This is a genomic window from Salmonella sp. SJTUF15570, assembly GCF_043357055.1.
Classification (GTDB): Bacteria; Pseudomonadota; Gammaproteobacteria; order Enterobacterales; family Enterobacteriaceae; genus Salmonella; species Salmonella enterica.
The window spans coordinates 1-56,883 of sequence record NZ_JBEUKJ010000018.1 but is presented as its reverse complement, the minus strand read 5'-3'; the positions used below and the strand labels follow the sequence as shown (position 1 = coordinate 56,883).

At 53.0% G+C, this 56,883-nt stretch carries 56 protein-coding genes and 1 other RNA gene (1 of these 57 only partly in view); 21 read left to right on the top strand and 36 right to left on the bottom strand.

Translation table 11 applies throughout. The features are described 5' to 3' along the window. A protein-coding gene (mtr, locus tag ABVN44_RS23170; RefSeq protein ID WP_000224373.1) for a tryptophan permease crosses the window boundary here: on the top strand, positions 1-1,016 show its 3' portion. Its footprint begins 229 nt before the window's first position; only the last 1,016 of its 1,245 coding nucleotides appear in the window; its start codon lies beyond the left edge, outside the window; its stop codon occupies positions 1,014-1,016. Positions 1,017-1,106: 90 nt separating this feature from the next. Here the strand turns inward: mtr and ABVN44_RS23165 are convergent, their stop codons facing one another. The 3 genes from ABVN44_RS23165 to ABVN44_RS23155 form a co-directional block, all read right to left on the bottom strand. Then, positions 1,107-2,114 carry an LLM class flavin-dependent oxidoreductase gene (locus ABVN44_RS23165; protein ID WP_023232323.1) on the bottom strand — a complete coding sequence of 336 codons (1,008 nt, stop codon included), beginning with the start codon at positions 2,112-2,114 and terminating at the stop codon, positions 1,107-1,109. A gap of 177 nt (positions 2,115-2,291) precedes the next feature. Then, positions 2,292-3,188 (bottom strand): U32 family peptidase, encoded by an 897-nt coding sequence (locus ABVN44_RS23160; protein ID WP_001540959.1) that lies wholly within the window; start codon positions 3,186-3,188, stop codon positions 2,292-2,294. After that, positions 3,179-4,174: a peptidase U32 family protein gene (locus ABVN44_RS23155; RefSeq protein WP_000421309.1), complete on the bottom strand. Its 996-nt coding sequence runs from the start codon at positions 4,172-4,174 to the stop codon at positions 3,179-3,181. The genes ABVN44_RS23160 and ABVN44_RS23155 overlap by 10 nt, the downstream gene beginning before the upstream one ends. Positions 4,175-4,390: 216 nt before the next feature. Here ABVN44_RS23155 and ABVN44_RS23150 point away from each other — a divergent pair, with 216 nt between their 5' ends. Together ABVN44_RS23150 and ABVN44_RS23145 are read left to right on the top strand one after the other, a co-directional pair. Continuing rightward, positions 4,391-4,915, top strand: coding sequence for an SCP2 domain-containing protein (locus ABVN44_RS23150; protein ID WP_000884721.1), 525 nt, complete (start codon positions 4,391-4,393; stop codon positions 4,913-4,915). Further along, entirely contained in the window at positions 4,909-5,412 is a 504-nt protein-coding gene (locus tag ABVN44_RS23145) for a GNAT family N-acetyltransferase (protein ID WP_000908562.1), read from the top strand. Before ABVN44_RS23150 ends, ABVN44_RS23145 begins: the two co-directional genes overlap by 7 nt. On the opposite strand, the gene ABVN44_RS23140 is transcribed toward ABVN44_RS23145, so the two are convergent. Next, complete coding sequence (locus ABVN44_RS23140; protein ID WP_000928379.1) at positions 5,399-5,716, bottom strand: GIY-YIG nuclease family protein; 318 nt, start codon at positions 5,714-5,716, stop codon at positions 5,399-5,401. The genes ABVN44_RS23145 and ABVN44_RS23140 overlap by 14 nt on opposite strands. A gap of 37 nt (positions 5,717-5,753) precedes the next feature. Between ABVN44_RS23140 and ABVN44_RS23135 the strand changes: the two genes are divergently transcribed. Next, positions 5,754-6,197 (top strand): YhbP family protein, encoded by a 444-nt coding sequence (locus tag ABVN44_RS23135; RefSeq protein WP_000380402.1) that lies wholly within the window; start codon positions 5,754-5,756, stop codon positions 6,195-6,197. Here the strand turns inward: ABVN44_RS23135 and yhbO are convergent. Continuing rightward, a complete protein-coding gene (gene yhbO / locus ABVN44_RS23130) occupies positions 6,177-6,695 on the bottom strand; it encodes a protein/nucleic acid deglycase (RefSeq protein WP_000037599.1) in 519 nt (172 codons plus the stop codon). The genes ABVN44_RS23135 and yhbO overlap by 21 nt on opposite strands. Before the next feature lie 130 nt (positions 6,696-6,825). Between yhbO and ABVN44_RS23125 the strand changes: the two genes are divergently transcribed. Then, the gene (locus ABVN44_RS23125; protein WP_023232322.1) at positions 6,826-7,461 is read left to right on the top strand and encodes an NAD(P)H-binding protein; all 636 of its coding nucleotides are present in this window, start codon (positions 6,826-6,828) and stop codon (positions 7,459-7,461) included. Between the two features lie 66 nt (positions 7,462-7,527). Here the strand turns inward: ABVN44_RS23125 and dolP are convergent, their stop codons facing one another. From dolP to ABVN44_RS23105, 4 genes are read right to left on the bottom strand one after another with little or no spacing between them, the layout of a single operon-like run. After that, complete coding sequence (gene dolP, locus ABVN44_RS23120) at positions 7,528-8,103, bottom strand: division/outer membrane stress-associated lipid-binding lipoprotein (protein ID WP_000643280.1); 576 nt, start codon at positions 8,101-8,103, stop codon at positions 7,528-7,530. 9 nt (positions 8,104-8,112) lie between these two features. Beyond that, positions 8,113-8,703, bottom strand: coding sequence for a DnaA initiator-associating protein DiaA (gene diaA / locus ABVN44_RS23115; RefSeq protein ID WP_000893481.1), 591 nt, complete (start codon positions 8,701-8,703; stop codon positions 8,113-8,115). Between the two features lie 21 nt (positions 8,704-8,724). Then, the gene (locus ABVN44_RS23110) at positions 8,725-9,120 is read right to left on the bottom strand and encodes a YraN family protein (RefSeq protein WP_000057285.1); all 396 of its coding nucleotides are present in this window, start codon (positions 9,118-9,120) and stop codon (positions 8,725-8,727) included. Then, positions 9,078-11,120, bottom strand: a complete 2,043-nt coding sequence (locus ABVN44_RS23105; protein ID WP_023232321.1) for a penicillin-binding protein activator — start codon at positions 11,118-11,120, stop codon at positions 9,078-9,080. Before ABVN44_RS23105 ends, ABVN44_RS23110 begins: the two co-directional genes overlap by 43 nt. A 63-nt stretch (positions 11,121-11,183) precedes the next feature. Between ABVN44_RS23105 and rsmI the strand changes: the two genes are divergently transcribed. Beyond that, positions 11,184-12,047, top strand: coding sequence for a 16S rRNA (cytidine(1402)-2'-O)-methyltransferase (gene rsmI, locus ABVN44_RS23100; protein WP_000812295.1), 864 nt, complete (start codon positions 11,184-11,186; stop codon positions 12,045-12,047). A gap of 157 nt (positions 12,048-12,204) precedes the next feature. Here the strand turns inward: rsmI and ABVN44_RS23095 are convergent, their stop codons facing one another. The 8 genes from ABVN44_RS23095 to garD all read right to left on the bottom strand — a co-directional run bounded on the left by ABVN44_RS23095 (position 12,205) and on the right by garD (position 20,421). Continuing rightward, positions 12,205-12,978: a DeoR/GlpR family DNA-binding transcription regulator gene (locus tag ABVN44_RS23095; protein WP_001083899.1), complete on the bottom strand. Its 774-nt coding sequence runs from the start codon at positions 12,976-12,978 to the stop codon at positions 12,205-12,207. Positions 12,979-13,088: 110 nt separating this feature from the next. After that, positions 13,089-14,132, bottom strand: coding sequence for a galactitol-1-phosphate 5-dehydrogenase (gatD, locus tag ABVN44_RS23090; protein WP_000844173.1), 1,044 nt, complete (start codon positions 14,130-14,132; stop codon positions 13,089-13,091). A 43-nt stretch (positions 14,133-14,175) separates the two neighbouring features. After that, positions 14,176-15,549, bottom strand: a complete 1,374-nt coding sequence (locus ABVN44_RS23085; protein ID WP_023232320.1) for a galactitol-specific PTS transporter subunit IIC — start codon at positions 15,547-15,549, stop codon at positions 14,176-14,178. Positions 15,550-15,552: 3 nt separating this feature from the next. Next, a complete protein-coding gene (gatB, locus tag ABVN44_RS23080; protein WP_000824293.1) occupies positions 15,553-15,837 on the bottom strand; it encodes a PTS galactitol transporter subunit IIB in 285 nt (94 codons plus the stop codon). Positions 15,838-15,867: 30 nt separating this feature from the next. Next, positions 15,868-16,332 (bottom strand): PTS galactitol transporter subunit IIA, encoded by a 465-nt coding sequence (gatA, locus tag ABVN44_RS23075; protein WP_023232319.1) that lies wholly within the window; start codon positions 16,330-16,332, stop codon positions 15,868-15,870. 14 nt (positions 16,333-16,346) lie between these two features. Beyond that, entirely contained in the window at positions 16,347-17,618 is a 1,272-nt protein-coding gene (gene gatZ / locus ABVN44_RS23070) for a tagatose-bisphosphate aldolase subunit GatZ (RefSeq protein WP_000658736.1), read from the bottom strand. A 119-nt stretch (positions 17,619-17,737) separates the two neighbouring features. Next, positions 17,738-18,592: a tagatose bisphosphate family class II aldolase gene (locus ABVN44_RS23065; RefSeq protein WP_000469979.1), complete on the bottom strand. Its 855-nt coding sequence runs from the start codon at positions 18,590-18,592 to the stop codon at positions 17,738-17,740. Positions 18,593-18,849: 257 nt separating this feature from the next. After that, positions 18,850-20,421, bottom strand: coding sequence for a galactarate dehydratase (gene garD, locus ABVN44_RS23060; protein WP_001273723.1), 1,572 nt, complete (start codon positions 20,419-20,421; stop codon positions 18,850-18,852). A gap of 529 nt (positions 20,422-20,950) precedes the next feature. On the opposite strand from garD, the gene garL reads away from it, so the two are divergent. The 12 genes from garL to ABVN44_RS23000 all read left to right on the top strand — a co-directional run bounded on the left by garL (position 20,951) and on the right by ABVN44_RS23000 (position 36,513). Continuing rightward, a complete protein-coding gene (garL, locus tag ABVN44_RS23055) occupies positions 20,951-21,721 on the top strand; it encodes a 2-dehydro-3-deoxyglucarate aldolase (RefSeq protein ID WP_001057715.1) in 771 nt (256 codons plus the stop codon). A gap of 25 nt (positions 21,722-21,746) precedes the next feature. After that, complete coding sequence (garR, locus tag ABVN44_RS23050; protein ID WP_000178106.1) at positions 21,747-22,637, top strand: 2-hydroxy-3-oxopropionate reductase; 891 nt, start codon at positions 21,747-21,749, stop codon at positions 22,635-22,637. A 97-nt stretch (positions 22,638-22,734) separates the two neighbouring features. Then, positions 22,735-23,880: a glycerate 2-kinase gene (gene garK, locus ABVN44_RS23045; RefSeq protein WP_000706458.1), complete on the top strand. Its 1,146-nt coding sequence runs from the start codon at positions 22,735-22,737 to the stop codon at positions 23,878-23,880. 32 nt (positions 23,881-23,912) lie between these two features. Then, positions 23,913-24,287: RNase P RNA component class A (gene rnpB, locus ABVN44_RS23040), an RNA gene on the top strand. 827 nt (positions 24,288-25,114) lie between these two features. Further along, positions 25,115-26,053 (top strand): transcriptional regulator TdcA, encoded by a 939-nt coding sequence (gene tdcA, locus ABVN44_RS23035; RefSeq protein WP_001094907.1) that lies wholly within the window; start codon positions 25,115-25,117, stop codon positions 26,051-26,053. Between the two features lie 97 nt (positions 26,054-26,150). Then, complete coding sequence (gene tdcB, locus ABVN44_RS23030) at positions 26,151-27,140, top strand: bifunctional threonine ammonia-lyase/L-serine ammonia-lyase TdcB (RefSeq protein ID WP_000548368.1); 990 nt, start codon at positions 26,151-26,153, stop codon at positions 27,138-27,140. Between the two features lie 20 nt (positions 27,141-27,160). Continuing rightward, a complete protein-coding gene (gene tdcC / locus ABVN44_RS23025) occupies positions 27,161-28,492 on the top strand; it encodes a threonine/serine transporter TdcC (RefSeq protein ID WP_000108129.1) in 1,332 nt (443 codons plus the stop codon). Between the two features lie 67 nt (positions 28,493-28,559). Further along, the gene (gene tdcD, locus ABVN44_RS23020) at positions 28,560-29,768 is read left to right on the top strand and encodes a propionate kinase (protein WP_023232317.1); all 1,209 of its coding nucleotides are present in this window, start codon (positions 28,560-28,562) and stop codon (positions 29,766-29,768) included. A 33-nt stretch (positions 29,769-29,801) separates the two neighbouring features. After that, the gene (gene pflB / locus ABVN44_RS23015; protein ID WP_000867323.1) at positions 29,802-32,096 is read left to right on the top strand and encodes a formate C-acetyltransferase; all 2,295 of its coding nucleotides are present in this window, start codon (positions 29,802-29,804) and stop codon (positions 32,094-32,096) included. Positions 32,097-32,165: 69 nt separating this feature from the next. Next, on the top strand, positions 32,166-33,530 hold the full coding sequence (tdcG, locus tag ABVN44_RS23010; protein WP_000622071.1) for an L-serine ammonia-lyase: 1,365 nt from the start codon (positions 32,166-32,168) through the stop codon (positions 33,528-33,530). Between the two features lie 315 nt (positions 33,531-33,845). Continuing rightward, positions 33,846-35,177, top strand: coding sequence for an amino acid permease (locus ABVN44_RS23005; RefSeq protein ID WP_129339421.1), 1,332 nt, complete (start codon positions 33,846-33,848; stop codon positions 35,175-35,177). Between the two features lie 25 nt (positions 35,178-35,202). After that, positions 35,203-36,513 (top strand): serine dehydratase subunit alpha family protein, encoded by a 1,311-nt coding sequence (locus ABVN44_RS23000; RefSeq protein ID WP_023232316.1) that lies wholly within the window; start codon positions 35,203-35,205, stop codon positions 36,511-36,513. 112 nt (positions 36,514-36,625) lie between these two features. Here the strand turns inward: ABVN44_RS23000 and ABVN44_RS22995 are convergent, their stop codons facing one another. Then, positions 36,626-36,790 carry a hypothetical protein gene (locus ABVN44_RS22995; protein ID WP_000039326.1) on the bottom strand — a complete coding sequence of 55 codons (165 nt, stop codon included), beginning with the start codon at positions 36,788-36,790 and terminating at the stop codon, positions 36,626-36,628. 23 nt (positions 36,791-36,813) lie between these two features. Continuing rightward, the gene (locus ABVN44_RS22990) at positions 36,814-37,515 is read right to left on the bottom strand and encodes a pirin family protein (protein WP_000633549.1); all 702 of its coding nucleotides are present in this window, start codon (positions 37,513-37,515) and stop codon (positions 36,814-36,816) included. Positions 37,516-37,619: 104 nt separating this feature from the next. On the opposite strand from ABVN44_RS22990, the gene yhaJ reads away from it, so the two are divergent. Continuing rightward, on the top strand, positions 37,620-38,516 hold the full coding sequence (gene yhaJ / locus ABVN44_RS22985; RefSeq protein WP_001041026.1) for a DNA-binding transcriptional regulator YhaJ: 897 nt from the start codon (positions 37,620-37,622) through the stop codon (positions 38,514-38,516). Between the two features lie 38 nt (positions 38,517-38,554). Here the strand turns inward: yhaJ and ABVN44_RS22980 are convergent, their stop codons facing one another. The 14 genes from ABVN44_RS22980 to ABVN44_RS22915 form a co-directional block, all read right to left on the bottom strand. Beyond that, entirely contained in the window at positions 38,555-38,920 is a 366-nt protein-coding gene (locus tag ABVN44_RS22980) for a DUF805 domain-containing protein (protein ID WP_000384139.1), read from the bottom strand. Between the two features lie 123 nt (positions 38,921-39,043). Further along, positions 39,044-40,030 carry a glutathione S-transferase family protein gene (locus tag ABVN44_RS22975; protein WP_023232315.1) on the bottom strand — a complete coding sequence of 329 codons (987 nt, stop codon included), beginning with the start codon at positions 40,028-40,030 and terminating at the stop codon, positions 39,044-39,046. Between the two features lie 67 nt (positions 40,031-40,097). Next, a complete protein-coding gene (locus tag ABVN44_RS22970; RefSeq protein ID WP_001592732.1) occupies positions 40,098-40,490 on the bottom strand; it encodes a DoxX family protein in 393 nt (130 codons plus the stop codon). A 247-nt stretch (positions 40,491-40,737) separates the two neighbouring features. Then, positions 40,738-41,037, bottom strand: coding sequence for a YqjK-like family protein (locus ABVN44_RS22965; protein WP_000095496.1), 300 nt, complete (start codon positions 41,035-41,037; stop codon positions 40,738-40,740). Next, positions 41,034-41,432, bottom strand: a complete 399-nt coding sequence (locus ABVN44_RS22960; RefSeq protein ID WP_000785626.1) for a phage holin family protein — start codon at positions 41,430-41,432, stop codon at positions 41,034-41,036. Before ABVN44_RS22960 ends, ABVN44_RS22965 begins: the two co-directional genes overlap by 4 nt. A 2-nt stretch (positions 41,433-41,434) precedes the next feature. Beyond that, a complete protein-coding gene (locus ABVN44_RS22955) occupies positions 41,435-41,740 on the bottom strand; it encodes a YqjD family protein (protein ID WP_000031219.1) in 306 nt (101 codons plus the stop codon). Positions 41,741-41,781: 41 nt separating this feature from the next. Beyond that, the gene (locus ABVN44_RS22950; protein WP_000877300.1) at positions 41,782-42,150 is read right to left on the bottom strand and encodes a DUF1090 domain-containing protein; all 369 of its coding nucleotides are present in this window, start codon (positions 42,148-42,150) and stop codon (positions 41,782-41,784) included. Positions 42,151-42,294: 144 nt separating this feature from the next. After that, the gene (gene mzrA, locus ABVN44_RS22945; RefSeq protein ID WP_000917516.1) at positions 42,295-42,678 is read right to left on the bottom strand and encodes an EnvZ/OmpR regulon moderator MzrA; all 384 of its coding nucleotides are present in this window, start codon (positions 42,676-42,678) and stop codon (positions 42,295-42,297) included. Between the two features lie 3 nt (positions 42,679-42,681). Continuing rightward, positions 42,682-43,344: a DedA family general envelope maintenance protein YqjA gene (gene yqjA / locus ABVN44_RS22940; protein WP_000422143.1), complete on the bottom strand. Its 663-nt coding sequence runs from the start codon at positions 43,342-43,344 to the stop codon at positions 42,682-42,684. 449 nt (positions 43,345-43,793) lie between these two features. After that, positions 43,794-45,038: a serine/threonine transporter SstT gene (gene sstT, locus ABVN44_RS22935; protein ID WP_000235363.1), complete on the bottom strand. Its 1,245-nt coding sequence runs from the start codon at positions 45,036-45,038 to the stop codon at positions 43,794-43,796. A 254-nt stretch (positions 45,039-45,292) separates the two neighbouring features. Next, positions 45,293-46,261: a TerC family protein gene (locus ABVN44_RS22930; protein WP_001098833.1), complete on the bottom strand. Its 969-nt coding sequence runs from the start codon at positions 46,259-46,261 to the stop codon at positions 45,293-45,295. A gap of 269 nt (positions 46,262-46,530) precedes the next feature. Beyond that, entirely contained in the window at positions 46,531-47,529 is a 999-nt protein-coding gene (locus ABVN44_RS22925; protein ID WP_000617682.1) for a Gfo/Idh/MocA family protein, read from the bottom strand. A gap of 88 nt (positions 47,530-47,617) precedes the next feature. After that, the gene (locus ABVN44_RS22920) at positions 47,618-48,310 is read right to left on the bottom strand and encodes a vancomycin high temperature exclusion protein (RefSeq protein ID WP_023232314.1); all 693 of its coding nucleotides are present in this window, start codon (positions 48,308-48,310) and stop codon (positions 47,618-47,620) included. Between the two features lie 151 nt (positions 48,311-48,461). Further along, positions 48,462-48,959, bottom strand: coding sequence for a M48 family metallopeptidase (locus ABVN44_RS22915; RefSeq protein ID WP_000202969.1), 498 nt, complete (start codon positions 48,957-48,959; stop codon positions 48,462-48,464). Positions 48,960-49,044: 85 nt separating this feature from the next. On the opposite strand from ABVN44_RS22915, the gene rlmG reads away from it, so the two are divergent. Beyond that, the gene (gene rlmG / locus ABVN44_RS22910) at positions 49,045-50,181 is read left to right on the top strand and encodes a 23S rRNA (guanine(1835)-N(2))-methyltransferase RlmG (protein WP_000019989.1); all 1,137 of its coding nucleotides are present in this window, start codon (positions 49,045-49,047) and stop codon (positions 50,179-50,181) included. Positions 50,182-50,261: 80 nt separating this feature from the next. Here the strand turns inward: rlmG and ABVN44_RS22905 are convergent, their stop codons facing one another. Together ABVN44_RS22905 and ygjG are read right to left on the bottom strand one after the other, a co-directional pair. After that, positions 50,262-52,280: an NADPH-dependent 2,4-dienoyl-CoA reductase gene (locus ABVN44_RS22905; RefSeq protein ID WP_023232313.1), complete on the bottom strand. Its 2,019-nt coding sequence runs from the start codon at positions 52,278-52,280 to the stop codon at positions 50,262-50,264. Between the two features lie 170 nt (positions 52,281-52,450). Continuing rightward, positions 52,451-53,830, bottom strand: coding sequence for a putrescine aminotransferase (gene ygjG, locus ABVN44_RS22900; protein ID WP_001520281.1), 1,380 nt, complete (start codon positions 53,828-53,830; stop codon positions 52,451-52,453). Between the two features lie 429 nt (positions 53,831-54,259). Between ygjG and ABVN44_RS22895 the strand changes: the two genes are divergently transcribed. Then, positions 54,260-55,780, top strand: a complete 1,521-nt coding sequence (locus tag ABVN44_RS22895) for a PAS domain-containing methyl-accepting chemotaxis protein (RefSeq protein WP_000094645.1) — start codon at positions 54,260-54,262, stop codon at positions 55,778-55,780. A 335-nt stretch (positions 55,781-56,115) separates the two neighbouring features. On the opposite strand, the gene ABVN44_RS22890 is transcribed toward ABVN44_RS22895, so the two are convergent. Continuing rightward, on the bottom strand, positions 56,116-56,820 hold the full coding sequence (locus tag ABVN44_RS22890; RefSeq protein ID WP_001067858.1) for an IS6-like element IS26 family transposase: 705 nt from the start codon (positions 56,818-56,820) through the stop codon (positions 56,116-56,118). Between the last annotated feature and the right edge of the window lie 63 nt (positions 56,821-56,883).

Sequence of the window (56,883 nt, the reverse complement as noted above, 5' to 3'; positions counted from 1 at the left end):
CCATCACCAAAGATCTGTTGGGGAAAGGCTGGAACATTGTCAACGGCATTTCTATTGCCTTTGTGCTTTACATCCTGACCTATGCCTATATCTCCGCGAGCGGTTCGATTCTGCATCATACCTTTGCTGAGATGTCGTTGAACGTTCCGGCGCGAGCGGCAGGTTTTGCCTTTGCGCTGCTGGTGGCGTTTGTTGTGTGGCTGAGTACGAAGGCGGTCAGCCGGATGACGGCGATTGTACTGGGCGCGAAAGTGATTACTTTCTTCCTGACCTTCGGCAGCCTGTTGGGGCACGTTCAGCCTGCCACGTTGTTTAACGTGGCTGAAAGCCACGCGTCATATACGCCGTACCTGCTGATGACGCTGCCATTTTGTCTGGCCTCTTTTGGTTATCACGGTAACGTACCGAGCCTGATGAAATATTACGGCAAAGATCCGCGCACCATCGTGAAATGCCTGATTTATGGGACGTTACTGGCGCTGGCGCTCTATTCCGTCTGGCTGCTGGGGACGATGGGCAACATCCCGCGTCCGGAATTTATCGGCATTGCGCAGAAAGGCGGCAATATTGATGTGCTGGTACAGGCGTTGAGCGGCGTGCTGAACAGCCGCAGCCTGGATCTGCTGCTGGTGGTGTTCTCTAACTTTGCTGTCGCCAGTTCCTTCCTTGGCGTGACGCTGGGGCTGTTTGACTATCTGGCGGATCTGTTTGGTTTTGATGATTCGGCAATGGGGCGTTTTAAAACCGCGCTGCTGACGTTTGTGCCGCCGATTGTCGGTGGCCTGCTGTGGCCGAACGGTTTTCTGTACGCCATTGGCTATGCAGGTTTAGCTGCAACTATCTGGGCGGCCATTGTGCCTGCGCTGTTGGCGCGCAAATCTCGCGAACGTTTCGGCAGCCCAAAATTTCGCGTCTGGGGCGGTAAACCGATGATTGCCCTGATTCTGGTCTTCGGTGTCGGCAACGCGGTTATCCATATTCTGTCGAGCTTTAATTTGCTGCCGGTGTACCAGTAACGTTATTGTGCCGGATGGCGGTTGCACCTTATCCGGCCTACTTGATGCTGTAGGCCCGGTAAGCGAAGCGTCACCGGGCAAAACAACGCACTACCCCAACAATTCCTGCTTCACATCCATCGCTAAATCAAACGAATGCAGGCGTGCCTGGTGGTCGAAAATCTGCCCGTTTACCATAATTTCATCCGCCTGGGTTTCGCGCAGAATGGACACCAGCCCGTGGCGGACTTTCGCTTTATCACCGACCAGCGACATACTCAGCGCCTGTTGCACGCCATACTGCTCGGATGGCGACCAGAAGGTCTCCATATTCTCAATCGGCGGCGGCAGTTGGCCGGTTTCCCCACGGCGTAGCTTCACAAAAGCCTGCTGCATGGAGGTAAACAGGAATTCGGCGTCGCGGTTGCTGTCGGCGGCGATAATATTGATACAAACCATCGCGTACGGTTTTTCCAGCCGCGCTGAAGGTTTGAACTGGGTACGGTACAGATGCAGCGCCTGGAACAACATATCCGGCGCGAAATGCGAAGCAAAGGCGAACGGTAGGCCAAGCTGGGCCGCCAACTGTGCGCTATACAGGCTGGAGCCCAACAGCCAGACCGGGATCTGCTCGCCGTAGCCGGGCACCGGGCGCACATGGGGATTAGGGTCGCGAGCGTCGAACCAGTCCACCAGCTCTGCGACATCGCGTGGAAAGTTATCGATATCGCCGCTCATATGGCGACGCAGCGCGCGCATCGTCGGCTGATCGCTACCCGGCGCGCGTCCCAACCCTAAGTCGATACGTCCCGGGTAGAGCGTATTCAGCGTGCCGAACTGCTCGGCAATCACCAGCGGTGAATGGTTAGGCAGCATCACGCCGCCGGAGCCAAGATGTAATGTTGTGGTATTGGCCGCCAGATAGCCAATCAATACCGAGGTCGCCGCGCTGGCGATACCGGTCATGTTGTGATGTTCTGCCAGCCAGTAGCGGTGATAACCGCGCTTTTCAGCCAGCCGTGCGAGATCAAGCGAGTGCGTGAAGGCTTCTTTTGCCGAAGAACCTTCAGGGATCGGCGCCAGATCCAGCACCGAGAACGGAATAGTTTTGTCAGTCATAACGGCTCACTTTGTTACCGATTAATCTTTTAATACTGCATTAAAGATTAGCGAATGTTGTTAACAAAGTGAGCTTTATGAGACTGACGACAAAAACAATGCCCGATGGCGCTGCGCTTATCGGGTCTACGGGATCGCTATTTGTAGGCCGGACAAGGTATTTATGCCGCCATCCGGCTAGGCCTGTAGCTCCAGCCCGGCCAGCCGCTTCCAGTAGCCGTTACAGTCGCTATGGGCGGCAAGCGGTAATGGCGCGCCGCCGTTTTCGTTAGCGCGAAAGGCATCAAGCATGGCAAATGTCTCCGTACCCAACGGCGACAGCCGCACGATATCGACCAATCCCTGCATCGACGTCAGTTCGTTGCCAAGGTTATAGACATAGCCGCTCATGGTCTGAATACCGTTAAGCACAAACACCTGCTGATTCTCTTGCGAGAGCACGTCACGACCGTTTGGATACTTGATACAGCAGGTTTCGCACTCATCTTTCGGGCGGTCTTCCGAACGGGCGGTAAAGCAGCGAGCGGAGTAGGCCAGCGGCAGATGCCCGTAGCTCAACACTTCCACTTCAAACTGATTGCGGATGCCCAGTTCATCGCACTGATTAAGCAAATTCACCAGCCAGTCGCGAGACAGCTCCACTGGCATACACCAGCGTACCATGCCTTCTTTCAGCAATCGGCGCAGCGTGACCGCGTTGTAGCAGTTCAGCGCATGGCCAGCGACAAACGGCAGTTTGCGCTCGGCGCACAGATTCACCACGCCAAGATCGCTGGCTTCCAGCAGAAAATCGCCGTTGTCCACATAGCGTTTCAGCTCGCTTAATTCAGATGACGCCTGTACCAGCGCCAGGGTGGAGAGCGCCACCTGCTTACCGCTGGCAGCGAGGGATTTCGCCATTTCCAGCCAGTCGCCGACTTTAGTCGCGCGACGCTTGCTGCACACCGCTTCGCCCAGATAAATGACGTCAGCGCTGCTTTTTGCGGCCTGCTGATAAAAATCTTCCAGCGTCTCTTTCGGCCAGTAATAAAGCACCGGTCCTAAGGAATATTTCATAGCTCCTCTCACTGCCATTTACGGTGATATGCGCCAAGCGTGGTTTGGGTGCCTTCGGACATCGCGCCGAGCGTCTCCATCCAGTCGCGCTGTGGAACGAAGTTTTGCGGGGCGGCTTTGCAGCGATCGATCGCCTGGCGCCACACTTTCGCCACCTGGCTGACATAGGCCGGGCTGCGCTGGCGGCCTTCGATCTTCACCGAAGCGATGTTCGCCGCCATGAGCTCCGGCAGCAGTTCCAGCGTGTTCAGGCTGGTTGGCTCCTCCAGCGCGTGGTAGCGCTCGCCGTCCACTAAATAGCGGCCTTTACACAGCGTTGGGTAGCCCGCGTTTTCGCCATCCTGGTAACGGTCAATCAGGACATCATTCAGGCGCGATTCCAGCCCCTGCGGCGTTTGCTGCCAACGGACAAAGCGGGCGGGAGAGCAGGCACCGACGGTATTGGGCGACTCCCCCGTCAGGTAGGAAGAAAGATAGCAGCGACCTTCCGCCATAATGCACAGGCTGCCAAACGCGAATACCTCCAGCGGCACCGGCGTGACGCGGGCCAGTTGTTTTACCTGGTGAATCGACAGTACACGCGGCAGTACTACGCGGTGGACATCAAAGTTGCGGTGATAAAAGCGAATCGCCTCTTCGTTGGTTGCCGAGGCCTGAACGGAAACATGGCGCTCAATATGCGGGTAACGCTCTGCGGCATATTCCAGCATAGCGAGGTCGGCGAGAATCAACGCGTCGGCGCCAAGCTGCGCCGCCATATCCACGGCGCGCTGCCAGCGGGCATAGCCGTCCGGATGCGCAAAAGTATTAATGGCGATGTGTAATTTGCGGCGATGCTGGTGAACAAAACTCACCGCTTCCTGCAATTTTTTTTCGGTAAAGTTAAGGCCGGCAAAATGACGGGCATTGGTATCGTCTTTTAACCCGATATAAACGGCGTCAGCGCCGTTTTCGATGGCCGCCTTCAGCGCCGGGAGATTTCCGGCAGGGCAGAGCAGCTCCATAATTTATCCTGAGGGTTACGTCTGAGACGCAAAATTGTTAACGAACAGGGATTTTAGTTAACCTTGCTGCGACAATTTTTGATTTAAGGCAGTTAAAGGCGTATTGGTAACACCAATAATGGGGTAGAAAATCAGACCCAATTGTTGATTTACGCCGCCATGTGATTTATTGGATATGGCAAAATAACAGGACTATTGAAACAGGGAGTAAAGCTCGTGTTAGATAAACTGCGTTCACGCTTAGTCCATGCTGGCCCGTCTCTGATGAGTGTACCGGTTAAACTGACGCCCTTTGCGCTAAAGCGCCAGGTTCTGGAACAGGTTCTGAGCTGGCAGTTTCGTCAGGCGCTGGCCGATGGAGAGCTGGAATTCCTCGAAGGTCGTTGGTTAAGCATTCATGTTCGTGACATCGACTTAAAATGGTATACCACGGTTGAAAATGAAAAGCTGATCGTTAGCCAGCAGGCGGATGCTGACGTCAGTTTTAGCGCCGACGCCAGCGATCTGCTAATGATCGCCGCCCGTAAACAGGATCCGGATACGCTCTTTTTCCAGCGTCGACTGGTCATTGAAGGCGATACTGAGTTAGGGTTGTATGTGAAGAATCTGATGGACGCCATCGAACTGGAGCAGATGCCGAAAGCGTTACGCGTTATGCTGCTGCAACTGGCGGATTTTGTTGAGGCGGGTATGAAAAACTCGCCGGAAACCAAACAGACCTCGGTAGGTGAACCATGCTAATTCGAGTAGAAATTCCCATTGATGCGCCTGGTATTGATGCGCTGTTACGCCGTTCATTCGAAAGCGATGCGGAAGCGAAGCTGGTTCACGATTTGCGTGAAGATGGTTTTCTGACGCTCGGACTGGTGGCCACGGATGATGAAGGCCAGGTGGTGGGCTATGTCGCCTTTAGCCCGGTTGATGTGCAGGGCGAAGATTTACAGTGGGTCGGCATGGCGCCGCTGGCGGTCGATGAAAAGTATCGCGGGCAAGGGCTGGCGCGCCAGTTAGTGTATGAAGGGCTGGATTCGCTCAACGAGTTCGGCTACGCGGCGGTCGTGACGCTGGGCGATCCGGCGTTATATAGCCGCTTCGGTTTTGAACTGGCCGCGCATTACGATCTTCACTGCCGTTGGCCCGGTACGGAAAGCGCTTTCCAGGTACACCGTTTGGCTGAGGATGCGCTGGAAGGCGTGACGGGGCTGGTGGAGTATCACGACCACTTCAATCGTTTTTAAGCACCGGCGTTTGCAGGCTGGACAGCAGCGCCTCAAACGCTTCGCGTTCCGTCACAAGGCGCTCCTTCTGGCGCTTTGTGAGCTGTTTGATGCGATACTCTATGCGCAGGGCCAGCGAGCGATCGCCGACCTGCGCCGCAAACGCCAGCGTTAACTCGCCTTTTCCCCGTAATGCTTTTGCGCCTTTTCCCGTTTGATGCTGCCTGTAACGACGCGCCACATCGGTGGTTATTCCGGTGTAAAGCGCATTGTCTGCAGTACGAATCAGATACAGATACCAGGGTGTCATTGTCGCCATCAGCATGATAATTTTCAGGTTCCCAGTATAAGCGAGAATAAAGATGGACACACTTACCGCTATTGGCCGTTGGCTGGCGAAACAACACGTGGTGACCTGGTGCGTACACCATGAGGGAGAGCTGTGGTGCGCCAATGCGTTTTATTTGTTTGATGCGCAAAACGTCGCGCTGTATCTGTTAACGGATGATAAAACCCGCCATGCGCAAATGTCTGGCGCGTGCGCGCCAGTTGCGGGAACGGTCAATGGTCAGCCGAAAACGGTGGCGCGCATTCGCGGCGTACAGTTTAAAGGGGAAATTCGCCGTCTGGAGGGGCAGGAGAGCGACGCCGCGCGTAAAGCTTACCTTCATCGCTTCCCGGTCGCCAGGGTGCTGCCAGCGCCGGTATGGGAAATCCGGCTGGATGAAATTAAATTCACCGACAACACGCTGGGGTTTGGTAAAAAACTGCACTGGTTACGCGACTCACGCGCCCAGCAGGCGTAGCGCCTCGCGGTTAAATGCCGGCAGGTCGTCAGGCGTGCGGCTGGTCACCAGCTGATCTTTATCGACGACGACTTCCTGATCGTAAAATTCCGCGCCCGCATTCTTCACATCGATAATAATCGGTTTCACCGCCGTGAGTTTGCGGCCACGAATGACATCGGCGCTGATCAACAACTGCGGGCCGTGGCAAATGGCAAAAACCGGTTTACCGCTGTTAACGAAATCGCGGGTAAAATCCACGAAACGGCTGTCGCCGCGCAGGTAGTCCGGCGAATGACCTCCCGGCAATAGCAAGGCGTCGAACTCGTCGGGACGAACGTCATCAATAGCCTTATCAATAGTGACGCTGGCCTCGCCTTTTTTTCCTTTCACCGTTTTACCCGCCTCTTTTTCGATGGTGATGACCTCATGGCCGGCCTGACGGAATTCTGCTGCCGGCGAGGTAAATTCTGAATCTTCAAATTCATCGGTAATCAAAACGGCAATTTTCTTACTCATGCGTTTCCTCCGCAGTGGTGGCGTCGGGTAAGGCAAATTTTCCACAATGATGGATACTTACCTCGTAGACTATTAAGCCTGGTCGATAGGGCCGAGAGTGCAAGGTGGACAAATCTGTAAAGGAGCGAGGATGAGTCAGGTACTGATTACCGGCGCGACCGGACTGGTCGGCGGACATCTGCTGAGAATGTTAATCAACACGCCGCAGGTGAGCGCTATCGCCGCGCCGACGCGTCGCCCGCTGACGGATATTGTCGGCGTTTATAACCCTCACGATCCGCAGCTTACCGACGCGTTAGCTCAGGTGACCGACCCGGTGGATATTGTTTTTTGCTGCCTGGGCACGACCCGGCGTGAAGCGGGAAGTAAAGCGGCGTTTATTCATGCGGATTATACGCTGGTGGTTGATACCGCGCTGACCGGGCGTCGACTGGGCGCGCAGCACATGTTGGTGGTCAGCGCAATGGGAGCAAACGCGCACTCTCCGTTTTTCTACAATCGGGTGAAAGGAGAAATGGAGGAGGCGTTAATCGCGCAAAATTGGCCTCGTTTGACGATTGCCCGGCCTTCTATGCTGCTCGGCGACAGAACAACGCGGCGGGTGAATGAAACGCTTTTCGCTCCGCTATTTCGGCTGTTGCTAGGAAACTGGAAATCGATTGATGCGCGGGATGTGGCGCGGGCCATGCTGGCGGAAGCGCTGGCACCAGCACAAGAAGGCGTGACGATTCTGACCTCATCGCAACTGCGGGAAAAAGCGGGGTAGCGAAGCCGGATGATTTACCGGATGGCGACGCGGTTTACACATTCTTATCGCCACCCGGCACACCGGTTACTTAATATACGTAAAGGCGGTGGTCACGCGTTTCACGCCGCTCACCCGGCTGGCGATGTCTGCTGCCGCTTTACCTTCACGTTCAGTCACCAGGCCCAGCAGGAACACTTCGCCATTCTCGGTGGTGACTTTCACGTTTGACGATTTTACCTGATCGCTGGTCAGTAGCTGTGAGCGAACTTTCGTGGTGATCCAGGTATCGTTAGAGGCGGTCCCCAGGCCGATAGGCTGACCCTGGCGAATCTCGTTATAGACCTCGGTGGTGCCTTCAACGCCCATCGCTATCTGTTTAGCGCGTGCGGAGAGTTCGCTGTTTGGCGACTGGCCCACTAACAAAACTTTGCCCTGATAAGCCGTGACATTGATGCGCGTCTCTTTTTTGATTTGCTCATCTTTCGACAGCGCGCTGCTGACACGCAGTTCCAGCGTTCCGTCATCCACCTGGGTGCCCACGCTACGCGGGTCGGTTGCGGCTTTGGTGCCGACGGCTGCCGTACCCACTACCGCGGCGGCGACGCAACCTTGCAATAGCAACGCAGAAATAAGGACTGCGAGCGGCGAAAATGCCTTCATGTGTACTCCTTAATCATCCTGGTGAGGAAAAAGCGTGTTATCGATCAAATCGCACAGGCAGTTTACCGTCAGCATATGCATTTCCTGAATGCGCGCGCTGTGGTGTGAAGGGATACGAATTTCGACATCCTGCGGCCCTAATAGTCCGGCCAGCTCCCCCCCGTCATACCCGGTTAGCGCCACAATAGTCATGTCACGTGTGACGGCTGCTTCAACGGCTTTTACGATATCGCGACTATTACCACGCGTAGAGATCGCCAATAAAACATCGCCTGCATGTCCCAGCGCCCGGACTTGTTTTGCATAAACTTCATCGTGCAGGCGATCGTTAGCGATCGCAGTTAAGACCACATTATCGGTATTTAGTGCAATGGCGGGTAAACTGGGTCGCTCCGTTTCAAAGCGGTTAATCATGCTGGCAGCAAAATGCTGTGCGTTGGCCGCGGACGTCCCGTTTCCACAACAGAGGATTTTGTTGCCGTTAAGCAGGGAATGAACCAGCGTCATGGCGGCGCGGGAAATGGCATCCGGAAGCGCTTCCGCCGCAGCAATTTGAGTTTGAATGCTTTCTGTAAAGCAAACTTTGATTCTTTCGAGCACGCTAATCCTTAAAATCTTCAATTATGAGTGGTCGTTAAACGCATCCCGAAACCACTCAATCTCATTTCCGGTGAAGGCTAACACATCGAACCGACAATCCACAGTATCAAAACTCCCATTCTGGCGGGCGAGCCACAAGCGGGCAGTATGTAATAATTTGTGTTGCTTGCTGCGGGTCACACTAGCCGCCGCGCCGCCATAAAGCCCGGAGCGCCGATAGCGGACCTCAACAAAAACCGTCGTTTTTCCGTCGCGCATGATCAGATCGATTTCGCCGCCGCGCTCGCGCACGTTGGCGGCGATAAACCGCAGTCCTTTGCTTTCCAGCCAGCGACGCGCGGCAGCTTCCCACGCGTCGCCAGCCTGTTTACGCGTTAGCTGGCGGGAACAATCTCCCCTTGCTGGTATTTGAGCCATGATAACTTCCTGTTAATCACACAATCCGGGCTGGCGGTTAATGCGCCGGTATTGCCATTGATCTCAAATCCCTGCACCTGACGCATCTGCGAAAAGTGGTTCGCCAGCGTCCAGGCATCCACGCCCATGGCGTACATCCGCGCCAGAGAATAGTCGTTATGTACAGCGCTCAGCGCCTGCTGCATCAACGGCATATTGCCGCCTGCCAGCATAGGAATTTCACTGTATTGTAAACCCTCCATTTCCAGACGGAAGTCAGGGCCGGAGGTGCCTTGCGCGCTGCGGGAGCTGGCATACAGCGTCGCGCCGCTCTGAGTGCCGTTACGCATGGCGATCATCGGTTTGATAAAGCCAATCTCTTCCGGCGTAGCCAGAATATAGACCGCGTCTACGCGTCCGCCGCCGGTGATTTGCGCGTCGGTCGGCGGCGCAGGGATGGTCAGACCGCCAATGGTGACGCCAGGCTGCGCAGGCACGCTGGCGGCGACCGGACTGCCCGTCAACGCGATACCCGCGCCGCCGTTCACGCCCATTTTCAGCTCGGCTACGGAGCCGAATTTTTGCTGTAACACGATGCCGCCGCCCAGTTTTTGCCACTCCTGGGTGAAGGCGTTCGCCACGCGATCGCCAAGCGTGCTGCGTGGGATCAACAGCAGCGGCGACTGCTTGCCCTGGTTATAAATATGATGCGCCGCGTCACGGGCTTCATCTTCTGGAGAGAGCGCGAAATAGCAGATATTAGGGAAGCTACGTACCGTTTCCGGCTGGTTGAGCGCCAGCACGTTGAGCGGCGTGTTGCTTTTCATCAGCGCTTCCACATTGTTTTTCAACAGCGGCCCGACCACGATACTGGCGCCGTCTTGCTGAACCTGAGCGAGCACCTGATCCAACGGCTGGGAAGAGGTATCGTAGATTTTTAATTCAGCGGAGGGATCCGCCGGCGCGCTTGCTGTAGCAGGGGGAGTTTGTGGCGCGCTGACTGGCGTAGCGGACTGGGATGGAGCGTCATCAGTCAGATCGCTCACCGAGGCCTGCGACGGACTGGCGACGCCGTTGGTCATTTGTGGCTGCGTCTCCTCCACGCCAGGTTCTACCGGCGCGTCAGGCGCGGCGGCAGGCTGCATTTCCACCGCCTGGGTGCCGAGGTTTTTCGCGGCTTCGAAACCTTGCTGGATGGTACGGCCAAACACGGCAGCCTGACCGTTCAGCGGCAGCAGCAGAGCGATTTTGCTGGTGGAAGCTGGTTTAAAACGTTGTACATTGACGAGCTGCGTCGGCAGCATTTTCGCCCCCGGATTTTGCGGGTAGCGTTTTTGCCAGTCGGCGATCCCGGCTTTCAGCATGTCCGGATCGTTGCGGTTGTCAAACCAGACGCGTTGCAGATCCAGCCAGCCCTGAAGCACATTTTCATCGGCGTTGATAACCAGCGTCCTGGCCTGATCCGGCGTCATGGCGGAGAGCGCCTGCCAGGTGGCGTCGATATTTTTTTGTTTCTCTTTCGCCGCCAGTAGCGGTTCCTGGGCGATTAACGCCCGCAACAGGGTAAGCGACGGGCGTCCCTGGCTGGCAACGATCTGCGCCTGCCAGTAACGCGCTTGCTGATGTGGCGCAAAGTCGGCGGGTTTTAGTTTATCCAGCAAGGCCTGCGCGCCTGCGACATCTTTTTGCGCCAGTTTGATTTCTACCGCTAATAAAGACTGTTCGCGACGCTGGGTATCGTTCAGATTTTGCGGGAGTTGGTTGAACAGGTCGACGGCCTGCTGGCTTTTTCCTTCTTTCAGCAGTGCATGAATGGCGAGTAATTGCCAGTTGGTCTTGCTATCATCTGCGCTTTGCTGCATCTGATGCAGGTAAAAGGCGGAGTCAGCTTGCGCTGAACCCTGCATATAGGCTGCGCTTTGATCTGGCGCCTGGGTGCCGCACCCGGCGAAAAGTAGCGCAGCCAGGACGACAGGCAGCGCGCGTGCGGCGTTCAAACGAGAAAATGTTGAGGGTACCATACTGTATCCAGTGATATTTTTTTACGCAATGCTCAATATTAAATCGGCAATACGGACGACACAATGAAACAAAACGAATCGGCGGATAATTCTCAGGGCCAACTCTTTATTGTACCTACTCCTATCGGTAATCTGGCGGATATTACCCAGCGTGCGTTGGAGGTGTTACAGGCTGTAGATCTGATTGCCGCCGAGGATACTCGTCACACCGGTTTATTGCTGCAACATTTTGGGATTAATGCCCGATTGTTCGCGCTGCACGACCATAACGAACAACAAAAAGCGGAAACGCTGGTCGCGAAGCTAAAAGAAGGGCAGAACATTGCGCTGGTTTCCGACGCCGGTACGCCGCTGATTAACGATCCGGGCTACCACCTGGTGCGTACCTGCCGTGAAGCGGGGATTCGCGTGGTGCCGCTACCGGGGCCATGTGCGGCGATTACCGCCCTGAGCGCCGCTGGCCTGCCATCCGACCGTTTCTGCTATGAAGGCTTTTTACCGGCGAAATCCAAAGGCCGCCGTGATGCGCTAAAAGCCATTGAAACGGAACCGCGAACGCTGATTTTTTATGAGTCAACCCACCGCCTGTTAGATAGCCTGGAAGATATCGTCGCGGTATTGGGAGAATCCCGTTATGTGGTGCTGGCGCGTGAGCTGACCAAAACCTGGGAAACCATTCACGGCGCGCCCGTTGGCGAGCTGCTGGCGTGGGTCAAAGAAGATGAAAACCGTCGCAAAGGCGAAATGGTGCTGATTGTCGAAGGCCATAAAGCGCAAGAAGACGACCTGCCCGCCGACGCGCTGCGCACGCTGGCGCTGCTACAGGCAGAACTGCCGCTGAAAAAAGCGGCGGCGCTGGCAGCAGAAATTCACGGCGTGAAGAAAAATGCGCTGTATAAGTATGCGCTGGAGCAGCAGGAAGAATAAAAGCGAGCGCCCGGGAACCGCCTTTTATCGCCATCGCGTTAATACTCAATCAGGTGATTGATGTGGGTAAATTGATGGGGGCATTGGGCGGTGATAGCGGGCCGGACCTTTCCTTCGGGCTTACTCTCGCGATCAGCAACGCATAACCGACTCCTTTTTAGACGATCATTAATTCCACGCCTGTTTTCGCTAATGCCGCTTTATCCTGTTTGCTGATGGTGTCATCGGTTATCACACAGTCGATCTTGTCCATCGGCAATACCTGGTTAAAGCCGCGACGGTTAAATTTGGTCGCGTCCAGTACCGCGATAACTTTGTGTGCCGCCGCCGCCATGACGCCGCTAATGGAATAACCTTCGTTAAACGTGGTAATACCGTTTGTCGCATCAATGCCATCCGCCCCGACAAACATGACATCGGCGCTGATGCCGTGTAGCGATCGTTCCGCAATCGTGCCGTGCATTGAGTGGGTTTTATGCCGTACCGTACCGCCGCAGACCACCAGCGTGAGATCTTTATTTTCTGATAGCGTAAAAGCGGCAGGCAAGCTGTTAGTGATCACCGTAATATTGCTTTTTCGCGCGAGCGCTTCCGCAATCAGTAATGTTGTGCTCCCGCTATCCAGAATGATGGTCATTCCTTCTTCAACCATTGCCGCAGCCGCCTGGGCAATCCGCTTTTTCGGATCGCTGGCGAGTTGATACCGATCTTCCAGAATGACTTCCTGATTGTCGCCTTCCGCCAGATGACTTCCCGGTTTTGCCGCGCCGCCATGAAAACGGGTGACAAGGCCTTTCTCTTCCAGCAGACGCAGGTCAGCACGGATAGTCACTTCAGAAATACCAAAGGTATTTGAAAGATCCATCACCAGCACGCTGCCTTGCGTATTAATCAGGTCGACAATTTTATTTCTTCGCTCAAATGAGTTCATATTGATTTGCCTGATAATTAACTGTAACTAGTTTAAACGAAGGATTGCGAAAGGTGAACGCTAAATTTCGAAAGGAAATGTGAGCCAGCGCAGGTTGCTGGCTCGTACCATCAGGAAAGTTGAAGTAAAATTTTGCCCTGCATGGGCGCGCCATTAAGCGCTTTGACTGCTTCTGCAAAGCTTTCCGCATCGCCGCGATGGGCAATGAGAGGGGCCAGTTGAAGACGTTTTTCAGCCAACAGGCGCGCTGCGGTTTCCCATTCCTCTCCTGGCCATGGCGCGGAGTAGTTCATCCAACTGCCGAGGAGCGTGAGCTCTTTACGCAAAATTAACCCGAATGTACGCGTTGTCAGGGTGAGATCGTGATGTAACGTCCCCACCAGCGCCAGTTGCGCGCGCGGCCCGGCGATATCGATAGCCAGCGAGACGGTCTGGGGAGTTCCTGCCGTTTCGAGAACCAGTTGATCAAACTGAATGTCGGACAACGCGGTCTGGATGTCGTCGGCGGTCATTTCCCGGCTATTACAGGTATGCGTTGCGCCGAGCGCTTTCGCAAGTTCCAGTTTCTGCGGATTGATATCAATCGCCGTTACGCTTCGCGCGCCCAGTTCCCGCGCGCACTGTAAGGCCAACAGGCCAATTGTCCCGGCCCCGACGATAATTACGTTTTTCCCCTCGCAGCCCTGCGCCAGATGAAAGGCGTGTAAGCCCACGGTAATCGGTTCGATAAACGCGCCATCTTCAATTGGCATATCAGACGGCAAGCGGAAAAGATTGGCCCGTTTGACCACCACATATTCCGCATTACCGCCTTCGCTGCGCGATCCTACAAACTGATACTGTTTGCATAAAGAAAAGTAACCGCGTTCGCATTGCGGACAGTGAAAGCAGGGAAGAAGCGGGACACAAGCGACGGCATCGCCAGGCTGCATATCCGTTACGCCTGTGCCGTAGGATTCAACGTAGCCGCTGAATTCATGACCTAACGTAATAGGATAATAATGGGCGCCCTGCGCGAAAATACGCGGGATATCCGACCCGCAAAGCCCTGAGCTAACGACTTTGACCAACACATCGTCCTCGGCTTGCAGTTGTGGTAAGGGACGTTCTTCAACGCGCACGTCTCCCTCAGCGTGAATAACCACTGATTTCATAACATTCTCCAGGAAGGTGAGGGGAGCGATTGCTCCCCTAAAATTAAGAGGCGATTTGACTTTGCTGTAGCGCCGTGGCTTTCTCAGCCGCGACAAACTGTCGGGCGCGACGCCAGGTCAGCAGTACGCCGGACAGATAGATAATGGCAATGACGGCGAAGCCGACGATATTCTGCCAGGTAAAAAGTTGAATCAGCAGCCAGGTGATGGGGGAACCGCCCTGATCCAGCGAGGCGACTTGTCCGCCTGCTTTTAGCGCTCCGGCATTGGCAGCCAGTTGGGTATGCAGGCCAATCGTCTGCGTGGCTATCCACAGGGTGATACCCATAATAATGACACCTGAAATCAGCGTGCGGAACAGGTTGCCCTGGTGTACCGCAACCGCCATCGCAATAAAGAAACCGATGGTGGCGAGGTCGCCGAACGGCAGCACCTGGTTCCCCGGTACTAAGACGGCAATCAGGATGGTCAGCGGAATGAATATCAGGCTCGCGGAGACAACAGAGGTATGACCGAGCAGTAGCGCTGGATCAAGGCCTATCAGGAACTCCTGCCCGCCAAATTTGGCCTGTAGACGTTTACGCGCATGTTTGGCGATAGGCGTTAGGCCATCCATAATAGGTTTAATGACGCGTGGCATAAGCAGCATCACCGCTGCGGTTTTGACCGCCAGTTGCAGAACGGCTTTGGCGTCGTAGCCTGCCAGTACACCAATCACCAGCCCCATCACGAAGCCGACAGTCACCGGCTCGCCAAACGGTCCGAAGCGTTTCTGGACATCGTCTGCGCTAAAGTGAATACGATTGAGACCCGGAATTTTTTCGATAATGGTATCAACGAGCACCGCCACGGGGCCCAGGTACGCGGATGAGCCGTGTGGGATTGCAATCCCCTCGAGGCCAAAATAGTCGCGGGTATCTTTGGCAAACCAGTCCCCCAGTTTGTAGACAAAGGCGGCATGAACCACAACGCCCAGAATCCCCAGCCAGTATGAACCGGTCGCCAGATGCAGCATGGCGCCCGTGAAGGTCATGTGCCAGATATTCCAGATATCGACATTCACCACGCGGGTCATGCGGGTCACCAGCATCAGGACGTTAACCCCGATGGCGACAGGGATCGCGACCAGCGCGATTTGTGACGCCCAGGTCATGGGCGATGAACCCGGCCAGCCGACGTCAATAACGTGGAGATTGATTTGGAAATGTTCCGCCATGGCTTTCGCCGCGGGGCCGATAGAATCCAGCATCAGGCCGATGACCAGACCAATACCCACGAAGCCGATACCAATATGCAAACCCGATTTAAAACAATCCCCAAGCTTCATTCCCAGCAGTTTAGAGAACACGATGATCACCAGAGGCAACATCACCGTTGGGCCTAAGTCGAGGATATAACGCATTATTTCGCTAAACATACGTTACCCCATGAGAATGGACAGAATTTTTTGCTGTAATGCTTCAATACCCACGCCGGAAACAAAAGGCATACCGTGAACGACGGGAATATCGCCAAAGGCGCGATCGACCCTGGCAGTGGTACAGATAAGATCGGCGCCGTCCATATAGGTTTCGATTTCGGTGACCCGGCATTGCACTAAGTCGAGCTCAATATGGTTGGCATCACATAGCTCTTTAATTTCTTCCGCAGCCATCGTTGAGGTTGCAACCGCACCGCCACAGGCCACAATTACTTTACGTTTCATAGGGTATTCCTCATTATTATCAATTTATTATCAAACCTGGACGCACTGCTCAGGCTCAAGGATGGTTTCCTGAAAGCGTATCGCCAGTTCGGCATCCGGCGCGCTTAACAGGGCATCGAGGGTGCTTGGGTTCTGTAGCTCACTAAACAGGCGGCGCAGAAGTTTTAGCTGTGCCGCCGGGTTTTCAACGATTAAGGCGATGATTAACGAAACGGCAATCTCTTCGTCATCATCCGCCTGTTGAAACATGACCGGCTTATCTGGACGAATCAGATAGATAGCGGGTGATTTCGCATGAACCGCCTCGCAATGAGGGATAGCGACGGCGTGACGCTCCAGCGCAATGCCGGTAGGAAAAGACGCTTCACGTTCCACCAGCGCCTGCGGATAACTATCATGTACCGCGCCTTTCGCCAGCATCTCTTTGCCAATGTGCGCCAGCGCCTGTTGGCTCGAGTCGAATGTGATTCCGGTTCGGACAAATAGTTGGCTCATAAATTCTCCATTATTCAGGCGACATCCGGCGTGCAACCGAAGCGATAAGCGCGCAGAACATCCTGAATTTTGTCAATAATCAGGTTATGCGGCGTGGGGGTGAGCACGCCCTCAGACAGGCGTTCAAACTGTACGGGCATAAACTGGCTAATTAATCCCAGCGGCAATGTGACGTTATTCAGATTGGCGATTAACTTCTCTACGCTTTGACGAATACGCGGGTGCGGCCAGTAATAGCGAATACGGTCAGACAAACTAAAGTGGATGTCGACCATCGCCTGGCTCCAGGTTGGACGGTAGTATTTTTTCCAGTAGCCCGGTTCGTTTAGCATAACTTCATCAATGACCTCCAGTACCCGACTACGTTGTTCCGGGGAGATCAGCTCGTTTTCCATTTGCGCAAGTGCGAAAATGGCTTCGCGCAGCGCGAAAGTGAGCGCCGGGCCGACCTTCAGAATGGCGTAATGATCGCGTACCAGCGCACGGTAGGCCTGTCGCGTCTGATAATCAGTCGAATGCGCTTCATAGACCATCGGCGTTTCTTTTATCCATGCGGAGAGCGCCTGTGCCGCCTGCGGCTGATAATGAATAATCTGGGTATGATCAAATTCAACGCCCGGCTGTACCACAATGGCGATCACGCGTGACAGTGCTTCTTCCAGACCTGATTCACGAAACGCGATTTGGTGAGTTTCCAGCGTACGTGCAGCATCGACTTCGCGGGTGACATGAACGCTGCCGATGGTACTGGCTTCACCGCCAGGAACGGGCACTTCCGTGCCGATGACATAAGTCAGATGGCATTTTTGTTCTTCGTTTGCGGTCTCTTCTGCTGCTTTACAAAGCACGGCGGCACGGCGTGCAACGACCATCGGATCCAACGGTGTCGGGTCGTCAGCGCAGGACATTGACGCGTCCAGGTGAATTTTGCTAAAACCAGCGGCGACATACGCTTTTATTAACTCAACCGACTTTTCCATTGCCGCCGCTGCCGGTTCGTTCTGCCAGCAGTTAGGCCCTAAATGATCGCCACCAAGAATCAACCGCTCACGTGGAAATCCCACTTCCTGAGCAATGCCATAAACAAAATCACGAAAATCAGCCGGTTTCATTCCGGTATAACCGCCAAACTGATTAACCTGGTTAGAGGTCGCTTCGATCAGAACTTTGTTCCCGCTATTCAGATCAAAACGTAATGCGGATTCAATCACCAGCGGGTGTGCTGAACATACGGAACAGATCCCTATCTGTTCCCCTGCTTTGTGACGAGAAATTATTTCTTTCACTTCTGGCTCCGATATCTTTTGTTTATCTTCATAATATTTTTGGTTTGAAGGCAAAGGATAATAATGGCTTTCGTGATCCAGCTATGAAAACGCCCTTTGCCGTGCTAAATCCGGGGGCTTTAGAGCTTCCCTTCACAACCGCAGTCGGCAATCACTTTACGTACAACCTCTTTCATGGCCGCTTTCGCCGGGATCATGTAATGGCGGGGATCGCTGGCCTCTGCGTGTTGCGTTAAATAGTTTTTAAGCGCGCCAGAAAAAGCGATTTTAAGCTCGGTCGCGACGTTAACTTTGCAGATGCCCAGCGAAATAGCGCGGGTAATATCGCGGGTCGGCAGGCCAGAGGCGCCGTGAAGGACTAAGGGGACATCAACCCGCTGACGAATTTCCGTCAGTCGTTCAAAATCAAGTTTTGGTTCAGCGGTGTAGAGGCCGTGAGCGGTGCCGATAGCAATGGCTAACGAGTCGATACCCGTTTTTTCTACAAATTCCCGGGCCTGTTCCGGATGGGTATAAAGCGCATCTTTGCCGTCAACGATAAGATCGTCTTCCTGCCCGCCGAGACGCCCAAGTTCAGCTTCAACGCTGACATCGTAGCGATGACAGTAATCAACCACGCTTTTCACCAGCGCAATATTGTCGGCAAAGGGGAAATGCGACCCGTCGATCATGACCGAGCGTACCCCGGCGGCGACTTTCATTTTGATGTCGGCCAGTTTTTCATGATGATCGAGATGTACCGCGAGAGGATGGTTCCAGCTTTTCGCCAGTTCTGCGGCGATAGCCACGATATTACCGACGCCTGCGTAGCTAAAGGTGCCTGGCGTACCGGCGACAATCAGCGGAGAGCGCAATTCTGCGGCGGTTTCCACCACCACTTGCAATGTCTCCAGGTTGTGGATGTTAAACGCCGGCACAGCATAACCTTCCTGCTGCGCCTTCTTTAGCATTGTTCTGCCTGAAATGATAAACATCCTTCCTCCGAAATCTTTCGTTTGTTTTCTGTGAAAGAATTTATAGGCTTTCGGAATGTTTTTTTGTGATTTTGATCTGATAAATGAAAGTTTCGAAATAAAATGGAAGTTATCGAAAGTCAGGTATAAAAAAAGCATGTCGGGCAGACGTGCTTCAGACTACAGACTAAGGGCGAAAAAATACCGGGTAGCGCTGGCGCTTACCCGGTCTACAGATTATGCGGTTATACCCTGGTCGGAGAAGGGTACTGACTGGATCAGGTCACAGGTGCCGGGTTAAACACTGCCAGCTGGTTATGCAATCCCCATTGATCTGAGAAAGTCTTTTTCCGGCCGCTGGCGACATCGAGAATAAAGTGAAATAGCTTCCAGCCCACATCTTCGATTGTCTCTTCACCCGTGGCGATGGTGCCTGCATTGATATCCATTAAGTCATACCAGCGGTTCGCCAGCTCGGTACGCGTCGCCATTTTAATGACCGGCACCGCCATCAGCCCGTACGGCGTGCCGCGTCCGGTGGTAAAGACCTGTACGGTAATGCCGGAAGCGACCTGCTGCGTGCCGCAGACGAAATCGCTGGCGGGCGTCGCGGCGTAAATCAGGCCGCGTTTGGTGGGGCGTTGGCCCGGCGACAATACTTCGACAATGGCGCTCTTACCCGATTTAGCGATAGAGCCCAACGCTTTTTCCACGACGTTCGCCAGACCGCCTTTTTTGTTGCCAGGGGACGGGTTAGCGCTGCGATCGGTTTTCCCCATATCAAGGTAGTTATCGTACCAGGCCATTTCATCCAGCAGGCGTTTACCCACGGCTTCGTTGATGGCGCGCGGCGTCAGAAGATGAATGGCATCGCGCACTTCGGTGACCTCCGAGAACATGACGGTCGCGCCGCAGCGTACCAGCAGATCGGAAGCATAACCCACCGCCGGGTTTGCCGTGACGCCAGAAAACGCATCGCTGCCGCCGCATTGCATCCCGACGACCAGCTCGGAGGCCGGGCAGGTTTCGCGCTGGCGCTGGTTCAGTTTCGTCAGATGGCGTTCGGCGACCCGCAAAATATCGTCGACCATTGATTTAAAGCCGACATGCTGCTCGTCCTGTAAACGCACAATACTGGCGCTTTCAACGGCGATGGCGGGAACATCCTCGGTGCCTTCCAGCAGCCGTTCCGGCTGCAGTTTTTCGCAACCGAGGCCAATCACCATCACTTCGCCGCCAAAATTGGGGTTGAGCGCGATATTATGAATCGTGCGAATCGGCACGACCGCCGCCGGCGCGTTGATTGCCACGCCGCAGCCGTACAGATGGTTTAGCCCTACAACGCCATCGACATTCGGGTATTTGGGCAGGAGATCGCGCTCAATCACTTTCACCACATAATCGACCACGCCCGCCACACAGTGCACGCTGGTGGTAATGCCAAGCAGATTTTTGGTGCCGACGCTGCCATCGGCGTTACGATAGCCCTCAAACGTATAGCCTTCCAGCGGCGGCAGCGGTTCCGGTACTTTGGTCGCCAGCGGTAGCGTATTCAGCGGCGGCGCTTTTGGCAGTTCAACCAGCGACTCGTCGATCCAGCTTCCGCGCGGGATGTCGCGTACCGCATAACCGATGACTTCGCCATAACGGATGATTTCGCCGTGAGCGGGGATATCCGTCAGAGCAACTTTATGGCCTTGCGGAATATGTTCAGTCAGTTCCAGGCCATCCGGAAAACGTGTTCCGGCTTTAAGACCGTGGTCATTAACAATAATTGCGACATTATCGGTTTCATGTACTTTTATATAAAACGCCGATGGCGATTCCTGGCGAATTTCGATATTGGCCATTGTTCAACATTCTCCAGCCTGGATGATAGAAATAGGATTATCTATTTTGGTTATGGTTAAATCGTTAAATCTCAATATAAGAAATAAAGTTCATGCATAATGAAATAAGAATGACAGGAGTATAAATATAAGAATGTGATCCAGATCACCGCAAATTATGAAATTTTTTATGTAGGCCGGGTAAAGCGTAAATGTGTGCATTAGCGCCCAGTATCATGGGCGTATGCTCAAAAATAAGCGTTAAATAATCCCTTTTTAATGAGCGTTTGCACAATGATTATCCGCCATAGGCTGTTTATACTGAATGGCGAATTCAGTGTATCTGACGAGTTATTTGAAAATACCATGATAATAATAAAAGACGATAAAGATATCAGAACGGTATATTGTGCTACAGGATGTGTACCACATTAGAAATAGAATGCGGAGACCCATTCTGATTTCAGATAAGCATTTTATTGTCGTTGCTATAAGTTATGGTGGCGGCATCACATGTAGAGAATTAAAGAAATAAGCGAAGGTATAAGCGATGAATAACGCTATTTTCCCGAATAAGTTTAAAGCGGCGCTGGCGGCGCAACAGGTGCAGATTGGCTGCTGGTCTGCACTGGCAAGCCCAATCACCACCGAAGTTCTTGGTCTGGCGGGATTTGACTGGCTGGTGCTGGATGGCGAACATGCGCCGAACGATGTGACCACCTTAATTCCGCAGTTAATGGCATTGAAAGGCAGCGCCAGCGCGCCTGTGGTACGTGTGCCAACCAATGAACCGGTCATTATCAAACGGATGTTGGATATTGGGTTTTATAATTTCCTGATCCCCTTTGTTGAAACGCAAGAGGAAGCGGCTCGCGCCGTCGCCTCGACGCGTTACCCGCCGGAAGGCATTCGCGGCGTCTCCGTTTCTCACCGCGCGAATATGTTCGGTACGGTGCCTGATTACTTTGCGCAGTCGAACAAAAACATCACCATTATTGTTCAAATCGAAAGCCAGTTGGGTGTCGACAATGTTGATGCCATCGCCGCAACGGAAGGCGTTGATGGCATTTTTGTCGGCCCCAGCGATCTGGCCGCCGCGCTGGGTCATCTCGGCAATGCTTCTCACCCTGACGTGCAGCAGACGATTCAACATATTTTCGCCCGCGCTAAAGCGCACGGTAAACCGTGCGGCATTCTGGCGCCGGTAGAGGCGGATGCCCGCCGTTATCTGGAATGGGGCGCGACCTTTGTCGCCGTTGGCAGCGATTTAGGCGCATTCCGCGCCAGCACGCAGAAGCTTGCCGACACCTTTAAAAAATAATCCTGGTATGGAAAGAGAGAACGCTATGACGATGAAAGTTGGCTTTATTGGCTTAGGCATCATGGGTAAGCCCATGAGCAAAAACTTACTGAAAGCAGGGTATTCGCTGGTGGTGTCCGATCGTAATCCTGAAGCGATTGCCGACGTCATTGCCGCAGGCGCGGAAACGGCCTCTACGGCGAAGGCGATCGCTGAACAGTGTGACGTCATCATCACGATGCTGCCTAACTCTCCGCATGTGAAAGAGGTTGCGCTGGGCGAGAACGGTATCATCGAAGGCGCGAAGCCGGGAACCGTATTGATTGATATGAGTTCTATCGCGCCGCTGGCAAGCCGTGAAATCAGCGATGCGCTGAAGGCGAAGGGCGTTGAGATGTTGGATGCGCCGGTCAGCGGCGGCGAGCCGAAGGCGATTGATGGCACGCTGTCGGTGATGGTGGGGGGCGATAAAGCCATTTTCGACAAGTACTACGACCTGATGAAAGCGATGGCGGGTTCCGTGGTGCATACCGGCGATATCGGCGCAGGCAACGTCACAAAACTGGCTAACCAGGTGATCGTGGCGTTGAATATCGCCGCCATGTCTGAAGCGCTGACGCTGGCGACTAAAGCGGGCGTCAACCCGGATTTGGTCTATCAGGCGATTCGCGGCGGTCTGGCTGGCAGCACGGTACTGGATGCGAAAGCGCCGATGGTCATGGACCGAAACTTTAAGCCAGGTTTCCGTATCGATCTGCACATTAAAGATCTGGCGAATGCGCTGGATACCTCCCACGGCGTTGGCGCGCAGCTCCCGCTGACCGCCGCCGTTATGGAAATGATGCAGGCGTTACGCGCGGATGGACACGGTAATGACGACCATAGCGCGCTGGCGTGCTACTACGAAAAACTGGCGAAAGTGGAAGTCACTCGCTAACGACGTTGTGCCCGGATGGCGTGTAGCGATCCGGGCCTGAATTTCAGGCTGGATAAGTGAAACGCCATCCGGCGTTGTGCAGTAACAGGCTACCACTATGAAAATCGTAATTGCCCCCGACTCCTATAAAGAAAGCCTTTCTGCCGCCGAGGTAGCGCAGGCGATAGAAAAAGGATTTCGGGAAATTTTCCCCGATGCGCAATATGTCTCTGTTCCGGTTGCCGATGGCGGCGAAGGAACGGTCGAAGCCATGATTGCCGCGACGCAGGGCGTTGAACGCGCCGCATGGGTGACCGGGCCGTTGGGTGAAAAAGTGAAAGCCTGCTGGGGAATGTCCGGGGATGGTAAAACCGCGTTTATTGAAATGGCGGCGGCCAGCGGACTGGCGCTGGTTCCACCAGAAAAACGCAACCCTTTGATTACTACCTCGCGGGGAACGGGGGAGCTGATATTGCAGGCGCTGGAAAGCGGCGCAAGCAATATCATTATCGGCATTGGCGGCAGCGCGACAAATGACGGCGGCGCAGGGATGATGCAGGCGTTAGGCGCAAAACTGCGCGATGCAAACGGCGCGGATATTGGTTACGGTGGCGGAAGCCTTCATTGTCTAAGCGACATTGATATTTCAGAGCTCGATCCCCGTTTAAAACTCTGCGCGATTCGTGTCGCATGCGATGTATCTAATCCTCTGATCGGCGACAACGGCGCATCACGAATTTTTGGGCCGCAGAAAGGTGCGACCGAAGAGAACATTGTTGAGCTGGACAGAAATCTTGCTCACTATGCCGACATCATAAAAAAATCGCTGAATGTCGACGTAAAGGCGGCGCCCGGCGCAGGCGCGGCAGGCGGTATGGGGGCGGCGTTAATGGCTTTTCTCGGTGCGGAATTACGCAGCGGGATCGAAATTGTCACGGCGGCACTGAACCTGGAGGAGCATATCCACGACTGTACGCTGGTGGTGACGGGAGAAGGGCGGATTGATAGCCAAAGTATTCGCGGTAAAGTGCCGATTGGCGTCGCGAATGTGGCGAAAAAATATCATAAGCCAGTGATTGGCATTGCCGGCAGCCTGACGCACGATGTAGGGATAGTGCATCACTATGGCATCGACGCTGTCTTTAGCGTACTCACGCGCATCGTGACGCTGGAGGAGGCTTTTCGGGGCGCTTTTGACAATATTTATCGGGCATCCAGAAATGTTGCTGCCGCTCTGGCGATAGGAATGCGCAGCGCAGGGTGACAAAGTCGCGCGAACCCTCTATACTGCGCGCCGAAGCTGACCAGACAGTCGCCGCTTCGTCGTCGTCCTTTCGGGGAGACGGGCGGAGGGGAGGAAAGTCCGGGCTCCATAGGGCAGGGTGCCAGGTAACGCCTGGGGGGGAAACCCACGACCAGTGCAACAGAGAGCAAACCGCCGATGGCCCACGCAAGTGGGATCAGGTAAGGGTGAAAGGGTGCGGTAAGAGCGCACCGCGCGGCTGGTAACAGTCCGTGGCACGGTAAACTCCACCCGGAGCAAGGCCAAATAGGGGTTCATAAGGTACGGCCCGTACTGAACCCGGGTAGGCTGCTTGAGCCAGTGAGCGATTGCTGGCCTAGATGAATGACTGTCCACGACAGAACCCGGCTTATCGGTCAGTTTCACCTCTTCATAAAACCCGTCAGTGTAAGCTGGCGGGGTTTTGCTTTTACAGGGCGGCAGGATGAATGACTGTCCACGACGCTATACCCAAAAGAAAGCGGCTTATCGGTCAGTTTCATCTCTTCATAAAACCCGCTTCGGCGGGTTTTTGCTTATCAGGCCGGTGAAGGGTATAGAGGTTGCAGAAGACGCCAGCGTCACCATCCGGCAATTAATTGACAGCCGTGGTGACATAATATTATTCGTTTTTGTGATGAGAAACACAAAACGCTATGGATTGCGCTCTTTTTAGTTGAAGTGAAAAGCAATCGATTTCTTTCACAAAATTACATCCTGAAAAACAGCAAGAAAGCGGTGTAAATTATTTGTTGTAAATGAAAATTAAATGTATGAAATATTTTGGTTAAAATTTTATTAAATGTTTCTTTACAAACAAATAAGGTAAAAAAATGTGACGCGTAACGGTTTTTAAGCGCATTTACCTTCGGTTTATACTTAAATTTGAGAAATTACGCTTTAAATTTAACGCTGGAATTGCCGATAAAATGTCCCGTAATTGATTGAAATATCGTCTTCATGGGATGTCGAAAATAGGAGATAAAATAGGCTGGTTATCGCCATAATATATCGTTATCCCGACCCTATTTTTTGATTGAAATCAGGCTAAGTTGCTGTTTTGTTTTTGTAACTCATTGAAGTAATTGATTTTCTTTATTTAATAAAGACCATGTAAAAATTGTGGTAAGTTAATTTGTGAGTGGTCGCACATAACCTTTAAGATTTAATTTGCTACACTTCCTGCCGTTCACAATGTTATTTCAGAGCGGTAGATATGAATACTCTTGTTCTCCCTAAAACACAGCATTTGGTGGTCTTTCAGGAAGTCATTAGAAGTGGTTCTATCGGTTCTGCCGCAAAATCGTTAGGGTTAACCCAACCCGCCGTCAGTAAAATCATTAGCGATGTTGAGGCCTATTTTGGCGTTGAGCTAATTGTACGCAAAAATACCGGCGTTACGTTGACCGAAGCGGGACAGGTACTGCTTTCCTGGTCTGAATCTATCACACGCGAAATGAAAAACATGATCAACGAGATGAACAGTATGACGTGCAATACCGTTGTCGACGTCTCGTTTGGTTTTCCTTCGCTGATTGGCTTTACCTTCATGTCCGATATGATTCATAAGTTCAAAGAGGTATTTCCAAAAGCGCAGGTATCCATGTACGAAGCCCAGCTCTCTTCATTCCTGCCGGCCCTGCGCGACGGGCGGCTGGACTTTGCTATCGGTACGCTCAGTAATGAAATGCAACTACAGGATCTGCATGTCGAGCCGCTGTTTGAATCAGAGTTTGTCCTGGTAGCCAGCAAGTCCCGAACATGCACCGGCACCATCACACTGGAATCGTTAAAGGACGAACAGTGGGTGTTGCCGCAAACGAATATGGGCTACTACAGCGAATTACTCACCACTCTACAACGAAATGGCATCAGCATCGAAAACATTGTTAAAACAGATTCCGTTGTCACAATATATAATCTTGTTCTCAATGCTGATTTCTTAACTGTTATTCCCTGCGATATGACCACGCCTTTTGGCTCTAATCAATTTATCACGATACCCATAAAAGACACATTACCCGTCGCACGTTATGCGGCGGTATGGTCTAAAAATTATCGTATCAAAAAAGCCGCTTCAGTATTAGTAGAATTGGCTAAGCAATATTCATCATATAATGGATGCAGACGCAGGCAGTTAATAGAAATTGAATGATATGGAATAAACATATTTAGCAAAATTGACGTCACCTGTTTCTTTTGAACAGTGGGCAACGGTAACTTATTTTTAATACCCAGGTTAAGAGGTTATAATGCACATTACATACGATCTCCCGGTTGCAATTGAAGATATCCTCGAAGCGAAAAAAAGACTGGCGGGGAAGATATATAAAACGGGAATGCCTCGCTCTAACTATTTTAGTGAACGTTGCAAAGGCGAAATATTTCTCAAGTTTGAAAATATGCAGCGTACGGGTTCATTTAAAATTCGTGGCGCTTTTAACAAACTTAGCTCGTTAACGGAGGCGGAAAAACGTAAAGGCGTCGTGGCCTGTTCCGCAGGTAATCATGCACAGGGCGTTTCTCTTTCTTGCGCAATGCTGGGTATTGACGGCAAAGTCGTGATGCCGAAGGGCGCGCCAAAGTCAAAAGTGGCGGCCACCTGTGATTATTCGGCGGAAGTGGTGCTCCACGGTGACAACTTCAATGACACCATTGCTAAGGTGAGTGAAATTGTCGAAACCGAAGGCCGCATTTTTATTCCGCCTTACGACGATCCAAAAGTTATTGCCGGGCAGGGCACTATTGGTCTGGAAATTATGGAAGATCTGTACGATGTCGATAATGTCATCGTGCCTATTGGCGGCGGTGGTTTAATTGCAGGTATTGCCATTGCGATTAAATCGATTAACCCGACCATTAAAGTTATCGGCGTACAGGCCGAAAATGTTCACGGTATGGCGGCGTCTTATTACGCTGGCGAAATAACCACGCACCGAACGACCGGCACCCTGGCGGATGGTTGTGATGTCTCCCGCCCGGGTAATTTAACCTATGAAATTGTTCGTGAATTAGTCGATGACATTGTTCTGGTTAGCGAAGATGAAATTCGTAACAGCATGATCGCTTTAATTCAGCGCAATAAGGTTATTACTGAAGGCGCTGGCGCACTGGCCTGCGCCGCACTATTAAGCGGGAAATTAGATAGCCATATTCAGAACAGAAAAACGGTCAGTATTATTTCTGGCGGCAATATCGATCTTTCTCGTGTATCACAAATTACGGGTTTAGTTGACGCTTAATCTTTTTGTGAGGATAGGATATGAGTACTACTGATAGCATTGTATCCAGCCAGGCAAAACAGTCGTCATGGCGTAAATCGGACACGACGTGGACGCTGGGTTTATTTGGTACCGCCATCGGCGCCGGGGTGCTGTTCTTCCCTATCCGCGCCGGGTTTGGCGGGCTTATCCCCATTCTGCTGATGCTGGTTTTAGCTTACCCCATTGCGTTCTATTGTCACCGGGCGCTGGCGCGTCTGTGTTTATCCGGATCTAATCCGTCCGGCAATATTACGGAAACGGTCGAAGAGCACTTTGGTAAAACGGGCGGGGTAGTTATCACGTTCCTTTACTTCTTTGCGATTTGCCCGCTGCTGTGGATTTATGGCGTCACCATTACTAACACGTTCATGACGTTTTGGGAAAACCAGTTGCAGATGCCAGCGTTGAATCGCGGTTTCGTGGCGCTGTTCTTGCTGCTGCTGATGGCCTTTGTGATCTGGTTTGGTAAAGATCTGATGGTTAAGGTGATGAGTTACCTGGTATGGCCATTTATCGCCAGCCTGGTGCTAATCTCATTATCGCTGATTCCTTACTGGAACTCGGCGGTTATCGATCAGGTTGATCTCAGTAATATCGCGCTGACCGGGCATGATGGCATACTGGTTACGGTGTGGCTGGGCATCTCTATCATGGTGTTCTCCTTTAACTTTTCGCCTATCGTCTCTTCCTTCGTGGTGTCTAAGCGTGAAGAGTATGAGAAAGAGTTTGGCCGCGAATTTACCGAGCGTAAATGTTCACAGATCATCTCGCGTGCCAGTATGCTGATGGTCGCCGTGGTGATGTTCTTCGCCTTTAGCTGCCTGTTTACGCTCTCTCCACAGAACATGGCGGATGCGAAAGCGCAGAACATTCCGGTACTTTCCTACCTGGCCAACCATTTCGCCTCTTTGTCGGGGACAAAATCCACTTTTGCAACGGTGCTGGAGTATGGCGCGTCTATCATCGCGCTGGTTGCTATTTTCAAATCTTTCTTCGGCCACTACCTGGGGACGCTGGAAGGGCTGAACGGCCTGGTGCTGAAATTTGGTTATAAAGGCGATAAAACCAAAGTCTCTATGGGCAAGCTTAATACCATCAGTATGATCTTCATTATGGGGTCTACCTGGGTCGTAGCTTACGCAAACCCGAACATTCTGGACCTGATTGAAGCGATGGGCGCGCCGATTATCGCCTCGCTGTTATGCCTGCTGCCGATGTACGCCATTCGTAAAGCGCCGTCGCTGGCGAAGTACCGTGGTCGTCTGGATAACGTGTTCGTCACCCTGATTGGTCTGCTGACCATCCTGAATATTGTCTATAAATTGTTCTAATCCTCACGTTTAGCCTGCATTCCGCCCCCAGGGCGCGGACGCAGGCTGACATCGACGGAGGCACTACATGAATGAATTTCCGGTCGTTCTGGTCATTAATTGCGGATCATCTTCTATCAAATTCTCTGTACTGGATGTCGCTACCTGTGATGTTTTAATGGCGGGAATAGCAGATGGAATGAATACTGAAAACGCCTTTTTATCTATTAATGGCGATAAGCCGATAAACCTCGCGCACTCTAATTATGAGGACGCGTTAAAAGCCATTGCCTTTGAGCTGGAAAAACGTGATTTAACGGATAGCGTGGCATTAATTGGCCACCGTATCGCGCACGGTGGAGAGCTATTTACGCAGTCCGTCATTATTACCGATGAGATTATCGATAATATTCGTCGGGTATCGCCTTTAGCGCCGCTGCATAATTACGCTAATTTAAGCGGCATTGACGCGGCGCGGCACCTTTTCCCGGCCGTGTGTCAGGTGGCGGTATTTGATACCAGTTTCCACCAGACGCTGGCACCGGAAGCCTATTTATACGGATTGCCGTGGGAGTATTTTTCCAGCCTGGGTGTGCGTCGCTACGGCTTTCACGGTACGTCGCATCGCTATGTTTCGCGGCGCGCGTATGAACTGCTTGACCTCGATAAAAAAAACTCGGGTCTGATTGTCGCGCATCTGGGCAATGGGGCGTCTATCTGCGCGGTACGCAATGGTCAGAGCGTGGATACCTCAATGGGGATGACGCCGCTTGAGGGGCTGATGATGGGCACTCGCAGCGGCGACGTTGATTTCGGCGCGATGGCGTGGATAGCCAAAGAAACCGGGCAGACGTTGAGCGATCTGGAGCGAGTGGTGAATAAAGAGTCCGGTTTGCTCGGCATCTCCGGGTTGTCATCCGACCTTAGAGTCCTGGAAAAAGCCTGGCACGAAGGACATGAGCGCGCCCGGTTAGCGATAAAAACGTTTGTCCACCGTATCGCCCGTCACATTGCCGGACACGCGGCATCGTTACATCGGCTGGATGGCATTATTTTTACCGGCGGTATTGGTGAAAATTCAGTATTAATTCGCCAGTTGGTCATTGAACATCTGGGCGTACTGGGGCTTACGTTAGACGTTGAAATGAATAAGCAGCCGAATTCTCACGGCGAGCGCATTATTTCCGCTAACCCTTCTCAGGTTATTTGCGCTGTTATTCCCACGAATGAAGAGAAAATGATTGCCCTTGATGCCATTCATTTAGGCAACGTGAAAGCACCAGTAGAATTTGCATAACTTAACGGCTGTTCTGTAGAGAGATTATTTTTCATGAAGGTAAATATCGATACCAGCGATATGCTGTATGCCGAAGCATGGCGTGATTTTAAAGGTACGGACTGGAAAGAAGAAATTAATGTCCGTGATTTTATTCAGCATAACTATACGCCCTATGAGGGGGATGAATCTTTTCTCGCCGACGCGACGCCAGCGACCACGGCGTTGTGGGAAAAGGTGATGGCGGGAATACGTATCGAGAATGCGACCCATGCGCCGGTGGATTTCGATACTAATATCGCGACGACGATTACTGCACACGATGCGGGATATATTGAAAAAGAGCTGGAAAAAATCGTCGGTTTACAAACGGATAAGCCGCTTAAACGCGCTTTGCATCCGTTTGGCGGCGTTAACATGATCAAAAGTTCATTCCACGCCTATGGCCGCGAAATGGACGCCGATTTTGAATATACCTTTACCGACCTGCGGAAAACCCATAATCAGGGCGTATTCGATGTTTACTCGCCGGATATGCTGCGCTGCCGTAAATCTGGCGTATTAACCGGTTTGCCGGATGGTTATGGTCGCGGGCGCATTATTGGCGATTATCGCCGCGTCGCGCTGTATGGTATCCGTTATCTGGTGCGCGAACGCGAGCTGCAATTCGCCGACCTGCAGTCGAATCTGGAGCAGGGACAGAATCTTGAGGCGACGATTCGCCTGCGTGAGGAGTTGGCGGAGCACCGTCGCGCGCTGCTGCAAATGCAGGAGATGGCGGCGAAATACGGCTACGATATCTCCCGCCCGGCGCGGAACGCGCAGGAAGCGGTACAGTGGCTCTACTTCGCTTATCTGGCGGCGGTAAAATCGCAAAATGGCGGTGCAATGTCGCTGGGAAGAACCGCCTCGTTCCTTGATATCTACATTGAGCGCGATTTCAACGCGGGCCTTCTGACAGAGCAGCAGGCGCAGGAACTGATCGACCATTTCATCATGAAGATCCGCATGGTGCGCTTCCTGCGCACGCCGGAATTTGATTCGCTCTTTTCCGGCGATCCGATCTGGGCCACCGAAGTTATTGGCGGGATGGGGCTTGATGGCCGCACGCTGGTGACGAAGAACTCTTTCCGTTATCTGCATACCCTGCACACGATGGGGCCAGCGCCGGAGCCGAACCTGACCATACTGTGGTCAGAAGCGTTGCCGGTGGCATTCAAGAAATATGCTGCGCAGGTCTCCATCGTGACCTCATCTTTGCAGTATGAAAACGACGATTTAATGCGTACCGACTTTAACAGCGACGATTATGCTATCGCTTGTTGCGTCAGCCCGATGGTCATCGGTAAGCAGATGCAGTTCTTCGGCGCGCGCGCCAACCTTGCCAAAACGTTGCTGTACGCTATCAATGGCGGCGTTGATGAGAAACTGAAAATCCAGGTCGGGCCGAAAACCGCGCCGTTAACGGATGAGGTGCTGGATTATGACGCAGTAATGGAGAGCCTCGACCATTTTATGGACTGGCTGGCGGTGCAGTACATTAGCGCGCTGAACATCATTCACTACATGCACGATAAGTACAGCTATGAAGCTTCGCTGATGGCGCTGCACGACCGTGATGTGTATCGGACGATGGCGTGCGGCATCGCCGGACTGTCGGTGGCGGCGGATTCCCTGTCCGCCATCAGGTACGCTCAGGTGAAGCCGATCCGCGACGAAAACGGCCTTGCCATCGACTTCGCTATTGAAGGCGAGTATCCGCAGTACGGCAACAACGATGAGCGCGTGGACAGCATCGCCTGCGACCTGGTGAAACGCTTTATGCAAAAAATTAGCGTGTTGCCGACGTATCGCAATGCGGTGCCGACGCAGTCCATTTTGACCATCACCTCGAACGTCGTGTACGGGCAGAAGACCGGCAATACGCCGGATGGACGCCGCGCCGGAACGCCGTTCGCGCCGGGGGCGAACCCGATGCACGGTCGTGACCGCAAAGGGGCGGTGGCCTCGCTGACGTCGGTGGCGAAACTGCCGTTTACCTACGCCAAAGACGGTATTTCGTACACCTTCTCGATTGTGCCTGCGGCGCTCGGGAAAGAAGATGCGGTGCGGAAAACCAATCTTGTCGGCCTGCTGGACGGCTATTTCCATCATGAAGCACAGGTAGAAGGCGGGCAGCATCTGAACGTCAATGTCATGAACCGTGAAATGTTGCTGGATGCGATTGAACATCCGGAAAACTACCCGAACCTGACGATCCGCGTTTCCGGCTATGCCGTGCGCTTCAATGCGCTGACTCGTGAGCAGCAACAGGACGTTATTTCGCGCACCTTTACTCAGGCGATGTAACGTGAACGGGGCGATCGTGTGGATCGCCCCGCGACGGATCTTCACTGAACGGTAATCTTAGGGGGAGATATGATTAGCGCATTTGATATTTTTAAGATTGGCATTGGACCTTCAAGCTCCCATACCGTAGGGCCAATGAATGCAGGAAAATGTTTTATCGATCGGCTGATCGACAGCGGCGACCTGCCGCGAACGACGCGCATCACGGTTGATCTTTACGGATCGCTATCGCTGACGGGCAAAGGCCACGCGACCGATACCGCCATCATTATGGGGCTTGCGGGCAATACGCCGCAGGATGTCAATATTGATAGCATTCCGGCGTTTATCCAGGAGGTTGCCCGCAGCAGCCGTTTATCGGTGGCGGGTGGCGCGCATGTGGTGGATTTTCCCGTCGCCGACAGTATTCTCTTTCACGCTGAAACCCTGGCGCGCCATGAAAACGGTATGCGAATTACCGCCTGGCACGGGCAAACGCCGCTTTTACACAAAACGTATTACTCTATTGGCGGCGGCTTTATTGTCGAAGAGGAACGCTTTGGCCAGTCGCACGACGTAGAAAAATCGGTGCCGTATGATTTTCATTCCGCCAGTGAACTGCTGACGCTGTGTGAAAGACAGGGGCTCTCGGTTTCCGGCCTGATGATGCAAAATGAACTGGCGTTGCGGAGCAAAGAGCAGATTGACGCTGGCTTTGCCCGCATCTGGCAGGTGATGGCGACCGGAATTGAACGTGGCATGAATACTGAGGGCGTGCTGCCGGGGCCGCTGAACGTTCCACGCCGCGCGGTAGCGTTACGGCGTCTGCTGGTCTCCAGCGATAATCTTTCCCGCGATCCGATGAACGTCATCGACTGGATTAACATGTTCGCCCTGGCCGTGAGCGAAGAGAACGCGGCGGGCGGGCGAGTGGTCACCGCTCCGACCAACGGCGCGTGCGGCATTATTCCTGCGGTGCTGGCCTATTACGACAAATTCCGTCGTCCGGTCAATGCCAACTCTATCGCCCGCTATCTGCTGTCGGCGGGGGCGATTGGCATGCTGTACAAGATGAACGCCTCGATATCCGGCGCGGAAGTGGGGTGTCAGGGCGAGGTTGGCGTCGCGTGTTCGATGGCGGCGGCGGGGCTGACAGAACTGCTGGGCGGCAGCCCGGCGCAGGTCTGTATTGCGGCGGAAATTGCGATGGAGCATAACCTTGGCCTCACCTGTGACCCGGTGGCGGGTCAGGTACAAATCCCTTGTATTGAACGTAATGCGATTAACGCCGTTAAAGCGGTAAATGCGGCGCGAATGGCGCTACGCCGTACCTCTGAACCGCGGGTTTCGCTCGATAAAGTAATCGAAACCATGTACGAAACGGGTAAAGACATGAACGACAAATATCGCGAGACGTCGCGCGGCGGTCTGGCGATTAAAGTCGTTTGTGGATAGGCCCGACAGGCGTAGAGTGAGCAGGCTATGGGATAACGCAGAAGACAGAAGCTGAGAAAAGGGCGCACCAACGTGCGCCCTTTTTTGTTGTGATATGCGTCAAATAGAGAAAATAACAACATTAAACCAATAGTAAATAGAAAAGAATTCTTAACCCACAAGAAATGCAGGCGTTTTATTGGTAAGTTTTTCTCTTATCGTGCGCGTATGATTTTCTTATTACAAGAAAGTACCTGCACCTCACGTTCTGCATATCGCCTTGCTGCGGCACGAAAAATAAAAAAAACCTCTACCTACACATTGAGCGAGAATTTTATGGAATCGGCAAGTAATACCAGCGTAATCCTCGACGCATCAGCCCCGGCGCGTCGGGCAGGGATGACAGAAAGCGAATGGCGTGAAGCCATCAAATTTGATAGTACCGACACCGGTTGGGTCATTATGAGTATCGGGATGGCGATTGGCGCAGGGATCGTTTTTCTTCCTGTCCAGGTTGGCCTGATGGGACTTTGGGTCTTTTTACTCTCTTCTATTATTGGTTATCCGGCCATGTACCTGTTCCAGCGGCTGTTTATTAATACGCTGGCGGAATCCCCGGAATGTAAAGACTACCCCAGCGTGATCAGCGGCTATCTGGGCAAAAACTGGGGTATTTTATTAGGCGCGCTGTACTTTGTAATGCTCGTCATCTGGATGTTCGTCTATTCTACGGCGATTACTAACGACAGCGCCTCTTATCTGCATACTTTCGGCGTAACGGAAGGATTACTTTCCGATAGTCCATTTTATGGTCTGGTGCTGATCTGCATCCTGGTCGCGATTTCCTCACGCGGTGAAAAATTACTGTTCAAAATCTCCACTGGCATGGTGCTGACCAAGCTACTGGTAGTGGCGGCGCTGGGCGTCTCTATGGTGGGTATGTGGCATCTGTATAACATTGGCGCGCTGCCGCCGATGGCCCTGCTGATTAAAAACGCCATTATTACCCTGCCATTTACGCTGACCTCGATTTTATTTATCCAGACGTTAAGCCCAATGGTGATCTCTTACCGTTCACGCGAAAAATCTATTGAGGTCGCACGCCATAAAGCGCTGCGTGCCATGAATATTGCGTTTGGCATCCTGTTCGTTACCGTATTTTTCTATGCGGTTTCCTTCACCCTGGTGATGGGGCATGACGAAGCGGTGAAAGCCTACGAGCAGAATATTTCCGCCCTGGCGATCGCCGCGCAATTTATTAGCGGCGATGGCGCAGGCTGGGTCAAAGTGGTTAGCGTAATTCTGAACATCTTTGCCGTCATGACCGCCTTCTTTGGCGTTTATTTAGGATTCCGCGAAGCGACGCAAGGCATTGTGATGAATATCCTGCGCCGCAAAATGCCCGCCGAGAAGATTAAGGAAAATCTGGTACAGCGCGGCATTATGATTTTCGCTATTTTGCTGGCCTGGAGCGCCATTGTGCTCAATGCGCCGGTACTGAGCTTCACCTCTATTTGTAGCCCTATCTTCGGTATGGTGGGCTGTTTAATTCCGGCATGGTTGGTCTACAAGGTTCCCGCATTGCACAAATATAAAGGCGCTTCGTTGTACCTGATTATTATTACCGGTCTGCTGCTATGCGTTTCTCCGTTCCTGGCATTCTCTTGATATACCTGAGATTAAGGTTGTTGTTATGTTTGAATCTAAAATAAATCCATTGTGGCAAAGTTTTATCCTGGCCGTACAGGAAGAAGTAAAACCGGCGCTGGGGTGTACTGAGCCAATTTCACTGGCGCTGGCAGCAGCGGCGGCGGCGGCTGAACTTGACGGCACAGTTGAACGCATTGACGCGTGGGTTTCGCCTAATCTGATGAAAAATGGTATGGGCGTTACCGTTCCAGGAACGGGAATGGTAGGGCTACCGATCGCCGCGGCGCTTGGCGCGTTGGGCGGTGATGCGAAAGCCGGGTTGGAGGTGCTAAAAGACGCTTCCGCTAAAGCCGTTGCCGATGCAAAAGCGATGCTGGCCGCCGGACATGTCACAGTGATGTTGCAGGAGCCATGTAACGATATCCTGTTTTCACGGGCGAAAGTGTATAGCGGCGATAGCTGGGCATGTGTCACGATCGTCGGCGATCATACAAATATTGTGCGGATAGAAACCGACAAGGGCGTGGTATTTACCCAGGCCGATAATGCGCAGGAAGAAGAAAAAACCTCGCCACTGGGAGTGCTGTCTCATACCTCGCTGGAAGAGATCCTGGCGTTTGTGAATGCGGTGCCCTTTGACGCTATTCGCTTTATTCTCGATGCGGCCAGGCTAAATGGCGCGTTGTCGCAGGAGGGACTGCGTGGTTCCTGGGGGCTGCATATTGGTTCGACGCTGGCCAAACAGTGCGATCGCGGTCTGCTGGCGAAAGATCTCTCCACGGCGATTTTGATCCGTACCAGCGCGGCGTCAGACGCCAGAATGGGCGGCGCCACGTTGCCCGCGATGAGCAACTCCGGCTCTGGCAACCAGGGGATTACCGCCACGGTGCCAGTCATGGTGGTTGCTGAACATGTCGGCGCCGATGACGAGCGCCTGGCGCGCGCGCTAATGTTATCGCATTTGAGCGCTATCTATATTCACCATCAGCTTCCGCGTTTGTCGGCGCTGTGCGCGGCAACTACGGCGGCGATGGGCGCGGCAGCGGGTATGGCGTGGCTGATAGATGGTCGTTACGACACTATCGCAATGGCTATCAGCAGTATGATTGGTGATGTCAGCGGGATGATTTGCGATGGCGCGTCGAATAGCTGCGCGATGAAAGTCTCTACCAGCGCGTCGGCGGCGTGGAAAGCCGTACTGATGGCGTTGGATGATACGGCGGTGACCGGAAACGAAGGGATTGTGGCGCACAATGTCGAACAATCTATTGCGAATTTGTGTTCGCTGGCGTGTCGCTCAATGCAGCAGACAGACAAGCAGATCATCGAGATTATGGCCAGTAAAGCGCATTAATAATAACGCCCCGGCATGTCGTCGGGGCAGCGTGCTGCCCGATGGCGCTGCGCTTATCGGGTCTATCTGTTATCAGCCGGAGCGGGCGCTTGCGCCGCCATCCGGCATGATTTCAGGCTGCGGCCTCTTCTTCTGCCAGCCGGGCTTCGGCGTCCGCCACGATGGCTTCCAGTTCGGTTAGCATCTCTTCATAGCCCAGCGGCACAGTGGCGCTCATCGCCTCCTGTACGGCAGGTTTTACCACGGGCTGACGTTTCTTCGCCGATTTTTTGCTCATCTTGCGACTCCTTTTCTGGCTGGCTACACCGGTAAATCTACCAGTAATGCGCGCAGCGGCGTATCGGCAACCAGCGTAATGTTAGGTTCATCACGAATAAATGCGCCATCTCCGCAGGTTAACGCCTCGCGTTCTTCGTTGTGCGTCATCGCGTGGAACGTACCGTGAATCGACTGCAAATAGGCGCGTGGCCCGTGAAGCTGGAAATTAAGCGATTCGCCTTTCTCCAGCGTAATATGATGTACCCATACCTGTTGGCGCAGTTGTAAGCTGTTTTGCTCACCGTCGGGCGAGGCAAGAAGCTGTTGTTGCGCCGCCAGGAGTGGGATTTTTTGTACCAGCGCGTTTTCCCGTTCAGGACAGGCGTCAAGCCACAGTTGCATTCGGGTTAACGGCTTAACTTTGCTGAGATTATGTTCGCTGTAGCTAATGCCCGGCTGCGCGGCGAGCAGTAACGCTTCGCCCGCTTTAGCCTGTACATGGTTGCCGTCGCTGTCGCGGTATTCCGCTTCGCCGTCCAGAATCAGGTTTAAAATATCCACCTTTGGATAAGTTCGAGGCTGAAAAGAGGCGCCCGGCGCCAGCACTTCCTGGTTCAGTACGCGCAACGACGCGTAGCCCAGCAGTGTAGGGTCGAAGTAGTGTCCAAAGGAGAAGGTATAGCGGGCCTGTAGCCATCCGTAGTCTGCCTGTCCACATTGTTTGGCGGTTCGGGTCGTAATCATCGTTATTAACCTCTCTTTACTTCCTTTTATGTTAAGGGGCTGGACGCTGCATTGTTAGCCAGATATTCTGCCCGGTATGTTCAAATTTCCTGAATGAGAACGTTATGGCTAAAGAGAGAGCGCTGACGCTTGAAGCATTGCGTGTGATGGACGCCATTGACCGCCGGGGCAGTTTTGCCGCAGCGGCTGATGAGTTGGGGCGGGTGCCCTCCGCGCTGAGTTACACCATGCAGAAGCTGGAAGAAGAGTTGGACGTTGTACTGTTCGATCGCTCCGGCCATCGTACAAAATTCACCAACGTCGGACGTATGCTGCTGGAACGCGGGCGGGTATTGCTGGAAGCGGCAGACAAGTTAACGACAGATGCTGAAGCGTTGGCCCGCGGTTGGGAAACGCATCTGACGCTGGTCACTGAAGCTCTGGTACCGACGCCTGCTTTTTTTCCGCTGATCGACCGGCTGGCCGCTAAAGCCAATACGCAGCTTTCATTGATTACCGAAGTACTGGCTGGCGCATGGGAGCGGCTTGAGCAGGGACGGGCGGATATCGTTATCGCCCCGGATATGCATTTTCGATCGTCGTCGGAAATTAACTCCCGTAAGTTGTATACGTTAATGAATGTGTATGTCGCCGCGCCTGACCACCCTATTCATCAGGAGCCGGAGCCGCTTTCGGAAGTGACGCGGGTTAAATACCGCGGCGTAGCGGTAGCGGATACCGCGCGCGAGCGGCCGGTATTAACGGTACAACTGCTGGATAAGCAGCCACGTCTGACGGTAAGCACGATTGAAGATAAACGTCAGGCGCTGCTGGCCGGGCTTGGCGTCGCGACTATGCCATATTCGATGGTGGAACAGGATATTGCCGAAGGGCGGCTACGCGTGGTCAGCCCGGAATCGACCAGCGAAATCGATATTATTATGGCCTGGCGGCGCGACAGTATGGGAGAGGCAAAAGCCTGGTGCCTGCGGGAAATACCTAAGCTATTCGCCGGAAAATAAATAGCGCGCGGCGCTTTAAAAGCGGCGCCGCGCCGCCATCAGGAAAAGCGTTTCGGATCGGGGCCGAAGCGGTTGTCGCCCGGCGTACCATTCTGGCAGTTGAACGCGATGATGATAAGCCAGCCGATAATGGGGATAAGTAGCAACAGTAGCCACCATGCGGAGCGGTCAGTGTCATGCAGACGACGGAACTGCACGGCCCACCACGGTAAAAAGATCAGAACGCCGTAAATGGTGGTCAGAACGCCTTCACCCCCGGCGCGTTGCCAGCCAAGCATGGCGTCCAGCAGGCCCAACACAAAGGTAAAGATGATATTGACCAGAATAAACATCCAGTACTCTTTGCGTCGCGCGCGGCCGCCAAATCCCAGATAATTTTTTAAAACCTTTAAATACCAATCCATTTTCGCCTCAATAATGGTTCAATCACTTGTTTTTAAAGTAATCAAACTAAGAATAGCCGCGAATGAAATGCTGGTAAATATTTGTGGTATTTATTAATAAGGCGTCCCGGAGGACGCCTGAAATTAGCCAAAGCGCACGTCGCGCCCGTGAGGTTCGAGCAGATCCTGCCACGGTCCGATAGAAATGATGCCCGTGGGGTTAATCGTTTTATGGCTACGGAAATAGTGGTGACAAATATGGTCAAGATTAACGGTTTCAGCAATGCCCGGTATTTGATAGATATCGCGCAGGAAACCGTACAGATTCAGGTAGTCGCTGATTCGGTATTTGTCGCATTTGAAATGAGTCACGTAAACCGGATCAAAGCGTACCAGGGTCGTCCATAAGCGGATATCCGCCTCGGTCAACTGATCGCCCGTCAGATAGCGGTGCTGTCCGAGAATCTGCTCCAGGCGCGCCAGCGCAGTAAATACCTTTTCTACCGCTTCATCATACGCTTGCTGGCTGGTGGCGAAGCCTGCTTTATAAACGCCGTTATTAACGTTGTCATAAATCCAGCCGTTTAACTCGTCAATTTTGCTTTGCAGCGCGGGGGGATAGTAATCCCCGGCTTTAGCGCCCAGCCCATCGAAGGCGGAGTTAAACATACGAATGATTTCGGCGGACTCGTTGCTGACGATAGTATGATTTTTTTTATCCCATAAGACCGGTACGGTGACGCGGCCGCTGTAGTGTGGATCGGCGTGCAGATACAACTGGTAGAGAAATTCATGCTGATAGAGGGTATCGCCAGTGGCCGCCGGAAAAGTATCATCAAACGTCCAGCCGTTTTCCAGCATCAATGGATTCACGACGGAAACCGGAATAAACGGCTCCAGACCTTTCAGTTTACGGAAAATGAGCGTGCGATGCGCCCAGGGGCAGGCAAGGGAAACGTACAGATGGTAACGATCTTTTTCTGCGGCGAATCCGCCTTCGCCGGAAGGTCCGGGCGTGCCGTCAGCGGTAAGCCAGTTGCGGAAAGCCGACGCTGAACGCTGAAATTTCCCCCCGGAAGATTTGGTGTCATACCAGGTGTCGTGCCAGACGCCATCGATCAGTTGTCCCATGTCTCTCTCCTTCAGATGACAAAAGCGAGGCGCTATTCCCTCACTTTTTTAATTGAGTATAGATTGCTTACCACTTTTTATTCAGCAGACGGTCAAGGCTGAACGCGCCAGGCCCGGTTAACGCCAGTAATAAGAATCCGCCGGCAATGGTCAGGTTTTTCATAAACATCAGCGAGTTTACACCTTCTGCAAAATTGCTATGGAAGATCAATGCCGTCAGCAACGTAAAACCAGCGGTAAAAAGCGCAGTGGTGCGGGTGAGGAACCCCAGCAGAATCGCCAGACCGCCGCCGAACTCAAGCAGTATGGTGAGCGGCAGCAGGAATCCTGGTACGCCCATCGCTTCCATATACTGCTGTGTGCCCGCATAGCCGCTAATTTTTCCCCATCCTGCGGTAATAAACAGAACTGGCATTAAAATACGCGCTATCAGTACACCAACATCTTCTAATTTTTTCATTTTATTCTCCAGGAGGCCGATTCGGCGGCTGCTGCTATTTTCATGAGCAATGGCGCGGTTTAGCGCGTCATTGTTATCGCTGGAGAGAATCATAAACGTGGCGTACAGGAATTGTTAGCAAGGAAAATTGCCAAATTTTTTCAAAAAATTTGAGTGATTGATAAAGAGACGATATGCATAAAAGTATCGCGCCACCAGGTGTAATCGGGCGATAACCTGATGGCGCGATGCTATAAAAGAAAAGATATTAACCGCGGAGCTGTTGTTGACGGAGGGTAGTTTTTACCAGGCGCCAGGCGCTCCAGATACCCAGGCCGCGTTTCGCCCAGCGTACCAACATATTAGGATGACGGATGGTCCAGATGGCCATTACGCTGCTACCGACCAGCGCCCAGGAGCGCAGGCTTAACACCGTATTCCAGCCGCGATCGTACGCGCCGGTGGTCTCCAGCCAGTCGCGACGGCTGGCGGACAGATCCAGCCGTTGCTGCTGGATCTGACTGAGAAGCAGCGCTTTACGTTTTTCGCGTTCGCCTTTGCTGCTCACGACTGATCGTCCTCCAGAATTTGCCGATCGTTAGCCAGTTCGTGCCGCGTATGGCGCAATAGCGTGGACTGACGCGCTTTGCGCAAAGTCCAGATGCCGCCGATTAGCGCAAGCACTAACAGCACAACTGTGGTAGCGATCATCGCGTTCAAACGGTACTGAGGATCGATAGCCCAGATGACCAGAACCATCAGGCTCATTAAGCCAAACGCCGCGAAGAGCATGGTAAGACCTACCATCAGCAAAAGCTGAAAGAGGTTCGCTTTCTCTTCTTCCAGTTCTACTACCGCCAGTCGCAGCCGGGTTTCCACCATCTCAACGATAATGGTGACAATCCGCTGCCCGATACCCAGTACGCTTTTGCCTGGTCCTTGTGCCTGTCGAGAGTCCGCCATAATTAACGACGCGTCAGCAGTACGCCCAACACCAGACCGACAGCGGCGCCAATGCCTACGCCTGTCCAGGGATTTTCGCGCACATAATCATCGGCACGGGCGGCGGCGACGCGAGTCTGTTTGGCAATCACATCACCCGTTTCGCCCAGGCGGTAACGGCTCTCTTTCAGCGCGCGCTCGGCTTTGCTACGAATCTTACTCAACTCTTCTTTCGACTTTTCGCCCGAAGAGCTCAGCACTTCTTCAAGCGTATCGGTCAGGGATTTCAACTCAGCGCGCAGATGTTCCGTAGTGTTATCTTTCGACATAGTTTTCTCCAGGTGAGTGAGTATTTACATTCGGCGTTAATTTAGTAGTCTCTGGCCTCAAGTTTTTTTAGCTCATCCTGAGCCTCGGCCAGCTTACGTTCACGTTTGTCTATTTTATCCGCATCGCCTTTTGCTTTTGCCTCGGCTAAATCACGTTGGCGTTCGGCTACCTCTTCTTTTTGCTCAGCGACCTTTTTCTGATGCTCGGCGCGCAGCTTGCTGTCAGTACAATTGGCGCGTACTTCGCTGAGCGCCTTGTTCAGACCCTCAATACGGCGCTGATTGTTGTGCTTTTCAGCGTAGCTAATTTCCTTTTGTATATCCTGCTCTTTTTCCTGACAAAGCGAATTAGCGTAGCTACCGGCGCTAAGTGTAAAAAGCGTGATAGCCAAAGCGATGCGGTATTTCATTCCTGAACTTTCCCTTATGTTCGGACCCGTTGTCCGGGGCGGTGATCCCGATAATAACGCGGTGGGTTAAACACCGCTTTATTAATCATAGTCATTAAACAATGAAATCACCAAAGTGAGTGATATGATTCGGATTCCTGGAGGTTAGCCAAAGCGGTGTGAGCTTTCCCGTAAGCGGGACAGCCACTGTACCGTTTCGTTGTCATCGTCCTGCTGAGCGACGACATAACCGTGTGGTAACGTTTGATCCAGTACCGTTTTTGCTGCGGCGCTTTGCGCAGGGGAATCGAAGGTAATGAGCAACATGTCATTTTTAGGCGTAATGCTTTTAAAATGAATGCCGTTCGCATCCAGATGATGCAGAACTGAGAAGCCGTCTGGCATACTGGCGCCCTGGTTAACCGCGCGAATGGCCAGCGTCGACTCTTGCTGACGCAGCGTTGACCACGTCATCATGAGTATGGTCAGCATCAGTAGAAAAGCGCTGATCCAAATAAGTTGTCGGGCAGTTATGCGTGGTTTAAGCATAAGTTATCCCCGGCTCCCATACTTCTTTTTCCACAGCATGACCAGTGAACCCGCCAGGCCAAAAAAGAGCAGCACCACGGGCAGCAGCATCAGGCATGACATTAACTGATCTTCATATTTCATAAAGACGGGCGTTTTGCCCAGCAGATAGCCCAGCGACGTCAGGATAAGCACCCACAACAAGCCGCTCATCCAGTTGAAGAACTGAAAGCGCGCGTTATTCAGGCCGGATATGCCGGCAATGGTGGGCAGCAGTGTTCTGACAAACGCGATAAAACGGCCTATCAATAATGCCGACAGACCGTGTTTATGGAAAAGGTGATGGGCGCGTTGATGATAATGTGCGGGGAGATGAGAGAGCCAGTTTTGCACGGTGCGGGTATTCCCCAGCCAGCGGCCCTGAATATAGCTGACCCAGCAACCCAGGCTGGCCGCGACGGTAAGCAGCAAAATGGTTTGTGGATAACCCATCGCGCCTTTGGCGATCAGCACGCCGACCAGGATCAACAGGCTGTCGCCAGGCAAAAAGGCGGCAGGGAGCAGCCCATTTTCCAGAAACAAAATCATAAATAACACAAAATATAACATGCCAATCATGGAAGGATTGGCCAGTGTTTCAAAGTCCTGAGCCCACAGGGCATTCAGCAATTGAGTCAGTAGTTCCATTCAGTATTCCTGGAGAATCGGTTAACGTCACGCCGGTGATCTGAGGTTTGCACTGCCGCAACAGAGTTGGAGTTTTTATCAGCGTTGCGGAAACGGCAAATTCGCGGCCTGAACTATTCCTTGTTAAGTTGTGAAGTAAGCAAGCACTAACACACAAAAATTCAAAATGCATCTAATTGTAACAAAGGTCAACGAAGTCCGTTATAGAAATTACGCGTCGTTGAGCTTTGATTTTGCTTATCGCAAGGGAGGGTGGCGAGAGGATTTACACAGGCTGACACTTTATACTTTACGCTGACCGAGCGCCGCGGCAGACGCCATCTACATATAACGTTACGCGAGGATGTTGCGTGTGGATATAAATTCGCTTTACGTCACAGCCTACGGATTGGGAGATTCAGATCTATCGTTACGCCGGATGGCATACGCCATCCGGCATCGATAATCACTTAGCTACGCAAGGCGTTATTCGCCAGACGTTCGTCCTCTGCCTGGCAGGCTGCCGCAGTGAACAGAACATCGGTAGATGAGTTCAGCGCCGTTTCACACGAATCCTGCAATACGCCGATAATAAAGCCGACCGCTACTACCTGCATCGCGATATCGTTCGGGATGCCAAACATGTTGCACGCCAGCGGGATCAGCAGCAATGAACCACCTGCCACGCCGGAGGCGCCGCAAGCACACAGCGAGGCCACCACGCTCAGCAGCAGCGCTGTAGGCAGATCCACCGGGACGCCTAACGTATGAACTGCCGCCAACGTCAGAACCGTAATGGTAATTGCCGCGCCGGCCATATTGATGGTGGCGCCCAGCGGAATGGAAACGGAGTAAGTATCCCTGTCCAGATTCAGCTTTTCGCACAGCGCCATATTCACTGGAATATTGGCGGCAGAGCTGCGGGTAAAGAAGGCATAAACGCCGCTTTCACGCAGGCAGGCGAACACCAGCGGATAAGGGTTGCGACGAATTTTCCAGAATACCAACAGCGGGTTGACCACCAGCGCGACCAGCAGCATACAGCCAATCAAGACGACCAGCAGGTGCGCATAGCCCCACAGGGTGGAGAAGCCGGTGGTTGCAAGCGTTGATGAAACCAGACCAAAAATACCGACTGGCGCGAAACGGATCACCAGTTTCACCATAAAGGTCACGGCGTTAGACATATCGTTCACGAGGTTTTTGGTGGTTTCATTGCCATGACGCAGGGCAAATCCCAGACCGACGGCCCATACCAGAATCCCGATATAGTTAGCGTTCAGCAGCGCGTCGATGGGGTTCGACACCATGCTCATCAGCAGACCGCGCAAGACTTCTACAATGCCGGACGGCGGCACGATATCCTGGGCGCTACTGGACAGATGCAGCGTTGAAGGGAAGGCGAAGCTGAACACAACGGCCGCCAGCGCGGCTGAAAAGGTGCCTAGCAGGTAAAGAAAGAGAATAGGGCGAATATTGGTTTTTTGACCGTGCTGGTGGTTGGCGATCGAGGCCATTACCAGCATCAGCACCAGAACGGGGGCGACCGCTTTCAAGGCGCCGACGAACAGGGTGCCAAGCAAGCCAACCGCTTCCGCCGCAGGCTTAGAAATCCATGCCAGTAAAATCCCCAGTACCAGACCCACTAAAATTTGTTTAACCAGACTGCCTTGCGCTAAACGCTGCAGTAGCCCTGATGCTCGTTGCGTAGCCATTTCATGTTCCTTGTATTGTGTTGCTGGTCATCCCCTGCACGCTCTTACGGCGCATCTTTCAGGATGTAACAAAGTGTTTGCCTGGTTGAGTATAAGGAAAGTTGAAGGTTCGGGAAGCGAAATATCCTGGATTTTTTGCTGTGATCATGTTTTATAACTTTACATTAACAGTATTGTGACATGTTAAACAAAAACGCCCGACAGGTGTGCGCTGCCGGGCGTTTTTGACGGGGCAGGTTTACCCCGATAAAAGATTATTGCGCTCGTAGTTTCTTATCGCGCTGATGGTTAACCCAGGCGTTAATCACCAGCGTAATGGTCAGAATGCCAAACACTACGCCCAGCGAAATCGCGATAGGAATATGGTAGAAGTCGACGATCAGCATCTTAATGCCGATAAAGACCAGAATGACCGCCAGACCATATTTCAGCATCGAGAAGCGTTCCGCCACGCCGGACAGCAGGAAGTACATCGCGCGCAGTCCTAAGATGGCAAACAGGTTAGAGGTCAGTACGATGAACGGGTCGGTGGTGACCGCAAAGATCGCCGGAATACTGTCAACGGCGAAGATCACATCGCTGAACTCAACCATAATCAGCACCAGCAGCAGCGGCGTGGCATACAGCAGGCCGTTTTTACGTACGAAAAAGTGCTCGTTCTCGATCGTATCGGTCATACGCAGATGCCCGCGCAGCCAACGCACCATCGGTTTTTCGCCAATGCCGGATTCGTCTTCCTTCGCCAGCGCCATTTTTACGCCGGTAAACAGCAGGAAGGCGCCGAACACATACAGCAGCCATTCGAACTGAGTGATAAGCCAGGTACCGGCGAAAATCATGATAGTACGCAACACGATCGCGCCAAGAACCCCATACACCAGCACCCGGCGTTGCAGAGCCGGAGGGACGGAGAAATAGCTAAACAGCATCAGCCAGACAAAGACGTTATCTACGGCCAGCGACTTCTCAATCAGATAGCCGGTAAGGAACGCCAATGCCTGCGGGTCAGCAACTTCGCGCCCTTGCGTTTCAGCCAGATACCACCAGAAAGCGGCGTTAAACAGTAGCGAGAGCGTTACCCACAGGATTGACCATCCTGCCGCTTGTTTCATCGACATCGCATGTGCGCCACGGCGTCCCTGCAACAACAGGTCGATGGATAGCATTATCACCACAACAACCGCGAATCCACCCCATAATAATGGCGTACCAACAGTATTCATTATTTCTCCCTATGCAAAAAAAAACGGCTAACGCCGAATGGCATTAGCCGTTGCTTTTATGCATAGACCTTGCCATTCGGCAAGGTCTCACTTACAACAATAAAGGAATACGCTGACGCATTCCTTTATGGCTGCCCGGTGACCGGATGTGGTTTTGCACACATCGTAATGACGATCGACCGGCAATGAAGTTACTCCCCTTTGCGCGTAACAAAGTATGACAGGCCACGCGTAGAGTCAATGGCCTGTAACATATGATTTACATAATTTTACGCAGTAAGGGGATGAGTCAGATCGTCCGCCGGGAAGATGACCCCGGTTTGACGGCGTATTTCTGTCAGCCATTTTGCCGTGGCGCGACTTAGCGACAACCCCGGATGTTCCACGGCATGGTTTTCAATAAGCTGGGCAAACGCCCCGGCTTCATACAGCATGGTATTAATATGCTGAGGCTGGGTCAGATCCTGCATCAGCGCGCCGCGCGGCGCAAAACACACTTTCTGGCATTCCGACAGCTTTTCAATGACCAGCGATCCCCTCTCGCCCTGAATTTCACTGGCCAGTACCGAGTCGCTGACTTTGGAATGCTGTAGCGTGACGCTAAAATCGCCGTAATCCATAACCACGACGCCGTGCGCATCTACTCCGCTTTCCAATAAATTCGCCGACGCCTGAACGCTGCGCGGCTCGCCCCATAGCGCGATCGCCGACGCCAGACAGTAATACCCGATATCCATAATCGAACCATTGGAGAAGGCCGGATTAAACGTATTCGGATTTTCACCGTTCAGATAGCGCTGATAACGTGAAGAGTACTGGCAGTAATTTAGGAATGCTTTATGCATTCTGCCGATTTTCGGCAACGATTCCCGCAGCAGCAGGAAATTGGGCAGGCAGGCGGTTTTAAAGGCTTCAAACAGTACCCGCTGATTATCGCGCGCGCAGGCGATAGCGGCATCAACCTCCGCCAGGTTAGAAGCCAGCGGCTTTTCGCACATGACATGTTTTTTATGCTGCAAAAAGCGCTGCGTCTGGGAGAAATGCAGGGAATTCGGGCTGGCGATATAAACCGCCTCAATCGCGTCGCTTTGCGCCATCGCTTCCAGCGAGGTAAACAGATGCTCGACGGGATAATCATTTGCGAAAGACTGCGCCTGTTCAAGACTACGGGAGTAAACGGCGGCGAGCCTGAATTTGCCGGTTTCATGGGCGGCGTCGACAAACTGGCGCGTGATCCAGTTAGTCCCAATTACAGCGAAACGTATCATAAACGTCAGCGGACTCCAGAAAGGGATTTTTCGTCAATGTAGCACGCCTTTCCGCCCTTGCCAGTGCGCTGCGACGCACTCTGGCATTTTACTGGCGAGAAGGGCACCCGTGTGCGCTATCAGCCCCAATAGTGACGCCAGCGCCCAGATATTTAGGCTGACGGTGCAAAATTTTGGCATCCAGCACCGCGCTAACCCGCGCCAGCTTTTCCCGAAGTCGTGTGTAGGTTCCGTGCCTTTTATTCAGATCCGGCGCGTTAACGCCGATAGCGTCAATGCCATATTGTTGCGCTAGCCAGATCGCCCGTTGATTATGAAATGCTTGCGAGATAATCGTAATGCGGCTTTCGCCAAACACTTTCCGGGCGCGAACCACGGAGTCCAGCGTGGAGAATCCGGCATAATCACAAAAAATGGCCGCTTCCGGCACACCTTTCGCTATCAGCGCCTGCTGTATCGCCGAAGGTTCATCGTACTCTTTTTTGCCATTATCGCCGCTGACTAACAGCCACTTCACTTTACCGGCGTGATACAACGCGGCGGCAGTATTAATCCGCCGGGTAAAATACCGATTGCCGGGTTTAGCGCCTAACACCAGCCCGACGTTGCGGGCGGGAACGGTCTGAATGTCATTCCATGTCAGATGCTGTGAGGCGTTGACGATAAGCCAGTTAGAATAGAAAAGCGCGACGCCTGCCGCGACAAGCAGAAAACACGCCACTGTTAACGCCCGGCGTGTAAAACAGAGGCGGCGGATAAAACGGGCACATTGTGGGAGCATGGTCGTTGCGCGGTTCCGTTGGCGGTGGATAAAAAATACCCTCTACAGATCGTCATCCTTGACGTGGCGGCAGGCAATGAGCGAAATGTGAACGCGCCGATTTTATGCCCACGCCGTTAAAAAGATACGGGGGAAGGGGCATTTTCAGAATTTATTGTGCCGACAGCGCCTGATGCGTCAGCCACAGTCGCGTATCAAACTCCAGTTGATGGTACTGCGGTTCCATATGGCAGCAGAGCTGATAAAACGCTTTGTTATGATCTTTCTCTTTCAGGTGCGCCAGCTCGTGAACCACAATCATCCGTAAGAATGGCTCCGGGGCGTTGCGAAACACGGTGGCGACGCGGATCTCCGCCTTTGCCTTGAGCTTGCCGCCCTGAACGCGCGAGACAGCGGTATGCAGTCCCAGCGCATTTTTCAGCACATGGATCTTGCTGTCATACATCACTTTATTAATGGGCGGCGCATTGCGCAGAAACTGACTTTTCAGTTCCTGAGTATAGTGATATAGCGCTTTGTCAGTGGCGTAATCATGCGCGCCGGGATAACGTTTTTCCAGCACTGCTCCCAGGCGCTGCTCGGCGATTAAGGTGCGCACCTGGGCAAGGAGATGTTCCGGATACCCCTGAAGGTAAGTTAGTGAGGTCATCAAAGCTCCATGTTGCTGATAAAAAGTGTATACTCACGCACCCTTTTCAGGGATAACGCCGCAATTTTACCATTCAGGAGGCCTAATGAGCCACGTAGACGACGGTTTCCGTTCACTGACGCTGAAACGTTTTCCGCAAACGGATGATGTTAACCCGCTTCTGGCGTGGGAGGCGGCCGATGAGTATCTGCTGCAACAGTTGGATGAGACGGAAATTCGCGGCCCGGTGCTGATCCTGAATGATACGTTTGGCGCGCTAAGCTGTGCTCTGGCGGAGCATTCGCCATACAGTATTGGCGATTCATATTTAAGCGAACTGGGTACGCGAGAGAATTTACGCCATAACGGCATCGCGGAGTCCAGCGTAACGTTTCTCGACAGTACCGCTGACTACCCGCAGGCACCGGGCGTGGTATTGATTAAAGTACCGAAAACACTGGCATTGCTGGAACAGCAGTTACGCGCTTTGCGTAAGGTCGTTACGGCGCAAACGCGTATTATCGCCGGCGCGAAAGCGCGTGATATTCATACCTCTACGCTGGAACTGTTTGAAAAAGTGCTGGGCCCAACCACGACGACGCTGGCGTGGAAGAAAGCGCGCCTGATTAACTGTACCTTCAGTCATCCGCAACTGGCCGACGCGCCGCAAACGCTAAGCTGGAAACTGGAAGATACAGGCTGGACGATTCACAACCACGCGAATGTGTTTTCTCGTACCGGATTGGATATCGGCGCGCGCTTCTTTATGCAGCATTTGCCGGAAAACCTCGACGGGGAGATTGTCGATCTCGGCTGCGGCAATGGGGTGATTGGCCTGAGCTTACTGGCGAAAAATCCGCAGGCGAACGTGGTATTTGTCGATGAATCGCCGATGGCGGTAGATTCCAGCCGTTTGAATGTAGAAACGAACCTGCCGGAAGCGTTCGAACGCTGCGAATTTATGATCAACAACGCGCTCTCCGGCGTGGAGCCGTTCCGTTTTAACGCTGTGTTCTGCAACCCGCCGTTCCACCAGAAACATGCGCTGACGGATAATATCGCCTGGGAGATGTTCCATCATGCCCGCCGCTGCCTGAAAATCAACGGCGAACTGTATATTGTGGCGAACCGCCATCTGGACTATTTCCACAAGCTGAAGAAGATTTTCGGTAATTGCGCGACGATAGCAACCAACAATAAGTTTGTTATTTTGAAAGCGGTGAAGCAGGGACGCCGTCGATAAGGCGCTCAAGCGTCATACCGGCCTATAAAACCGGTATGACGACGTAAGCCCGATAAGCGCAGCGCCATCAGGTAAAGTCGTTAAATCTCCAGCGCCAGTCGGGTGCCCTGGGCAATCGCCCGTCGGGCATCCAGCTCCATCGCGACATCGCATCCGCCGATAAGATGTACCGTTTTACCTGCGGCGCGTAACGGGTCCGCCAGCTCGCGGCGAGGTTCCTGTCCGGCGCAGATCACCACATGATCCACTTCCAGCAACTGCGGTTCGCCGCCGATCAAGAGATGTAATCCGTCGTCGTCGATCTTCTGGTAACTGACTGCCGGGATCATCTTCACGCCGCGCGCCAGTAACGTCGCGCGATGGATCCAGCCGGTGGTTTTACCTAATCCTTCGCCCGGCTTGCTGGCTTTGCGTTGCAGCATGACGATTTGCCGTGGACTACGTGCCAGGCGTGGGCCTTCCGGGCGCAGACCGCCTGCCTGTTGCAGGCTGGTATCAATTCCCCATTCCGTACAAAATTCAGCAATATTTTGGCTGGTGGATTCGCCGTGCTGGCTCAGATACATGGCCGTGTCAAAACCGATCCCGCCGCAGCCGATGATCGCCACTCGTTTACCAACCGGCGCCTTATCGCGCAATACCTCCAGGTAGGTCAATGCCTTTGGATGATCAATACCGTCTATCGGCGGGCGGCGCGGTACTATTCCACAGGCGAGGATCGCTTCGTCAAACGGCTGAAGATCCTCTGCGTTCACCCGTTGGTTCAGTTTCAGCGTAACGCCAGTAACATCGATCATTCGACGGTAGTAGCGCAGCGTTTCGTAAAACTCCTCTTTACCCGGGATCTGCCTGGCGATAGTAAACTGGCCGCCAATTTCACTCTGGGCGTCAAACAGCGTGACATGATGGCCGCGCGACGCGGCGTTAATCGCGAAAGCCAGCCCCGCCGGGCCTGCGCCGACAACGGCCAGATTCTTTTTGCGTATGGCCGGCGTTATCGGCATGTGGGTTTCGTGACAGGCGCGTGGGTTCACCAGACAGGAGGTCACTTTGCCGATGAAGATCCGATCCAGACAGGCCTGATTACAGCCGATACAGGTGTTGATCTCATCTGCGCGTCCGGATTGCGCTTTAGTCAGGAATTCGGCATCGGCAAGGAAGGGACGCGCCATCGACACCATATCGGCATCGCCGCGCGTCAGGATCGTCTCGGCGACCTGCGGATCGTTAATGCGATTGGTCGCGATCAGCGGAACCGACACATGACCTTTGAGTTTCCGCGTCACCCAGCTAAAGGCGCCACGCGGTACTGGCGTGGCGATGGTCGGGATTCGCGCCTCATGCCAGCCAATGCCGGTATTAATTAGGCTTGCGCCTGCGGCTTCAATGGCTTGCGCCAGTTGTACCGTTTCGTCGAACGTGCCGCCATTTTCCACCAGATCGAGCATCGACAGGCGATAGATAATAATAAAGTCGTTCCCTACCCGCTGGCGTACCGCGCGTACTACCTCAACCGCGAAGCGCATACGGCTGGCATAGTCGCCGCCCCATTCGTCATCGCGATGGTTAGTTCGCCGCGTGAGAAATTCATTAATCAGATAGCCCTCTGATCCCATCACCTCTACGCCGTCGTAGCCTGCTTCCCGCGCCAGTTGCGCGCAATGCGCGAAGTCGTCGATTAACTGCAAGATTTCATCATGCGTCAGTTCATGCGGCATAAAGCGGTTGATTGGCGCCTGAATTGCCGACGGCGCGACCAGGTGCGGCTGATAGCTGTAACGCCCGGTGTGCAGAATTTGCAGCGCGATTTTACCGCCTTCCGCATGTACGGCATCGGTCACCACGCGGTGAGGCGTTAATTGGCTGGCGTCGTTCAGCATCGCGCCGCCGGTCATCACGACCCCGGAGGGAACGGGCGCAATACCGCCGGTGACGATTAACGCTACGCCGTGTCGCGCGCGCTCGGCATAAAATGCCGCCAGGCGCTCGGCGCCATCAGGATGTTCTTCCAGACCCGTGTGCATCGATCCCATCAGCACGCGGTTTCTGAGAGTAGTAAAGCCCAGATCGAGCGGGGCGAACAGCGACGGGTAGCTCATAAGCGTATCCAGTATGTAAAATTATTGTTATGTGGTCGGATGAGTTACTACTGTAGCCGTCGCGAGGTAAAAGGGAAAAGGGGAATGTGGTGATTGTGATGGGATTCAAAAAAGAGGCCGCGACCCGGGGAAAACAGGCCGGATAAGCACAGCGCCATCCGGCATCGTTTTTAAACCTCTTCAACGCTCACCTGCATCGCCGCCAGCGCATTACGCGCTGATTTCAATACCTGTTCGCACAGTTCAATGGTTAGCGTGAGCGGTGGCTCAATACGAATTGTTTTCGCATTATTCAGCGTACCAGCGACCAGCACGCGTTGACGGAACATCTCACTGGCAAAACGGTAGCCCGTTTCGTTATCGACAAATTCAATGGCCATCAACATACCTTTGCCGCGCGCATCGTGTACCAGATTGGGATATTCACGCGCAAGTTGTCGAAAACCATCCAGGAGCGTATCGCCTTTTTGTTCCGCCTGGGCCGGGAGATTTTGCTCCAGCAGGACGTTAATGGTCGCCAGCGCGGCAGCACAAGCCAGCGGATTACCGCCAAAAGTGGTGGTATGCAGGAAGGGATTGTCGAACAGAACCGAAAACACCTCCTCAGTCGCGATGGTGGCGCCAATTGGCATCACGCCGCCGCCCAGGGCTTTCGCCAGACACAGAATATCAGGCTGCACATTTTCGTGCTCGCAGGCAAACATCTTGCCGGTACGCCCCATGCCGGTTTGTACTTCATCCAGAATCATCAGCGCGCCGAATTCGTCACAGAGCTTACGTACCTCTGTCAGGTATCCCTGCGGCGGCAGGATCACGCCGCCTTCACCCTGAATAGGCTCCAGAATCACGGCTGCTATCTCGTCGCCCGTTTTTTTGCCTTCGCTAAATGCCATGCTCATCGCGTCAATATTGCCAAACGGCACATGGCGGAAGCCCGGCAGTAAAGGCATAAAGGGTCTGCGGAAGGTGGATTTGGCCGTGGCGGAGAGCGCGCCCAATGATTTGCCATGAAATGCGCCGCTGGTGGCGATAAAGGTAAACTTGCCGCGCGGCGACTGATACGCTTTTGCCAGTTTTAGCGCCGCTTCGACGGATTCGGTGCCGCTGTTACAGAAAAAGCTGTACTTGAGTTTCCCCGGTGTCAGCGCCGCCAGCGTTTTTGCCAGCATCGCCCGCAAGGGATCAAGTAACTCCTGGCTGTGGAGAGGTTGTTTTGCGAGTTGATTCTGGACGGCGGATACCACAACAGGATTACGGTGCCCCACGTTAAAGATGCCAAACCCCCCAAGACAGTCGATAAACTCCTGCCCCTGGGTGTCGACAAGCGTATTCAAACTGCCCGCTTGCCACTCTACGGCTCCGTAATCCCCGCCGGCGGTAACAGATTTCCGGTATTCCAGAAATCCTGGATTTACATGCTCTTTAAAGTAGTCAATGACCTCTCGGTTTAGTGCTTTCATTTCCTCATGGTTTAGCGTTCGCTTCTCGATGAGATTCAGTGCGTGCGCGCTACAGGCCAAAGCCGATGCGCTGGAAGGTAACCTGTTCAAAATGAGCTCCAGAGGGCCGTGTATCACATGATACTGAATTAAGTATTGCAGGGATTAGCGGGGGTCTAAGCCCATAGTGAAAATCGGGATAAACACCAGGAATAATCACATTTACACAACATTTAATATCATGTGTTAACAATTGGATGCATTTTGAGCAGATCTTGTTTTACGGTTTACGGTGTGTTGCGTTAGCGGTGGCGTGAGAAAAAGGTGAGCCAGGGCAGATTTTAAAGAAAAAGGTTGTCCACGCTAAACAATTTCATAATGAAAACAAGGCGCAGGATGAGGTGAAAATCGTACAAATATTAAGGATTAATCGCAAATTGCGATCCAGAGCAATTTTAACAACTAAAGATAAATAGATTAGCGCCGAAATAACATCTGAGCGAAAAATTAACATCCAGATAACCTGCACAGGACGCTATCATGTCTTCTCATCCCTACGTCAGCCAGCTAAATACCCCGCTGGATGATGATACCACTCTGATGTCTACGACCGACCTGGAAAGCTATATCACTCACGCCAATGACACTTTTGTCCAGGTGAGCGGCTATCAGTTAAACGAGTTACTGGCGCAGCCACATAATCTGGTGCGTCATCCGGATATGCCGAAAGCTGCCTTCGCAGATATGTGGTACACCCTAAAACAGGGCGAACCGTGGAGCGGCATTGTGAAAAACCGGCGTAAAAACGGCGACCATTATTGGGTGCGGGCCAACGCGGTACCGATGATACGTGAAGGGCGTGTGACGGGATATATGTCGATCCGTACCCGCGCCACGGATGATGAGATTGCCGCCGTCGAGCCTTTATATCAGGCGCTAAATGAAGGGCGGTGTAGTAAACGTATTCATAAAGGCCTGGTGGTTCGTCAGGGCTTGCTGGGCAAACTGCCCGCTATGCCTGTTCGCTGGCGAGTGCGTAGTATTATGGGGCTAATGGCCGTAATGCTGGCGTTGGCGCTGTTCGGTACGGATGCCTCATGGCAGGCGTTGTTGTTGGGCGCGTTGGCGATGCTGGCAGGTACGGCGCTATTTGAATGGCAAATTGTGCGTCCCATTGAAAATGTGGCGACGCAGGCGCTGAAAGTGGCGACCGGCGAACGCAACAGCGTACAACATCTTAATCGTAGCGATGAGTTGGGGCTGACGCTGAGGGCCGTGGGGCAGCTTGGCTTGATGTGCCGCTGGCTGATCAATGACGTATCAAGTCAGGTTTCCAGCGTCAGAAACGGCAGTGAAAGGCTGGCGAAGGGTAACAATGATCTGAACGAACACACCCGTCAGACCGTGGAGAATGTTCAGGAAACGGTAACGACCATGAACCAGATGGCGGAGTCCGTGAAGCTCAATTCCGAGACGGCTTCCGCTGCGGATAAGCTTTCCATGGCGGCCAGTAGCGCGGCGACTCAGGGAGGTGAGGCGATGGATACGGTGATTAAAACGATGGATGATATCGCTCACAGTACGCAACGTATCGGGACGATCACCACGCTAATTAACGATATCGCTTTTCAGACGAATATCCTGGCGCTGAATGCGGCGGTAGAAGCGGCGAGAGCGGGCGAGCAGGGGAAAGGGTTTGCCGTGGTTGCTGGCGAGGTACGCCATCTTGCCAGCCGCAGCGCTAACGCGGCGAACGATATTCGTAAATTAATTGATGCCAGCGCAACAAAGGTGCAGTCAGGCTCCGAGCAGGTTCACGCCGCAGGCCGTACCATGGATGACATTGTAGCCCAGGTGCAAAATGTCACCCTGCTTATCGCACGGATCAGTCAGTCGACGCAGGAACAGACAGATGGGCTTTCCAGTCTGACTCGCGCCGTGGACGAGTTGAACCGCATAACCCAGAAAAATGCGGCGCTGGTGGAAGAGAGCGCACAAGTCTCCGCGATGGTAAAACACCGTGCCAGCCGGCTGGAGGATGCGGTCACGGTACTGCATTAAGTTTACTTGTAGGTGGCAACAGTGATGACGTCCGCCCGGTAGCAACAAGCTTACCGGGCGGATGCGCTCTGATAGAAGGCGGTGCCTGCCATCATAGAGAGTATCATTGGCCTGTGATGTTAAAAATAATGTGATATTTATTCCTTCTCCCTTGCCTACCTATTAATAGGTATAAACTCAGTTAATAAATAAGAAATGGTTAACCTTTTAGCGTATTTCTTTCATTATTAGTGCCAATTTATGTCACTTTTGGTTCATCTTTCTGTGAACAATAAATATTACTGGCACTGTTGCAAAGTTAGCGATGAGGCAGCCTTTTGTCTTATTCAAAGGCCTTACATTTCAAAAACTCTGCTTACCAGGCGCATTTCGCCCAGGGGATCACCATAATAAAATGCTGAGGCCTGGCCTTTGCGTAGTGCACGCATCACCTCAATACCTTTGATGGTGGCGTAAGCCGTCTTCATGGATTTAAATCCCAGCGTGGCGTTGATTATCCGTTTCAGTTTGCCATGATCGCATTCAATCACGTTGTTCCGGTACTTAATCTGTCGGTGTTCAACGTCAGACGGGCACCGGCCTTCGCGTTTGAGCAGAGCAAGCGCGCGACCATAGGCGGGCGCTTTATCCGTGTTGATGAATCGTGGGATCTGCCACTTCTTCACGTTGTTGAGGATTTTACCCAGAAACCGGTATGCAGCTTTGCTGTTACGACGGGAGGAGAGATAAAAATCGACAGTGCGGCCCCGGCTGTCGACGGCCCGGTACAGATACGCCCAGCGGCCATTGACCTTCACGTAGGTTTCATCCATGTGCCACGGGCAAAGATCGGAAGGGTTACGCCAGTACCAGCGCAGCCGTTTTTCCATTTCAGGCGCATAACGCTGAACCCAGCGGTAAATCGTGGAGTGATCGACATTCACTCCGCGTTCAGCCAGCATCTCCTGCAGCTCACGGTAACTGATGCCGTATTTGCAGTACCAGCGTACGGCCCACAGAATGATGTCACGCTGAAAATGCCGGCCTTTGAATGGGTTCATGTGCAGCTCCATCAGCAAAAGGGGATGATAAGTTTATCACCACCGACTATTTGCAACAGTGCC

Bases quoted from the DNA above. Each gene is read 5' to 3' on its own strand.
- ABVN44_RS23165 (WP_023232323.1), bottom strand. From the start codon at position 2,114: ATGACTGACAAAACTATTCCGTTCTCGGTGCTGGATCTGGCGCCGATC.
- ABVN44_RS23160 (WP_001540959.1), bottom strand. From the start codon at position 3,188: ATGGCAGTGAGAGGAGCTATGAAATATTCCTTAGGACCGGTGCTTTAT.
- ABVN44_RS23155 (WP_000421309.1), bottom strand. From the start codon at position 4,174: ATGGAGCTGCTCTGCCCTGCCGGAAATCTCCCGGCGCTGAAGGCGGCC.
- ABVN44_RS23145 (WP_000908562.1), top strand. From the start codon at position 4,909: ATGCTAATTCGAGTAGAAATTCCCATTGATGCGCCTGGTATTGATGCG.
- ABVN44_RS23140 (WP_000928379.1), bottom strand. From the start codon at position 5,716: ATGCTGATGGCGACAATGACACCCTGGTATCTGTATCTGATTCGTACT.
- ABVN44_RS23135 (WP_000380402.1), top strand. From the start codon at position 5,754: ATGGACACACTTACCGCTATTGGCCGTTGGCTGGCGAAACAACACGTG.
- yhbO (WP_000037599.1), bottom strand. From the start codon at position 6,695: ATGAGTAAGAAAATTGCCGTTTTGATTACCGATGAATTTGAAGATTCA.
- ABVN44_RS23125 (WP_023232322.1), top strand. From the start codon at position 6,826: ATGAGTCAGGTACTGATTACCGGCGCGACCGGACTGGTCGGCGGACAT.
- dolP (WP_000643280.1), bottom strand. From the start codon at position 8,103: ATGAAGGCATTTTCGCCGCTCGCAGTCCTTATTTCTGCGTTGCTATTG.
- ABVN44_RS23110 (WP_000057285.1), bottom strand. From the start codon at position 9,120: ATGGCTCAAATACCAGCAAGGGGAGATTGTTCCCGCCAGCTAACGCGT.
- ABVN44_RS23105 (WP_023232321.1), bottom strand. From the start codon at position 11,120: ATGGTACCCTCAACATTTTCTCGTTTGAACGCCGCACGCGCGCTGCCT.
- rsmI (WP_000812295.1), top strand. From the start codon at position 11,184: ATGAAACAAAACGAATCGGCGGATAATTCTCAGGGCCAACTCTTTATT.
- ABVN44_RS23095 (WP_001083899.1), bottom strand. From the start codon at position 12,978: ATGAACTCATTTGAGCGAAGAAATAAAATTGTCGACCTGATTAATACG.
- gatD (WP_000844173.1), bottom strand. From the start codon at position 14,132: ATGAAATCAGTGGTTATTCACGCTGAGGGAGACGTGCGCGTTGAAGAA.
- ABVN44_RS23085 (WP_023232320.1), bottom strand. From the start codon at position 15,549: ATGTTTAGCGAAATAATGCGTTATATCCTCGACTTAGGCCCAACGGTG.
- gatB (WP_000824293.1), bottom strand. From the start codon at position 15,837: ATGAAACGTAAAGTAATTGTGGCCTGTGGCGGTGCGGTTGCAACCTCA.
- gatA (WP_023232319.1), bottom strand. From the start codon at position 16,332: ATGAGCCAACTATTTGTCCGAACCGGAATCACATTCGACTCGAGCCAA.
- ABVN44_RS23065 (WP_000469979.1), bottom strand. From the start codon at position 18,592: ATGTTTATCATTTCAGGCAGAACAATGCTAAAGAAGGCGCAGCAGGAA.
- garD (WP_001273723.1), bottom strand. From the start codon at position 20,421: ATGGCCAATATCGAAATTCGCCAGGAATCGCCATCGGCGTTTTATATA.
- garL (WP_001057715.1), top strand. From the start codon at position 20,951: ATGAATAACGCTATTTTCCCGAATAAGTTTAAAGCGGCGCTGGCGGCG.
- garR (WP_000178106.1), top strand. From the start codon at position 21,747: ATGACGATGAAAGTTGGCTTTATTGGCTTAGGCATCATGGGTAAGCCC.
- garK (WP_000706458.1), top strand. From the start codon at position 22,735: ATGAAAATCGTAATTGCCCCCGACTCCTATAAAGAAAGCCTTTCTGCC.
- tdcA (WP_001094907.1), top strand. From the start codon at position 25,115: ATGAATACTCTTGTTCTCCCTAAAACACAGCATTTGGTGGTCTTTCAG.
- tdcB (WP_000548368.1), top strand. From the start codon at position 26,151: ATGCACATTACATACGATCTCCCGGTTGCAATTGAAGATATCCTCGAA.
- tdcC (WP_000108129.1), top strand. From the start codon at position 27,161: ATGAGTACTACTGATAGCATTGTATCCAGCCAGGCAAAACAGTCGTCA.
- tdcD (WP_023232317.1), top strand. From the start codon at position 28,560: ATGAATGAATTTCCGGTCGTTCTGGTCATTAATTGCGGATCATCTTCT.
- pflB (WP_000867323.1), top strand. From the start codon at position 29,802: ATGAAGGTAAATATCGATACCAGCGATATGCTGTATGCCGAAGCATGG.
- tdcG (WP_000622071.1), top strand. From the start codon at position 32,166: ATGATTAGCGCATTTGATATTTTTAAGATTGGCATTGGACCTTCAAGC.
- ABVN44_RS23005 (WP_129339421.1), top strand. From the start codon at position 33,846: ATGGAATCGGCAAGTAATACCAGCGTAATCCTCGACGCATCAGCCCCG.
- ABVN44_RS23000 (WP_023232316.1), top strand. From the start codon at position 35,203: ATGTTTGAATCTAAAATAAATCCATTGTGGCAAAGTTTTATCCTGGCC.
- ABVN44_RS22995 (WP_000039326.1), bottom strand. From the start codon at position 36,790: ATGAGCAAAAAATCGGCGAAGAAACGTCAGCCCGTGGTAAAACCTGCC.
- ABVN44_RS22990 (WP_000633549.1), bottom strand. From the start codon at position 37,515: ATGATTACGACCCGAACCGCCAAACAATGTGGACAGGCAGACTACGGA.
- yhaJ (WP_001041026.1), top strand. From the start codon at position 37,620: ATGGCTAAAGAGAGAGCGCTGACGCTTGAAGCATTGCGTGTGATGGAC.
- ABVN44_RS22980 (WP_000384139.1), bottom strand. From the start codon at position 38,920: ATGGATTGGTATTTAAAGGTTTTAAAAAATTATCTGGGATTTGGCGGC.
- ABVN44_RS22975 (WP_023232315.1), bottom strand. From the start codon at position 40,030: ATGGGACAACTGATCGATGGCGTCTGGCACGACACCTGGTATGACACC.
- ABVN44_RS22970 (WP_001592732.1), bottom strand. From the start codon at position 40,490: ATGAAAAAATTAGAAGATGTTGGTGTACTGATAGCGCGTATTTTAATG.
- ABVN44_RS22960 (WP_000785626.1), bottom strand. From the start codon at position 41,432: ATGGCGGACTCTCGACAGGCACAAGGACCAGGCAAAAGCGTACTGGGT.
- ABVN44_RS22955 (WP_000031219.1), bottom strand. From the start codon at position 41,740: ATGTCGAAAGATAACACTACGGAACATCTGCGCGCTGAGTTGAAATCC.
- ABVN44_RS22950 (WP_000877300.1), bottom strand. From the start codon at position 42,150: ATGAAATACCGCATCGCTTTGGCTATCACGCTTTTTACACTTAGCGCC.
- mzrA (WP_000917516.1), bottom strand. From the start codon at position 42,678: ATGCTTAAACCACGCATAACTGCCCGACAACTTATTTGGATCAGCGCT.
- yqjA (WP_000422143.1), bottom strand. From the start codon at position 43,344: ATGGAACTACTGACTCAATTGCTGAATGCCCTGTGGGCTCAGGACTTT.
- sstT (WP_000235363.1), bottom strand. From the start codon at position 45,038: ATGGCTACGCAACGAGCATCAGGGCTACTGCAGCGTTTAGCGCAAGGC.
- ABVN44_RS22930 (WP_001098833.1), bottom strand. From the start codon at position 46,261: ATGAATACTGTTGGTACGCCATTATTATGGGGTGGATTCGCGGTTGTT.
- ABVN44_RS22925 (WP_000617682.1), bottom strand. From the start codon at position 47,529: ATGATACGTTTCGCTGTAATTGGGACTAACTGGATCACGCGCCAGTTT.
- ABVN44_RS22920 (WP_023232314.1), bottom strand. From the start codon at position 48,310: ATGCTCCCACAATGTGCCCGTTTTATCCGCCGCCTCTGTTTTACACGC.
- ABVN44_RS22915 (WP_000202969.1), bottom strand. From the start codon at position 48,959: ATGACCTCACTAACTTACCTTCAGGGGTATCCGGAACATCTCCTTGCC.
- rlmG (WP_000019989.1), top strand. From the start codon at position 49,045: ATGAGCCACGTAGACGACGGTTTCCGTTCACTGACGCTGAAACGTTTT.
- ABVN44_RS22905 (WP_023232313.1), bottom strand. From the start codon at position 52,280: ATGAGCTACCCGTCGCTGTTCGCCCCGCTCGATCTGGGCTTTACTACT.
- ABVN44_RS22895 (WP_000094645.1), top strand. From the start codon at position 54,260: ATGTCTTCTCATCCCTACGTCAGCCAGCTAAATACCCCGCTGGATGAT.
- ABVN44_RS22890 (WP_001067858.1), bottom strand. From the start codon at position 56,820: ATGAACCCATTCAAAGGCCGGCATTTTCAGCGTGACATCATTCTGTGG.